Source organism: Bacillus sp. AFS031507, assembly GCF_002584635.1.
Classification (GTDB): domain Bacteria; phylum Bacillota; class Bacilli; order Bacillales; family Cytobacillaceae; genus Neobacillus.
In genome coordinates this window covers 57,672-115,342 of the sequence record NZ_NUOW01000025.1, presented here as the reverse complement: position 1 = coordinate 115,342, position 57,671 = coordinate 57,672, and the positions used below count along the sequence as shown (strand labels likewise).

Genomic DNA, 57,671 nt, shown 5'->3' with positions numbered 1-57,671 from the left:
CGAGTCCTTCCACACCCATTTTAAAAATCGTAATAAGCAAAACATTTAGAATCGTATTCGTTAAATTCATGATTAATGATAAATTTAAGCAAGGTTTTGTCTCTCCGACACCTCTTAAGGCCCCCGTCACCGCTTGAAAGATCGCGATTAACGGATATGAAAGACAGCTGCCGATGAGATAGATTCTTGCGTTTTGAAACACGTCTGCTTCCGCTTTACCAAATAACATGTTTAGGATTGGTGTATGAAAAATAAATACAAGAGCGCTGATTAGGACTGAAAATATGGTACAGGCAGTTATCGCTTGGGTCGCTGTTTTAGACACCATCGCTGAGTTACCGCTGCCTTTATATTGGGCCACAATAACGGTACCACCTGTTGCCACAGCAATAAATACATTGGCCAAGAAAATATTCAATGAATCTACCATACTCACCGCGCTGACTGCAGCTACTCCTGCAGAACTGATCATCGCTGTATTTAATAAACTCATTAAGATTAAAAAGGCCTGGTCTACAAAAAGGGGCAAGATGATTGCCAATATTTTCTTGTAATCTATCGATTTGCCAGTAAAATACTTATCTAATATAGATACCGTTCTATGCCTAATATTCAGTTCTAATTTGTTCATTACACGACACTTCTTTAATGGATTTTTAGAAATTCAACGACAATATTTGTAAAATGAACTTTGATTATTATACCACGAATTGGAAGAGAGTATAGTGTTTTAATGTGACTCTCGCAAAGGGGCTGTCAGAATCGCAAATTTGCCTTTTTTCTATTATCGCTGCGTTCGAAGTTCGATCCGACGAATTTTTCCTGAATCTGTTTTAGGTAGTGCCTCGATATATTCAATCACCCGTGGATATTTATAAGGTGCTGTTAAATTTTTAACAAAGCCCTGCAATTCCTTGGTTAGCTCAATTGTGCCCGAAATCCCATCTTTCAATACCACAAATGCTTTGACAATGTTTCCTCTGATCGGGTCCGGTAAAGCGACTACCGCGCACTCTTTCACCGATTTATGTTTCATTAAAGCATCTTCCACTTCAAAAGGTCCAATCGTATAGCCAGAGCTGATGATTACATCATCTTTTCTTCCTTGGAACCAATAATAGTTATCCTCGTCTTTAAATGCCCGGTCACCCGTTAAAAAGTATTGATTATTATAGGAGGCCGCCGTTGTCTCGGGATTTTTATAATACTGTTTAAATAATGCTGGGAAATCGCTTCTAATTGCAATCGTCCCAACTTCCTTTATAGGAGCAGGTTGGCCATTTTCATCAACCACTTCAATAAATTCTGATAACAGCGGCTGCCCCATTGAGCCTAATTTTTTCTCATCTATATTTAAATTGGCAATCAGTAACGTACTTTCAGTCTGACCGTACCCATCCCGAATCAGAATGTTAAATTGATTTTTAAACACATCGATGACTTCACGATTAAGTGCCTCTCCTGCGGAAACAGCGGTATGTAATGGCGATAGATCGAGGTTTGAAAGGTCATCTAGTTTAGCCATCATCCGATATTCTGTAGGTGTGCAGCATAAAACATTTACTTTGTTATTTTGAAGAAGCCGTAAATATTTATGTGGATTGAACCTGCCATGATAGATATAACCTGTTGCTCCCGAACCCAATATCGATAAAAATGGACTCCAGACCCATTTTTGCCACCCTGGGGAAGCTGTGGCCCAAACCAGATCCTCCTCACTAATATTCAGCCATTTTGAAGCGGCAATTCTTAAATGAGCATATCCCCATCCATGGCTATGGACCACACCTTTTGGCAGTCCGGTGGTCCCGGATGTATAAGCCAAAAAGGCATTATCCTCACTTAGCGTATCTACATCGATAAAGGTTTCTGATTCCTCTTCGATTAACGCTTCTAACGAGAGCCAATTGGGTACTTCTTGACCGAACGCGATTTTAAATTGTAAAAACGGTGTTTCCTCGTTAATATTTTCAAATTCTTCTACCAAATCAGAATATGAAATGACCGCTTTAGCTTCAGAATGATTTAAGCGATAAACTAAATCCTTCGCCCGAAGCAATTCTGAAGTAGGACTAATGACAAACCCTGCCTTTAAACATGCTAAATAGATGACATAAGATTCAATGAGACGAGTGGTCATTACGACAACCCGATCACCTTTTTCTAATCCTAATTTAGTTAACCCATTGGCAAGTTTATTTGCTTTCGTGATTAACTGAGCATAAGAGATTGTTTTTGTTTCCCCAAGGTCATTTTCCCAGCGCAAGGCGATTTTATCTGAGTCATGCTTTGAAATTTCACTTGCTAAATTAAAGTGTTCTGGTGCGATCAATGATTTTAATTCCACGGTAGTTAACTCCAATCTTGATAGTATTAATGGGCTCCCTCTGGAGCTTTGCCTGTAATAAATATACTAAAATTTTAGTATCTGGTATTAAAACAAGCTATTAAAATAATATTCACTCTTTTAATAATATCACTTTAAATAACATTGTAAATTATTTAGATTTCTAATTCCCACCCAACACCAGGGTTTATTATCTGGTCCTAATCCTTTTCTACATTCTCTAACAAATAAAAAAGCCAACAAAAAAATTGTTGGCTTGGCACAATAAACTTATTCAAATAACGGACTTACTGCTTTTTCATTATGAATCCGATCGATTGCTTCTACAAGCAATGGAGCAACAGATATCGTTTTGATTTTGGTAATGACTTTATCTTCAGGTAACTGAATGGTATTCGTCACCACTAATTCTTTAATTGGTGATGCTTCAATTTTCTCAATCGCTTTGTCTGTAAAAACAGGATGAGTACACCCGGCATAAATGGATTTTGCCCCATTTTCTGCAAGCGCCTTTGCTGCTAACGCAATGGTTTCTCCTGTATCAATTAAATCATCAATAATAATCACATTTTTTCCTTCTACATTACCAACTACATTAGTGGTTTCGACACCATTTTCTTCAAATCTTCTTTTATCGATCAGAGCAATTGGAGCATGTAATAGGTTGGCCACTTTCCTCGCTCTGCCGATGCTGCCGTTATGAGGCGCCACAATAACAATATCTTCCAATCCCTTTTCCTGAAAATACTGTCCAAGGATCGGAACACCATATAGATGTTCAACAGGGATATCAAAGAAACCTTGAATTTGTGATGTATGGAGGTCCATTGTAAGAATTCTAGTTGCTCCAGTAGTTTCTAAAAGGTTAGCGACTAGTTTAGCCGTAATTGGCTCGCGCGAACGTGCCTTTCTGTCTTGCCGCCCATACCCATAGTATGGAATGACAACATTGATTACTCCAACTGATGCTCTTTTTAAGGCATCAATCATAATGAGGAGTTCCAAAATATTATCATTAACAGGGTAGGAAGTAGATTGAACGATATAAACTTCACTGCCTCGTACACTTTCTTCTATATGGATTTGAATCTCTCCATCACTAAAATGAGATACTGAACTTTTGCCTAACTCACAGCCCAATAGCTCTGCCATCTCTGCTGCTAGCTTTTGATTTGAATTCAATGAAAAAAGTTTAAATCTTTTGTTTTGTTGGTATGTCACCTTAGATCCTCCACACTATTTCTATTTCTATAGTAAATTTTTTAATCCACACTTATTTTACTATACTCAACGCTACAATGGTAGAAATACGAAATTTCAATAATCTGTTTTCAACGTGCTTTAGAATCATGGTTTGTCCCAAACTATTTGAAAGATAGTAAACGTGTGGCACCTGTAACTATATCATGGATAATTTTACTAGCGGATACTTCGTTTTTTAATAATCTTGTTGCCTGACCTGCCCATAATGACATATATTCGGGATTATTTTGCAAAGCTGCTTCTCTTCGAATATCATTTGTCAGGGTATTTTGGGTTGGGAAATCAGCTGGGGAGATATTGGCGTCATGGTACGTTTGAATAAAAGCATTGTTGATTCCCCTCGCTGGACGGCCGGAAAATACTTTCGTTATTACCGTACTTTCTTCTGTACTGTTGATTAGTGATTGTTTATATACAGGGTGTGCTCCCGACTCAAGGGTCGTTAAAAAAGCGGTTCCCATTTGAACCCCTTGTGCACCTAATGCTAATGAGGCAACTAGGCCGCGACTATCCATTATTCCCCCTGCAGCAACAACCGGCACCGAAACAGCATCCACGATTTGAGGAACAAGTGAAAAGGTTCCGATCGCTGCACCATGGGTGTTTTTTCCAATTACAAAGGTTCCTCGATGACCACCTGCGTCACTCCCCTGGGCAATGATAATATCTACCCCATTTTCCTCGGCAATCAGTGCTTCTTGAACAGTTGTTACCATGGTAGTAATGATAATGTTATGTTGCTTTGCGACTATCATTTTATCTTTGGGAAGGATACCGAATGCAGTTGAAATGACAGGTACGTTTTCATCGATTAATACTTCAAACTGTTCCTCAAAGAAGTTGTTCGTTACGACTTGTTGCTCAGTGAATTCGATCCCTAATTTCCCTCTAATGTCATTAAGTACCTTCTGTGACTCTTCGACTCCTTCATAATGATCTTTCAAATTTGTACAAAACAAGTTCACGGCAAATGGCTTTGTTGTCCGATCCTTAATTTCTCTGATAGCTTTTCTTATTTCCTCCGGTTTCATATAGGCCGCACCCAAAGTCCCTAACCCACCAGCGTTAGATACACTAGCAACAAGATCTACGGTTGTAGGACCTCCAGCCATTCCAGCTTGGATAATTGGATAGGCAATATCCAGTAGGTCACATAGTTTTGTGTTTAAATGCATAGAAATCTTCCTTTCTCCTAACAATCCATTTTATTGTTCGTTTTGTATCAAGGGATAGTATTCTTTCGGCCCAATCCCAATAACGTTTTCCTCTACTACTATATAAACACAATTAGTGCAAAAGTGTCAGAAACTTTTTATTAGCGCCTTTTTTGAGCCCGCTTTTCGTGTTTGCATAAACAAGTTGTCAAGCAACTGCATACATTAATATCGAACAACCATAAATAGACAGGAGGTGAAATCAGATGGGTCATAACCATTGTTCCTGTGGCATTTTTGGGATTTTCCTTGGATTTTTAACAGGTGTTATTTGGTTATTGTTTGTAGTATTGGGCTGGGTGACTATCTTGCTTGGAGTAATCGGCCTAAGCGGTTTATTTGTTACCGTTCTAAACTTCCTTATCGCTTTAATTGGCTTCCTTGCATTCCTTATCTTCGGATTATGCCTATTTAAGAAGGCATGGCATCACTGTAAGTGAAATAGCATTCAGGATTAATCTAGCTTGGAATAATAAATTTTGTGCAAGAAACAAATACTGGATGACAGTCTCTTATTAGAGGCTGTTCTTTTCATTATTTTTATAAAATAAAAAAAGCGGGCAACTAGGGCTTTTATCAGTCCTGTTGTCCCGCTTCTTAAATTAGAATTTTGTATGATAGTTATCGATTTCCCATGAGTGAACTGCTGTACGGTAGCTATCCCATTCTGATTTCTTCAATGAGACATACTCGCTGTATACATGCTCTCCTAGTGTTTTAGCAGCAATCTCACCTGATTCTAATGCTTTGATTGACTCTGCTAAGCTACCAGGCAGGTTATCAATACCCAGGAAGGCTCTTTCCTCTTCCGTCATATGGAAGATATCCTCATTAATTGGAGCTGGCGCTTCTAATCCTTGTTCGATTCCATCTAAACCTGCTGTAGCAATAACAGCAAACGTTAAGTAAGGGTTTGCGGATGGATCTGGACAGCGTAATTCCACACGTGTTGCCAAACCTTTCTTGGCTGGAATACGAATTAGCGCTGAACGGTTAGAAGCAGACCAAGCGATATAACAAGGTGCTTCATAGCCTGGCACTAAACGCTTGTAAGAGTTTACTAGCGGGTTTGTTACAGCCGTAAAGCTCTTCACGTTTTCTAGCACACCAGCAATAAATTGGTAAGCTTTTTCCGACAATTGTAACTCATCTGAAGGATCGAAGAAGGCATTTTCGCTTCCTTCAAAGAAAGACATATTGACATGCATTCCAGAACCGTTGATTCCAAATACTGGTTTCGGCATAAATGTAGCGTGCAAACCGAATTTCTTCGCAACCGTCTTGACGACCCATTTATACGTAGTTGATAGGTCAGCTGCCGTTAATACATCCGCATACTTAAAATTAATTTCATGTTGACCTTCTGCAACTTCGTGGTGAGATGCTTCAATCGTAAAGCCCATTGCTTTTAAGGCACGGTAAATTTCTAAACGAACGCGCTCGCCCAGATCATGTGGAGATGGCTCGAAATAGCCTGCTTTATCACCAAGTTCTTGCGTTGCATACCCATTTTCATCCGTTTTAAAAAGGAAAAACTCTAACTCTGGACCAACTGAAATGGTGTAACCATGATCGGCAGCACGATCCACCGTTTTCTTCAGCACATTTCTTGTATCTCCTTCAAACAGTGTTCCGTCTGGGTTCTTAACAGAACATAAGAATCGTGCTTCCGCATAACCCTCTTCAACTGTCCAAGGAAGAACCGCAAAAGTAGTTAAATCTGGTTGAAGATAAAGGTCAGATTTATTAATAGGTGAAAAACCTTTAATCGAAGAACCATCAAACATCATTTTACCTTCTACGACATCTTCTAGTTGTTCAACTGTTACCGTAACGTGCTTTAAAATCCCTTCTATATCGACAAATTGCAAGTGTAATAGTTCAACACTTTTTTCGTTGATCGTTTCTTTAATTTGTTCTAAAGTTGTTGCTACTGCAGGTGCGTTTGAAATGAATGTTTTTGTCATGTTATATTACCTCGCAATTTCATGTTATATTATGTTACATCAATAAATAGATTATATTTGAAAAAACATAGTTTGACAATCCTTTTTAGTAATTTTTTTGAATATTTATGCTGTTTTTTTAGTAAGCGTTTTCATGTTATAGGCATTAGAAGGAAGTTTTTTCAATCTGCATGGGTTTTTTGATTTATAAATATACAAAAATATGTATAATTAGCATTACCAAAAGGTGTCTGACACGAGCTATTAGAGTATGTAATAGGTTGACCATTTTTCTTGGATAAGAAATAAGCCATATAATAAAGTGAAAACCCTCNNGAGGGTTTTCACTTTATTATGATGCTTTTTGGATATCTATGTTTTTTCCTTCTTTACGCATCTTATTAAATTCAGCAGTCGCTGTGAAAAGGACGTCTGTGGATGAGTTCAGTGCCGTTTCAAATGAGTCTTGTAAAACTCCGATGATAAAGCCTACCCCAACTACCTGCATAGCCACATCTGCTGGAATTCCGAATAAGCTGCATGCTAGAGGAATAAGTAATAAGGAACCACCAGCAACCCCTGAAGCACCGCAAGCACATATAGCTGAGAGTACGCTGAGGATGATTGCTGTAGGTATATCCACTTGAATTCCTAATGTATGAACCGCTGCAAGTGTCAAAACAGAAATCGTAACTGCTGCACCAGCCATATTGACGGTGGCGCCTAGTGGAATTGATACAGAATAGGTATCCTTATCTAATCCTAATTTTTCACATAATCTCATATTGACTGGAATGTTAGCAGCCGAGCTGCGTGTAAAGAATGCTGTAATGGCGCTTTCCCTAATGCACTTAAAAACAAGCGGGTATGGGTTCTGACGAATGGCCGCAAACACAATGATTGGATTAACAACTAGTGCCACAAAAATCATGCAGCCTATCAAAACTAAAAGTAATTTTCCATAACTTAGTAAAGATTCTATTCCATTTGTCGTAATAGATTCTATGACTAGACCCATGATTCCAAATGGTGCAAACTTTATGACCCATGTAACTACTTTGGATACTGCATCTGAAAAATTAGAAATCATTGTTTTTGTCGTATCCGGGGCATTTTTCAAAGCCACACCAAGGACTATAGCCCAAGCTAGAATACCGATATAGTTCCCATTAAAAATGGCCTTCACTGGGTTATCTACAACGTTCATCAGTAATGCTTTGAGAACCTCTACCACTCCACCAGGAGCCGCCAACTCCTTAGCACCCTTTGCAAGTGTTAAGCCAACAGGAAAAATAAAGCTTACAATAACAGCAATTAATCCAGCTAAGAAGGTTCCTAGAAGGTACAAGAAAATGATGGACTTCATATTCGTTTGGTGACCACTCTTGTGTTGAGCGATGGCTGACATAACTAAGAAAAGTACCAGAACTGGTGCTATTGCTTTTAATGCCCCTACAAACAAAGAACCTAATATCACAACGGGTTTTGCTGCTTCTGGGATCGTTACAGCAAGTATAATACCAACAATTAAACCTACAATTATTTGTTTTACCAGACTCATTTGATTCCACATGCTCATTAGTTTTTTCAAGATATATTCCCCCACTTGTTTAAGATAATATTGCAACATTCATTTCCCGCTTAGATATACATGTTCAATCTCCACTTAATCAACTAAACTATTTTCTAATAAATAGTACTATATTGAATTTTTAGATAAATTATAATAGCATCATTTTTGTACCGAATGTTTTTCTATCTTGAGATCAAGATTTTTTCACCTCATTCGTATTGTTTGTTATTTGACTATATTAACTCATTAACTTACGTGAATCAAGTGATATTTTAAGATAAAAAACGAACATTAATAAAAAAATATTAAAAAATGTTCGAGTTTAATTAAATGTAGATTCCGTTGATTATTGAACTAAAGAATATAAATGTACACAGAAAAAGAGAATTCAGTGTAGAATAACTATTATGAAGTGGAGGTCGTAAAATGAAAAAAGTGATTATTTATTCGCAAGAGTCGTGCCCACCTTGTCATGCGGAAAAACTATGGTTAAAAGAAAATGGGATTGAGTTCGAAGAAAAAGATATTCGTAAAAACGATCAATATCTGCAAGAACTTATTGAACTAGGTGCTTCTGCTACACCAGTAACCATTATCAAAGACGAAGATAGCGAAGAGTTCATCCTAGGATTTGATCAAGCGAAATTCGCTGAATTATTTGGGGTTTAATGTCTGTAATAAGATAAAGTTATATAACAAAAAAAGGTGTGCTAAATTAAGACATTTGGCACTCTTTTTTTTGTATCTAGACGAAACTTTAAAGTAACCGTCCAATTCTTCTCAAAATGGTCATAAAACCTTGAAATAACAACAAAAATGGCATGCGTCAATTCGCATGCCATTTCGTGAGTCAATTTGTATTCGTGCTCCTCAAAACGGTAACCTTTAACTAACACGAGCAAGTGCTTTTTGAGAAATATATTTCCCTTCCAAGGAACCTCTCAGTTACAAAGAAATATAGATTTTATTCTCCTACTATCTTCGCGTTCTTCAGCATCTCCTCTGTTAAGGTGATTCCTTCCTCCTTAGCAGCTTTTTTGTTGATAAACAGCTCAAGGTTTTCCGGGAAGCCAACTGGAATTTCGTTAGGTTTCTTTCCTTTGAGAATTTCCACAGCCATTTTACCGGTAGAGTAGCCTAGATCGTGATAGTCAAATCCATAAGATGCGAAGGTTCCACGTTTTACAGAATCGCCTTCACCGACAAAGGTTGGGATATCTTGGGCGTTGGCTACAGTTATAACCGATTCTAGGGCAGAAACAACGGTGTTGTCCTTTGGAATGTATAATACGTCCGCACGCCCTACCATTGACTCGGCTGCTTGTTTTACTTCGGTACTAGCAGTTATGGTTGTTTCAACCGCCTCCAGCCCTGCTGCCTCTAATGCGGTTTTCGCGTGTTTAACATTTACAACAGAGTTGGGTTCACCATTGTTATATATGATGCCTACCTTCTTGGCATCGGGGATAAATGTTTTAATTGCAGCAATCGTATTCTTTATCGCATCTGGGTGCGTATCAGATGTGCCTGTCGCATTCCCGCCTGGCTTTTCCAGGCTTTTGACAAGTTCGGCCCCAACTGGATCAGTAATGGCGGTAAACAATATTGGAATATCCTTCGTCTGCTTGACCACCGCCTGAGCACTAGGGGTGGCGATAGCCAAAATAAGGTTATTCTTGTCTGCAACCAATTTTTGGGCAATAGACATATTATTGTTCATATCTCCCTGGGCATTTTGGTAATCAAGCTTCAAGTTCTTTCCTTCTTCATAGCCGGCATCCTTTAGAGCCGCGATAAAACCCTCTCGTGCAGCATCAAGTGACGGATGCTCGACAATTTGCGTAATACCTATTTTCACCACTTTCTCGTTTTTGTCCTTTGTCTGTCCGCCAGTTTCCTTACTTCCCCCTCCACATGCCGAAAGCAACAATAATACCCCACAAAATAATAACGCTAAACTCTTTTTCATCTGTTATTCCTCCCCAAATCAAACCACTATTTATGTATTCTCCTGGTGAACAATAAAGGAAACAGTTTTCCTTACTATCGTAAATTATTATAAAAAAATTTATAATATTCAGATTTTATCACGTAAAGTAACTGTGGGACAATAGTAATTTTCAAGAATAAGATGTTTTATACTGATTTACATATTAAGAACAAAGAAAAAGAACTATTTTATTTGGGGAAATTTGAGAAGATAGCCCTGCGAAGCATGTAAATTTGTATTGACCCACATTGGTGTACAGTAGTTTCTCGGATCATATAACCTAATTGGGAGACATATAAAGCTTTTACTAAATAGCGATCATTTATATTTAAATTTCCTTTAAAAGTTTTATCATAGCTACTTTGGCTATTGTCCTGAACCATTTCTTTGTATCGTTGTTAGTTTCTCCTTTTAATAGCTCCTAAATATAGATTTTACAAAGAAAAAGTGTGAGGCACTCTAATTGCTCTAATTGGTTCAACCAAAAACAATACCCTTAAATTCATACCGCCTCAAATAATCCATTGTTTCCTCAATTTCAAATTCGTTTGCAATATGCATTTTGACGTGCAGCATTCAAAAAAAAGCACAAGGCACAATCCAATTGCTGGTTGTGCCTCGCACTCTATTGCAAAAACTGTGGTTACAATTACAACTCTATTCTTGTATTCTCCAATCATGCGTGTAGATATTAAAACTTTGGTTACGAATAAACCCAACCGTTGTAATACCAAGTTTGTTTGCCATCTCAAGGGCTAGTTCAGTCGGAGCGGCTTTCGATAGAACAACAGAGCATCCCATTTTAGATGCTTTTATTAAAATTTCACTTGAGATTCTTCCACTAAACACAAGAATTTTATCGTTAGTTGGAATGGAATCCTTAACACAAAAACCATACAATTTATCAAGGGCATTATGCCTGCCGATATCCATTCGCATGACCAACATCCCATTTTGGTCACACAATGCCGCATTATGAACCCCGCCTGTCCGCTTAAATGTCGCCGCTTCTTGCTGTAATGCCTTCATAAGCGAAATGCATTTATTAGGTGTGAGTGTCAATTTGATATGATGGAGTTTCTTAGCCGTTAACGCATCATTGACAAAATAGAATCCTTGCCTTGACATTCCGCAACAAGAGGTTACATAGCGTTTGGACCTTAATTTTTCGTATAAATCTGGCTGCTGTTTTACCGTAACATGCGCAAAGCCCCGGCCTTCTTCGATCCAAATATCTTCTATATCATCAAAGTGTTTAATCACATTTTCCGATGCCAAAAAACCAATAACCATCTCTTCTAGATATTCTGGCGTACACACCAGTGTCGCAAATTCTACTTGATTGAGTTTAATCGTGATGGGAAACTCGGTCACAATCGTATCATCTGTTCTAGATAATTCCCCATCCTTAAAACGAACAATCGAAAAACTAGTTTCATTCTGCAGTAACAAGTTCCTCACCCCTCAATCGGTTTTTCAAATAAAAAGACCGATATCGCAACATCTTCCTCAATATTGATGTCTGAGAATAGATTCAGTAATTTTGATTGAATGATGTCTTCCATCTCAACCGGCTTATGTTGTTTATAATGCTCTTGAATCATTTTTGTTCTTGCCCGGTGTACTTGTTCAAACCCTTCAGGACTGTGCATGATAAACTTCTCAACAGGAGTTAAATTACCTCTGAGAGTCGTAATCGCCATATTTTCACAGAATACTGTTTTAATGGATTCTGGACCTTTTCCAAATAAGTCTTTTCTTACCTTCCGGACAATTTCATTGAATTGATGTTCTTTTTTGCTCAATGCGCTGCCACCTCCTGTTCTTAAAATAACTTCGCAATTCATTCATAGATGGAGTTAACAAAAGATAACCAAAAATAAGCAATAGAATAACAAGCGTTAATAACAGGTTTTGCATCGCATCTGAACGATTAACGATAATGTAACGTACAGTTGCGGTAATTCCAATGTAAATTAAATAACGCAGTGAGAAATTTTCACGTTTTTCAAGGTAAATTACTATCATTGAGAAAAAGGAAAGATATAGAAAAAAGTTTAAAATTTGTTCTAATATCAAATGAACACTTTTTGAATCATAGATGGCATATATTCCAATATAGTAAGTTTGCCTCAGCATTAAATAGATCAAAAGGAACAGCAACGCAATTAAAGTAATGTTCTTAACTAACTGTGCAAACTTTATAATACATTGGGTTAAAATCTTTGATTCCACTATTTTTCCCGCTTTCTCTAAAAATAAATCGTTAGTAAAGGAAGGTTTAAGAGGATTCAATCCTTTAAACCTTCACCAATTCCTTTTAATAAATGAATCCCAAATAAAATGGTCCGATTGATATCAGGATCTTTCATCGCTTTAAAAAGATCCATCACTCCTGCCTTTTCTCCGTTTTTCACACTTTCTTCTGCGTTTTTCATACCAGTTGATACGCCATCGACTAGTTTTTTAGTAAAAGCAGGATCTAATTCCGTTAACGCCCCTGCTGCCTCCATCGCATTGTTAATAAGATTGGTTACAGGTGGCCGTACCATTTGATCAACAGCTATTTTCGCCACTTTCTCTTTTGCCTGGACAAGGGACACAAGCGCTTCTAGTATTCCACTTTCGTGAAGTTCATGCAGAAGGGCAATGGTTTGTTTTAATCCATCAGCATTTTGGATGACATGATCAACTAAATGGTCAATTTTCTCGAAATGAAGTTCTTCTTCTGACTTTTGTCTATTTGCAAAAGCAGTAATTGGTTTTGCCACGTTGATTCTCCCCTTTTATACCCCTGGTTTGATATATTCGTTTACTGACGCAATCGGCTGATAATCGTCCCGTTCCCATTTGCGGAATACCTCTACTCCATTTTGTGGCGTTCTTTTCGCATTCCGAGGATTAAAGGCTGGAATCGGTGATTCGCCTCTTGCTTTGATCACTTCCATCCTCACTTGTGTTTGTTTATAAGCAGGAGTACGTGTATGCACATCACCAGCACTTCCTGTTAAAAGGTTAATGGCATTTTCATGACTGACAGAGTGCATTGGAACATATAATTCCTTTCCCTGTACGCGGCTAGTAATCGTTGCCCTTAACTTAATCGCTCCATAAGGGGAAATTAACCTGACCAATGCCCCTTCAGAAATTTCCCGTTCCGCTGCAAGTTCCGGAGAGACTTCGACAAATACCTCTGGTAGCTTATATAGCAAACCTTTTGATTTGTTGGTTAAATTGCCTTCATGGAAATGTTCCAATAACCGTCCATTATTTAAAGTCAGATCAAATTCCTTTCCAAATCGGACTGGTGGAACATATTCCATTAATGAAAACACCGCTTTTTTATCAGGGAAATTGAAACCGTCTGTGAATAAAAGCGGTGTGCTTTCTCCTGTTTGGCTGCCCCAGAAAAAGCTATTCCACCCTTCCAACATCTCATAACTCGCCCCTGCAAAAATCGGTGCAAGGCTGGCCATTTCTGCAAATATTTCACCTGGATGCTGGAAGCTCCAATCGGCCCCCATATGATTCGCTACTTGCTGAATAATCCACCAATCTGGTTTTGAATCTTCGTGTGGTTTGAGTACTTGATAAAGTCGTTGAACACGACGTTCTGTATTGGTGAAGGTTCCATCTTTTTCTAGTGATGGTGCCGCTGGAAGAATCACATCAGCAAACTGCGCTGTTTTTGTAAAAAAGACATCCTGAACGACAAAAAAGTCTAGTTTTGATAGTGTTTCATGGACATGATTGGCATTAGCGTCAATCCAAGCCATATCTTCGCCGACTAGGTAAATGGCTTTTAAATCGCCCGTCTCGACTGATTCGAGCATTTGAATATTATCCTTACCTGGTTTATGGGAGATTTCCACTCCGTACACTTGTTCGAACTTTTGTCTTGCTTCATCATTTGAAATATGTTGATTTCCAGGAAGCCATCCGGGCAGAGTCCCCATATCACAAGCACCTTGGACGTTATTATGTCCACGAAGCGGATAAGCACCAGCACCTGGGCGCATATAGTTACCTGTCAGTAATAACAGATTTGAGATGGCTGCAGACGTATAACTGCCAGCAATATTTTGAGTAACACCCATTCCCCAAAGAATACAGGTTCCGTCTGCTTCAACTATCATTTTCGCCACTTCCATTAAGGACTCTTTTGCTATTCCTGTTTCCTTTTGGGCGTAATCTAACGTATATATTTCTAAGTGTTTTACAAATGCTTCATATTGATTAACATGTTGACGGATAAACTGCTTGTTTTCCCAGCCTTTGTCAATGATGTATTTTGCGACCGCACTAAGCCAAACAAAATCTGTTCCTTGGTTCGGATGAATGAAAAGATCTGAGCGTTCCGCCATTTCATGTTTACGTAAATCGGAAACAATTAATTTTTGACCATTTAGCTTATGAGCTCGTTTTACTCGGGTAGCTAAAACTGGGTGTCCTTCCGTTGGATTCGCGCCAATGATGATAACCAAACTAGCTTTGGCAATATCTTGGATCGTTCCAGAATCACCGCCGAAACCAACCGTTGACAATAACCCATCTGTTGCAGGAGATTGACAATATCGTGAGCAGTTATCTACATTATTGGTTCCAAACACTTGGCGGGCTAATTTTTGCATCAAATAGTTTTCCTCGTTGGTTATTTTAGAAGAAGAAACAAAACCAATCGAATCCTTGCCATAGGTTTGTTGAATGTTACCTAATTTATTAGAAATAAGTGTGAGTGCTTCATCCCAGCTTGCTGGAACAAATTCATCTCCTTTGCGAATCAGTGGAGTGGTTAATCGTTCTTCTGAATTCACAAAATCCCAGCCGAATTTACCTTTTACACAAGAAGAAATGCTGTTCACCGGTGATTGTTCAACTGGTTCTACTTTTAAGATTTCCCGGCCCTTTGTCCACACTTCAAAGGTGCAACCTACACCACAAAATGTACAAACGGTTTTGGTTTTCTTTGTTCTCGTATCCCGCATTGCTGCTTCCACTTCTGAAACAGCAAATATGCCACTGTAGCCTGGTTCCACAGCTTTGATAAGGTCGATCATCGGTGTAAGCAAATCATCTTTGATCCCCGACATGAATCCAGCTTCACCCAGCATGGATTTTTCCATTAAGGCATTACACGGACAAACAGTCACACACTGGCCGCACGACACACATGACGATTCATTAATCGACTTGCCGCCATCCCAGTTCACACGCGGCATCTTGCTTTCCCAATCAATTAATAGGGTTTCATTTACTTGAACATCCTGGCAGACCTCTACACATCTACCGCAAAGGATACATTGGTCCGGATCATAGCGGTAGAAAGGATGGGACATATCCACTTCATACCCTTTCGAACGAAATGGACGTGTTTGATGTTCAATTTCTAACAGTTCAGCCGTGTTATGTACGCGGCAGTTGCCATTATTGTTATCACAAACGGTGCAATACAACATGTGATTTTCTAAAATTCGGTCCATTGCTTCTGTTTGTGCAGACTTTGCTAATTCTGAGTTTGTTTTTATCTCCATCCCACTAGTAAAAGTGGTAGAACAGGCCCTCATTAATTTTCCATCTATCTCACACATACATGTATCACAGGTCTGAATAGGACCTGTAATTTCCGAATAACAGATGTGTGGATGTTCTATTCCTTGGTTATTTAAATAATCTAATATTCTTCCATTCTCTTCGACTACTTGCTTTACGTCATTAATCGATACAGTAACCATGTTGATTGCCATTCCCTATACCTCCAGAAAATAAAAAAATCCATCACAAAACAACTATGTAATAGTACATAGATCTTTTGTGATGGATGTATATCGAGCATTTTAAAATACTTTTTACCAATCCATTTACTTTTTAAAGGTGGCATTCAAACATTGTGAACAAAATTCGAACACCACTTTGACAAGTTTAAGTGTATTTAATATTTATGTCAATACGGTGAACATTAATAAGATGTCTGCACTACCCGAAATTAGCATTAACTCTTTATCTATTTATTTCTAGCATTGTTTCTTAAAAGGATTTTAATAGAACTTATGTAAAAGGAGGAGTATGATAAGTAGATATTAATAATAAAACCTTATTTTAAAACAACTAAAGGAGTATGCTTTAATAATGGGTTATATTCAGCGTGGGACACACACATTTAAAATGGTAAACATAGCTTTATTTGCAGGTGGTTTTAATACATTTGCTATCCTTTGGGGTACCCAACCATTACTACCTGAGATAGGGAAGGAATTTCATATTTCACCAGCCGTATCAAGTTTAAGCTTGTCCTCTACTACAATCGCTTTAGCCATTAGTATGTTGATAGCTGGTTCTTTATCTGAAGTATTTGGCCGGAAACCAGTCATGACTATTTCTTTGTTTGCCTCATCGATACTATCCATTTTAACAGCGTTTAGTCCGAGTTTTCATCTATTAATCTTATGTAGAATATTACAAGGGATTTCATTAGCTGGATTGCCTGCTGTAGCAATGGCCTACTTAGGAGAGGAGATTGAACCGAAAAGTTTAGGGATGGCAATGGGATTATACATAAGTGGGAACTCCATTGGTGGCATGGGTGGTCGAATAATTAGTGGAATTTTAACAGATCATTTTAATTGGCATGTAGCTTTAGCCGTAATTGGAATGATTAGTTTAATTGCTAGCCTTATTTTTTGGTTTATTTTACCGAAATCTACTCATTTCAAACCCCGAAAATTTGAAATAAAGAAGTTAGTAACCTCATTGTTTGTCCAATTTAAAGAACCAGGTCTCCTTTACCTATTTTTCACTGGATTTCTATTAATGGGATGCTTTGTATCTTTATATAACTATATTGGTTTTCAACTCATAGTGCCACCCTATTCATTAAGTCAAACCTTAGTTGGATTTATATTTATAGTGTATATTGTTGGAACATTTAGCTCTACTTGGATGGGCATGTTAGCTGATCAATACGGTAAAAGAAAATTATTACTGATGTCATTATTCATTGTATTGTTAGGTGCATGTATAACGTTAAATTCGTCTTTATGGTTAAAAATTATCGGAATAGCCATCTTTACTTACGGATTTTTTGCTGGCCATTCGATTGCAAGTGGTTGGGTAGGACAACTTGCTACTCACGACAAAGCACAAGCAGCATCCCTATATTTGTTTTTCTATTATGCGGGTTCAAGTATTGGAGGAACGGCCAGTGGTACATTTTATAGTAGTTTTGGCTGGCTTGGTGTTGTCTCTATGATTGTAGTTCTCGCTATTATTTCTATAATCATATCGATTCGATTAGGAACCATTTCTACAAGAAGAATACAGCATTCTCCACATAGACTATAAGAAAAAGGAGGCTTTACTCGAACCGTCGCACAAATCGACGAATTTTATAATTGAATACAAAAAATAAAAGCTCTAGGACCAACCTAACGATTGTGTCTAGAGTTTTTCATTAACATTTATTATCTTAAATCATTATAAATCTTGCTTAATAACACCTTATTGATACCAGATTCCTTCATCTATCTCCTAAATGTAATAAAATCAACATTAACAGGTTCGATTTCATTTGCTCTGAGAAGTAGATTGATCTGTCCTCGATGATATTGACCATGTAGTGCAACATGGGTAAAGATATCTCTTACCGAATTATTAAACTCATTGCCTTTACTATTTCTGTATGACACGATCTGATCGAGAGCAGGAATAGATAAACCAGAAAGAAATTCTTTAAAGTTTAGATTATTTTGGTTAACCATTTCTGTACAAGCACCTAAACTGACCTCTGCCCAGATAGGTATTTTTGAACTGTCTGACCCTATTAACCTAGTAAACCACACATGTTCTGCCAGAAGGATATGTGAGAATAGATTGTTAACCTGTTTGTTCTCCCCTTCCATATTTTGCAAGGTTTCATGAATTCGTTGATTAGCCCAGTTTAAATGCTCAAACATATTTCGGATCGTTTCCACTTGACCACCTCCATGTACTTTATCAATATGTGTTAGCAAATAAAATTTATAACGATTATATATTTAGACACGATCATTAGTACTCAGTTTAAGTCTTTAAGAAAAATCTCACTACAAATGGCCTTATGCGAAACGATAGTAAATCAATAAAAAGGTTGCTAGCACAAAAATGAAGTTTAAAAATACAAAGATAAATTGATCTGTTTTAGTTTTATGCATTTTAATCGGCGGGTTATAGAATGAAACACCCTCAATAATGAAGATGATTAATACAATGTGAATCATGAAATGGCCGATGACTTCTGTCATTCCAAAGAGCATCGTGGTTGAGATAAAAATGCCTGTTACCACAAAACCTAACACACGATTTAAGATACCGACAACTAACAAATAACCCACGACAAACTCGATAAATGCCGCCATTACAACAAACAACTCTGGTGCGAAGCCAAATGTAGGCACATGATGGTTAGTGACAATATCTAATGCCATACCTGGATATACCCATTTTTCAACGGCTACCCAGCTAAGTGAGAGTCCTGTCCCTAAATAGAGAAATGGAAACCCTGCCTTCTCCAGCTTTGTATTACCTACTAATAATACACCAATAATGGCTACATAAAAACCGTAGTCTAACATATAGAAAATGCCATGATGGATCGTTACATAAATAAATAATCCTAATAAAATAGAAGCGCCGATTTTTGTTGAAATATGATGCGGAATCAATAAAATTCCAATGGTCACCCACGCTAATACAGTAATGAAAGTACTACTTATATGGAACTCGGGAGCAAATAACGTTCCATTTATCATTTGAATTATTAGCGCAATGGCGGTCCCATATTTTAATAAGTATCTAGAATACTTTCTAAAACTGGAGAGACGATCCTCCATTTTTTTCATTGGTCCCCATTCAGCCATTTTCGGAATGATCAAGGTTAATACAGCTAAAACAATGGCCGCAACTAGCGTTAAAAATATAAACATCGGTGATAATATATGTTCAATAGACTCCTTATGTGGCACTACTTTTGTGAACCACTTCACATGTGCTTGTGCAAAAAAAGGTGTCATAACAATCCCTAGTGTTAATAGTATCTGAAATATCTTTTTCATTAGTAATCCCCCTAGTAATATAAACAACATGACTGTAGTGATAATATACATGAAAAATCATTTCCATAGACGTCGTATTATTGAACATTTTGTGAAATGTTTCACAAAATAAATTGATCATCACCTATGGTCCGAACCTGACTCTGGTTCGGACTCGATTGCCTTTGAATTCTTCAAAACCTTTCTAAAGTCGCCATTAAGTGGGCACAAAAGCAACAAAGTTTCTAAAAGAGCTTAGAATTAAAAAGACCGAACATGCAGCAACATGTCCGATCCAGTTTAATTAATATTTCCCTCAAGGGGGATCGATACTATCACACTAGGCGCTAAACTCAAAATACCTCCCTCAATCCTTTTACTCTACAAAAACACCCCAACCGTCTGAATAACCACCATGTGGTTTACTTAAGTTATTTAAATTATTCTGTATTTTAATTAATTCATTATAATTTAATAGCATTCTTTTAGAGCAACAACATGCCCACTCTTCAGTTTCGTCATCTTGCTCTATGAAACAATTGAATCCTTCTCCTTTTAATACTTGCGATAATTTTTCACCTGTTGCTTTGTCAGGCACGGCAACAAAAAATTCCACTGATTGTTGTTTTTTTAAATCTAATCCTTCTTTATATAGACTACGTAAAGCATCTCCATCAGCATCATTTGGAAATTTCATTCGTTTCTCCTCCATATTCTAGTACATTCATTGTTGTCATTATAATTCACATCTTCGTGAAAATAAAATCATTTTCATTTTCATTCTAATTTCAATAACAGGAGTTCAGGGTCTTCCAATAATTTCATAATATGGTTTAATGCATTTTGGGCAATAACGCCGTCAATTACAGAGTGGTCATAACTAAGAGAAAGAGGGAAGCATTTTGCCAATGGTAATTTCCCCAATCCTCACGATCGGCTTTTCAATAATTTCCCCAATCCCCAAGATGGAGGTTTCTGGATGGTTAATATGGAGTAAACCGTTGTCCTCCAGCTGATCCGATGTTCGAAATTGTACATGTTCCTCCTTTCATATGATCCATGGTTAATTTGTTGTCTCTTGCTGTTTTTGTAAGCATGCCGATTTCCTTTGCGAGTCCAGAGATATTTTAATAGTCTGCATCCTTAAGTACCGATACAACAAGTCCATTCTCGGTTTGGACTGCAATTCCAATGTTATAAAATTTTTTATAAAGAAAATTAAGTGTACATGTGATTTGTAAGGGGTGAAAATTGACTATTCCCGCCTACTCTTTATTCAATGATAATAGTCCCTGGTACCATCTAGAAAATATTAATTGACTAAAAAAAGTGCAAGGCACCATCCTATTACCTGGAAGGTGCCTTGAACTCAATTATTAATAAAAAAATTCTGTTTCATTACTTGCCACTGATTCTTTTTTATTGCCGGGAGTGATCGTTTTGAAGCTCGTTATATTTTCATATTCCCCTGGTTTTAGAACACTTTGGTCGCCTCTCATTAAGTAGGTGTAAGCAATAATAGAGATAAACAATCCGAATGTCCAGGCATTATCCCATAAAAAGCGAAGTCCCGGGATGAAAAGACCAAGTACAGGAACAGCTACACCGATGATCAGGGCATAAACGCCGTTTTTATTAAAACCTGATGTATAACTATAGCGGCCGTTTACATCATATAGTTCATTAAGTGCCATTTGTCTCTTGCGCACAAGCCAGTAATCGGCAATTGCAATCCCATCAATAGGACCGAGTAATGCCCCATATGTTCCAAGCCAACCAAAAATATAGTTTCCAAAGTTCTCCATAATGTACCATGGCTGCATTAAGATTGCAAAGATCCCCGTTATTAGAGCACCTAATCCGAAAGTAATTCGTTTGGGATTTAAATTTTCAATAGCACGAGCAGGTGCGACGATGTTTGCACCGACATTAATCGTTAAGGATGCAATTACAATGATTAATGTTCCCAAAAAGATAACAAATGGTGGGAATTTCGCAAGCAGTTGAACAGGATCCCAAAGGGCTGTTCCAAAAATCACCACAGTTGCAGATGTGACGGCGATTCCAATAAAGGAGAAGATACTCATCGTAAGTGGAAGAGAGAAGCTTTGAGCAATCATTTGTGATTTTTGACTTTTTGCATACCGACAGAAGTCAGGAATATTCAATGCAAGTGTTGCCCAGAAAGCAATGACTCCTGTTAATGCAGGAAAAAATACTTTTAAAAACGCACCTGTTGTATTGAATTCAGATGGGGTGTCCAAGATTGGGCCCCAGCCTCCTGCGTTAGTATACGCCCAAATAAGAAGAATGATCGAAGCGATTCCCACAATCGGTGTCGCTATTAAGCCTAGTACTTTCATTGCTTGAGGTCCCTTATAGGCTACAATCACATTTAAACCCCAAAACAAGGCAAAAACGATAGCCGTATGTCCTGAAAAGCTTCTCCAGGCAGGAAATGAAGCCGATAAAAGTGTATCAATTGCACCCGTACCAATCCATGTGTTAATCCCGAACCAGCCAGCAGCAACAATGGCTCTTGCTAAAGCTGGGATGTGAGCCCCTTTTGAACCAAACCATAATCGTGCAAATACTGGATAGGGAATTCCAAATTTCGTACCTGCATGTGAGTTTAATAAAATGGGGATAAGGACAATAACATTCCCAAGAAAAATCGTTCCAATAGCTTGCCACCAGTTCATTCCTAAAGAAATCAAGCCACTAGCCATCGTATAAGCAGGAATACACAAACACATACCAATCCATAAAGTGGCAAAGTTCAGCCCCTTCCAGGAATGTTCCTTAATTGTCGTTGGGCGTAAATCATCATTCCACATTTCACTGTTACTTAAACCATCGGCTACTTCAGGTGTCAGGGTAACAATCCCATTTTGTTCAATTTGCGTTTTCAACAAAATTCCCCCTTATTGGTTATTTAACGAGCTTTTCTTGTGAAACAATTTTGCCGTCAGAGATCAAGGATATGACAGAAATCTTTAAGATTTAAACATGATTGGTATCGAATTTACCTTAACACAAGCTAAATTTGAAAGAATATTTAAAAAATTTAAGATAGATTTTAAAAATTAACTATAGCGTCACCACCCATTGTTCTTCAACTTCTGCTGCTAGGATCTTTGCAATCCTCTTTGTACCAGGCAAAGCAAAAGGAAAAAAACCTACCTCCCTATCCTATATTATATATCTTAGATTCATTCTGTCATTGGACAAAAAGTTGAATTATTTCTATCAATTCTTTTATGTTATGTAAGATGAAACATCGGATCGATTATCTGCATCTCCGAAGTGCCAACCTTTACGTTATAATGGAGTATAATAAAGAGGAGATGATTTGTCCTCTATATCGGAAGGTTCACTAACATGATTTCTTACCAATCAGAATCTAAAAATGTATTTCTAGAATGCCTGTGGTCAAACACCCATTTAATGGACACGAATAAAATACGATTCCAGGATTAAATAAAGGAATCGGAGTGGAAATTAAGAAAAAACCGACTCTCCATTCTAAAATATAGAATGAAAGTCGGTTTTTCTTTGTGTATTATCCGAAAATCTTAAAAACGTAAGCTTTTCAGTTTACACAGTTTTTTGTCCTGTTAAATAAACTGTTCGCTCACTTAGGTACCCTCTTTATACCGTTAGCATGTAATGAATTGATCTATTCTACTCCCGGAAACCATCCTGGCGAATGAATAATGGCCTGCCACAAGGGATCTGGTACTTCCAGCGCGTGCTGATGATTCTTGTTTATTTTGGTGACAATTTCAGATTCTCTACCTTGTTCCACTTTTTGCACCCACTCGGGATCAATAATCAGTTCACGTCCCAATGCGATTAATGGCACTCCTGTTTCCAAAGCGTTTAAGGCCTCATCAGCTGTATAAATCGAACCGACACCGATTACTGGAACACGGTCACCTACACGATCTTGAATGATTTCTATCCGTGAACGTGTGTCCTCAACTCCGCGTTTAGGTGTTGACCTGAAATCCAGCAATGAAACATGAAGATAGTCAAGGTCTTTTTCTGCAAGTGTATCTATTAGTGCGAGTGTGTCAGCCATAGTGATCCCAGGTGTTTCAGGTTCCTCAGGGGAAAAACGATAGCCAACCAAGAAAGGCTCTTTCCCATATTCAGCAACAACTCTTTTTACTTCATCAATAACCGCTAACGGAAAAGTTAGACGTTTTTCAAGAGTCCCACCCCATCGGTCTACACGACGATTAGAATGAGGGGAAAAGAATTGCTGAATCAGGTACCCATTGGCACCATGTAATTCAACACCATCATAACCTGCTTCAATGGCTCGTCGAGTGGTTTCTCCAAAATCGTGAATAATGGATTCGATCTCTGTTTCAGTCAATTCCCGGGGTACAGGTTTTCCTGCACCTTCTGAAGGAACTGCACTAGCACTTACCACATCACCATCTACTAATTCAGGTGGGACCTGGCGTCCGCCATGGAAGATTTGCAAAATCGCTTTCGCACCCTTCTCTTTAATCGCTGATGCCACACGACGCAAACTTGGGATCATCTCATCTCGGTCTCCACCAAATTCACCATGAAATCCTTTACCATTCCTGGTCACATAGGTACATGCTGTAATGACCATTCCGACACCATTGGAACGTCGTTGATAATACTTGACTTCCGCATCTGAGACGGTCCCGTCAGGATTTGATGAGAAATTGGTCATGGGTGCCATGACAATTCGATTTTTTAAATGAATCCCCTTTCCTATCGTAAATGACTCAAATAATGGTGCAAATTTTACATTCATCATGCTTTACTCCTCCACCTTGTTCATTAATGTTAAATTGGAAATTACTTTGCCAATCTACAACTTCATCCTATAGTTTACCGTTTCGTTCAAAGCAAATTCCTACCATATTAAGTGTGCTTCAAAATTGTTTCTGTCAAAGCTTCTTTTGGTTGGAAGCCGATAACCTTTTCTACTTCAACACCATCTTTGAAAAGAATCAACGTTGGAATACTCATGACGCTAAATGCTCGTGTTGTTTCTGGGTTCTCATCTACATTAAGTTTGATAATCCCAACTTTATCACCGATTTCAGCATCGATTTCCTCCAACACAGGTGCAATCATTTTACAAGGGCCGCACCATGGAGCCCAAAAATCTACTAACACCAATCCATCCTTCATTTCTGCAGCAAAAGTTTGATCTGTTACGTGTGAAATTGCCATTATTTTTTTCCTCCAAAATAATTTTTTTATTTTAAAAAAACTTAATTGTTTACTCTTACAAATATATGAAAATTATCTTTTTATATCAAAATTCCTCGTTCTGTTTCCACTGATTAGAAATTCAGATTTCTTGATAGGCACTTCTTGAATTTTTTTTATAAATACTAATTTCGCCGATAATTCCTTAAACCACTGCTCATCCTTAAATAGTAAAGCCAAATCTATTAAAGCTAAAAGCTCACTTTCATTTCTACCAGTTGTCTCGGGCAGCTTTTCAGCCCGTTTATTTACAATCCAAATCGATTTTCCAATCGCTTTTTCATTGTCACTATCGACCACTTTTACTTGTAGCATTCCTTTGTGAGTGTCTACGGTTTCTATATACCCGTGGATCAGTTTTCCATCTCTGGACCTCCCCTGAACCCAATCCCCATTTTCAAATCGATATTTATCGGCCATTGTCATCTACACCCCTTAAATGTTATAAAAAAAGTTACAGTTTGGTTTTTTTAAAAGTTTATCACCGATATTCCATCATACTGTAATAAAATAATATACAGTAAAAATAAAAGAAAAAACTAAATCATGGACAATGTTTAATTTTTTCTAAAACAGTACTAAGCGTAATATTCTCTAAATATTTTTCAAAATACAATTCAGCATCATTGAAAATCTGATCCATAACCACTTGGGTATTTGACGATATAACACATTTTTGCTCCGGATCACCTGTGCACCAGTTTGGTTTTAGGCTTCCGCGTGAAACTATACGATAAATATCTGCCAATGATACCTCTTGAGAGTTACAGTCGAGAATATAGCCACCGCCGATACCTTCTTTTGTCTTAACAAATCCATGATTTCGCAAACAGCTCATGATCTTCCGAATCCGTGCGGCGTTTGTGCAAACATTGGTAGCGATTGACTCACTGCTAGCCATATGATCTGGTAAATAAGCTAAATAGACTAAACTATGGACGGCTATCGTAAAATCACTATTCACTTTGATGCTTCCTCCTCATGAAGATTAATGTAATTTTAATATTTACAGTTTATAAAGTCAACAAAAATAACTCCATATTAATAATTTCCACTATAGCCCATAATTCAATTTAGCATTTCATAAAATTATTTCCTAATGGTTACATTATAATAATAAAACTAGGGGGGTTTAGCATGACGACTTCAAGCCAAGCACCTATTACCTCATCAGAATTAGCAAATCTGTGGATGGCTTATCAAGAACAAACCATGATGCTTAGAGTATTGGAACATTTTATCGAGCACTCCGATCCTGAAGGAAAACAACTGTTACAGTCGTATTATAATGGTGCCGCCAAAAACATTGAGATGATTAAAAGTATTTTTCAACAAGAAGGTGCAGTAATTCCAATTGGTTTTACAGAAAACGATGTATATAAAAGCGTTCCAAAGTTATTTGATTTTATGTACGATATTATGTATTTACATTTGATGACTAAAGTGGAAATGAGCCTTTATGCACTTTTCACAGGCATGACCTATCGAAAGGATATTGAAGATTTATTTATCGGAATGACCGCTGAATCACAATCAATGAACAGCCAAGCAACTCAATTCCTTTTAGAAAAAGGGGTACTAGTACGTCCACCTTTTGTATCAATGCCAAAACAGGTAAATTTTGTACAGGATAAAAATTATATGGATGGGTTTACTTGGTTTAGTGAAACTAGATCCCTGAATACGGTTGAAGTTTCTCTTATCCATCATGCGATTGAAACTAATCTTGTAGGGATGCAATTAATGATTGGATTCGCTCAAGTCGCTGCTGATAAAAAGGTTCAAAAATATCTTACCGAAGGAATGGAATTGTCCAAAAAAATCGAAATAGATTTAGGGGAATTTTTACGCCATAGTTATATTGAGCCCCCAGCTACTCATGCTGGTAAAGCAACAACGTCAAAAACAGCACCATTTTCCGACAAATTAATGATGTACAACACCACTTTATTAGCTTCATTTGGGCTCGGAAGTAATGCATTAGGCGGTGGATTCAGTTTAAGAAGTGACTTGCCGGCAAAAATGGCTTTTCTTGCAAAAGATATTTTCACTTTTGCTCAAGATGGTGGAAAGATTATGATCAAAAATGGCTGGATGGAAGAACCACCACAGATAGAGGATCGAAATCAATTAACAAAATAATTGTTTTTTTAGAACAGCAAAACTAACCTTAAAAAAGGCTAGTTTTTTTCTTTTTAAAGTGCATTCTTTATTTTTTGTTAATTAATTGAAAAATCTTCTACTTCGCCTTTATTTTTAAATAATAAAAATTGTCAATTAATAAACATCTATTCCGCAGGAACTTTTACTTTAATTCATAAAAAAGAGACCTGAATTCAATAATGTGCTGAATCAGGTCTTTGATCAAACTCTACAATTATTTTGGTAATAAGGATTTCCCCATCAAATAACGGTCCACTTCATGCGCGACCTGACGGCCTTCGTTGATAGCCCAGACAATTAGGCTTTGCCCTCTTCTTGCATCTCCCGCAGCAAATACACTTTCTACGTTTGTTCTGTACTCACCGTATGCTGCTTCAATCTTTTGATTGGCAACTTTTACACCAAATTGGCTTAAAAGCGGCTGCTCCGTTCCCTCAAATCCAATCGCAATAAACACAAATTGAGCGGGCCATACTTTTTCTGTACCTGGTAATTCTTTAAAATAGAACCTACCTTCATCGTCTCTTAATTTTTCCATTTGAATGGTGTGAAGTTCTTTTAAGTTGCCGTATTCATCCGCCACCATTTTCTTCGTTTGGATAGAATACTGACGTGGATCTTCCCCAAACTTTGCTTCTGCCTCTTTATAGGCATAGTCCATAGTAAAAACATTAGGGTAGGCTGGCCACATATTTCCAGAATTACGAGTCTCAGGTAACTGAGGATGTTTACCAAACTGTACTACACTTCGGCAGTTTTGGCGCAGAGCTGTTGCCACGCAGTCCGCTCCTGTGTCGCCACCGCCAATGACGATGACGTCTTTGCCTTCCGTATTGATGAACTGACCATCGTCAAAATTCGTATCCAAATAACTCTTTGTCGCTTTAGATAGGTATTCCATTGCGAAATGAATCCCTATCGCCTCGCGACCTTCAATCACTAGTTCACGCTGTTTTTGCGCGCCTGTACAAAGAATCACGGCATCGAATTGTGCTTGCAGGTCTTCAGCCGAAATATCTTTTCCAACCTCTGTATTGGTAACAAACTTGATACCTTCTTGGGTCAATAAGCTGATTCGACGCTCCACCACTTCTTTATCAAGCTTCATATTTGGAATCCCATACATGAGTAATCCACCAGCACGGTCTGAACGTTCAAAAACCGTTACCGAGTGACCTGCTTGGTTTAGTTGATCGGCACTGGCCAATCCTGCAGGGCCGGAACCGATAATCGCTACTTTCTTCCCGGTCCGTGAAACTGGAATACGAGGCGTGATCCAGCCATTTTCAAAACCTTTATCGATAATTGCCTGCTCAATATTTTTAATCGTTACCGCTGGATCAGTAATAGCCAGCGTACATGAACCTTCACACGGTGCTGGACAAACTCGCCCTGTGAACTCAGGGAAATTATTCGTTTTTAGCAAACGATCGAGTGCTTCTTTCCAACGACCGCGATAAACCAAATCATTCCACTCTGGAATAAGATTATGAATCGGACAGCCTGATGTTGCTCCTTGAATTTCCATACCTATATGGCAGAAAGGAGTGGCGCAATCCATGCACCGTGCTCCTTGTCTGCTTAAGGCTTGATCCGAGAAAGGAGCTGAATACTCTTTCCAGTCGCCTAAACGCGTAAGGGGATTTCGTTCTTTTCCTTTTTCTCGATCGTATTCCATAAATCCTGTTGCTTTTCCCATCTTCCTCTCCCCTTTCTTAGCGTATTACAGCTTCTGGCTGTTTAGGTGTATTTTTCTGTTTGGAAGAATTGGCTAAAAACGCACTCATAATCGCTTCTTCTTCAGTTAGACCTTTTTCCTGTTGCTTCTGGATTTGGTCCAACATGCGTTTATAGTCCTTTGGAATGACCTTGTTAAATTTTCTTACATGATTTTCCCAGTTTTCTAGAACACAGCCTGCTTTCACACTGTTCGTATAATAGAAATGATTTTGAATCATTTGCTTAAGTTCATTCGCATCGTTTTTCGTTAAAGTTTCAATCTCAATCATCTCTTGGTTACATAACTTCTTAAAGGCATCATGATCGTCTGCTAATACATACGCAATTCCGCCAGACATCCCAGCCGCAAAGTTTTTGCCAACATCACCTAAAATAACAACGCGTCCGCCCGTCATATATTCGCAGCCATGGTCACCAATTCCTTCGACCACAACGTTCACACCACTATTACGGACCGCAAAACGTTCACCGGCACGTCCATTAATATACGCTTCACCGCTTGTCGCACCATATAAAGCAACATTCCCAGCGATTACATTTTCGCCTGCCGATAGTTTAGAAGATTTGTCTGCTTTCACAATCAACTTCCCGCCCGATAATCCTTTTCCAAGGAAATCGTTTACGTCACCCGAAATCTCTAATGTCACGCCTCTCGGAACAAAGGCACCGAAGCTTTGACCTGCAGATCCAGTAAATCTTAGAGTAATCGTATTTTCAGGAAGCCCCTCTTCACCGTAACGCTTCGATACTTCACTTCCGACGATTGTTCCAACGACACGATTCACATTCGTAATCGGGAAGCTCGCATCCACTGGAATTCGATCTTGTAATGCTTGTTGAACCGCCGGCAAGATTTTTTGAATATCAAGTGAATCATCAATTTTATGATTTTGTGGAGTCCTGAACGTACGAACTCCTTCAGGTTGATGCAGCAATGGAGTTAAATCTAGGTCCTTTGCTTTCCAATGTGCTTTTGCACGGTCACTCATTTTCAGAATATCTGTACGCCCTACCATTTCGTCAACGGTTCTAAAGCCAAGCTCAGCCATTAGTTCACGTACCTCTTGGGCAACAAAACGCATATAGTTAACGATGTAATCAGCTTCTCCTGTGAACTTTTTACGAAGCTCCGGATTTTGTGTAGCAATTCCAACCGGGCAAGTATCTAAGTGACATACGCGCATCATCACACATCCGAGCACAACGAGCGGTGCAGTCGCAAAACCAAACTCTTCTGCACCAAACAAGGCAGCCATTACGACATCTTTTCCCGTCATTAATTTACCGTCTGTCTCAAGGACAACTCGTTCACGCAAGCCATTAAGCATTAATGTTTGGTGTGCTTCGGCAAGTCCAAGCTCCCATGGTAATCCCGTATGTTGGATACTGGTTTTTGGTGATGCTCCTGTTCCGCCGTCATAACCACTGATTACAATAACATCAGCTGCACCTTTCGCAACACCTGCCGCAATCGTTCCTACTCCGCCCTTGGATACGAGCTTAACGCTGATTCGGGCATCCCGATTGGCATTTTTTAAATCGTGAATCAGTTGAGCCAAATCTTCAATCGAGTAGATATCATGGTGAGGCGGCGGTGATATCAGACCGACTCCTGGGGTTGAACCACGAACATCTGCCACCCATGGGTAAACTTTGTTCCCAGGCAGTTGTCCGCCTTCACCCGGCTTTGCCCCTTGTGCCATTTTAATTTGAAGTTCATCAGCATTGACAAGATAGTGACTTTTCACTCCGAAACGGCCTGAAGCAATTTGCTTCACAGCACTTCGGCGGTTATCGCCATTTTCATCCAAGATAAAGCGGCTTGAATCTTCCCCGCCTTCACCCGAGTTGCTTTTTCCGCCTAAGCGATTCATCGCAATCGCCAATGTTTCATGGGCTTCCTTACTAATGGATCCAAATGACATGGCTCCTGTTTTAAAACGACGCACAATGGAATCAACCGTTTCTACTTCCTCGATTGGTAAAGACGTTCTTGATTCATCAAATAAGAACAAATTCCGTAAGAATCCAATTCTTTCTTCATTTGCTAGCTTGGAATACTTCTTAAATAATTCGTAATCGCCTTTACGGCAAGCCCATTGCAGGGTATGAATGGTTCCAGGGTTAAACGCGTGATGTTCCCCTGTTTTCCTCCACTGGAAGTTACTTCCTGAATCTAATGTTTGATCATAAGAATCCGCAAATGCAGCAGTATGGAGCATCTTCGCTTCTTCGGCAATCGTATCTAAACTGATTCCGCCAAGCTGAGAAACTGTTCCAGTAAAGTAACGTTCAATGACATCTCCGCTAATTCCAACTGCTTCAAAAATTTGCGCACCGCGATAGCTTTGGACGGTTGAAATTCCCATTTTGGACATGACTTTTACAACGCCCTCAGTCATTCCCTTTACATACTTGCTTACTGCTTCCTCATATGTGAACGGTAAGCTTCCATCTAAGATAGCCTGCTTATATGTTGCGAAGGCAAGATACGGATTGATGGCATCAACACCATAGCCAATTAAAGCGGCCAAATGATGAACTTCACGTACTTCCCCTGATTCAATAATGATGCTTGCTTTCGTTCTGCTGCCTTCACGAATCAGATGCTGATGAAGGGCGCTTGCAACCAATAAGGAAGGAATCGCTGCTTCCTTTTGATTCATGTTACGATCAGATAAGATTAATAGACTTACACCTTCAGAGATGGCAGCATCCGCCTCTCGGCAAATCCTATCAAGACTGCCTTCGATATCTTCAGTGAACAGGATGTCAATTACCTTATTCTTAAAATCAACTGAATCCAATGATTTTAGCTGTTCCAGTTGACTATTGGTAATAACCGGTGTATCCAACTGAATTCGGCGGCAATTTAATTCTGAAGGATTCAATATATTTCCTTCCGCCCCTAATAATGTCATCGTCGATGTGACAATCTCTTCACGAAGTGAATCAATTGGCGGATTGGTTACTTGGGCGAATAATTGCTTGAAGTAGTTAAACAAGGATTGAGCACGGTCAGATAAAACCGCTAATGGCATATCATTTCCCATTGCTCCAATTGGATCTTTCCCTTCGCTCACAACAGGAACTAGATATTTTGAAATATCTTCGTATGTGTATCCAAATGATTTCTGGCGAACTAGTAAATCCGATAGAATCTCTTCTTCGTTTTGTCCATCTTTATTTAATCCAACAAGTTGCTCATCTAACCATTGTTGATAAGGAAGAGCTTCAGCCATCTCGGATTTTACTTCTTCATCCGAAATAATTCGGCCTTTTTCTAAATCAATCAAAAGCATTTTGCCTGGGCTTAAACGTTCTTTATATATTACTTTCTCGGGTTCGACATCGATGACGCCAACCTCTGATGAAAAAATAATATAATCATCATCAGTAACGTAATAACGAGCCGGACGAAGGCCGTTACGATCTAATATTGCCCCTATTTGTTTGCCGTCCGTAAAGGAAATAGCCGTTGGACCATCCCAAGGTTCCATCAGACAGCTATGATATTCGTAAAAAGCTCTCTTTTCCTTTGTCATATGCGGGTTTTCTGACCATGGTTCAGGTATCAGCATCATCGCAGCATGAGCAGGTTTGCGGCCAGCTAACACCAAGAATTCAAGTGCGTTATCTAAAATTGAAGAGTCACTTCCATCAGTATCTAAGATTGGGAGCACCTTTTGAAGGTCCTCACCAAATGCTTCCGACACAAATTGCTTTTCACGCGCCTTCATCCAATGGACATTACCGCGAAGTGTATTAATTTCCCCATTATGGATCAGGTACCGGTTTGGATGAGCTCTTTCCCAGCTAGGGAACGTATTTGTACTAAAGCGGGAATGCACTAAAGCAAAAGCCGATACAAAACTCTCATCCTGTAAATCTAGGTAAAACCTGTCTACCTGTTCCGGTGTTAATAACCCTTTGTATACAATGGTTCTGCTTGAGAGGCTGGCAAAATAAAAACGTAAATCCGATGCCATTGCCCATTGTTCTGATTGTTTTCTAATGATGTATAATTTACGCTCAAAAGATAATTCATCCAACAGTCCCTCGTTTGCTCCGATAAATACTTGGCGGATGAACGGGCGGCTTTGCTTGGCTGTTTCACCAATAGTTTCAGCATTGACAGGCACTGTCCTCCAGCCGAGAACCGTCTGTCCTTCTTGTTCAATCATTTTATTAATATAAGATTCTATATTTTCTCTTTCTGAATCATTATTTGAGAAAAAAAGCATCCCTACCCCGTAGCGACCCTTTTCAGGTAATTGGACGTTTTGGAGGGCTTTGCGGAAAAAGCTATCTGGAATCTGAACCATGAGCCCGGCGCCATCTCCTGTAAATGGATCACTTCCCTGTCCCCCGCGGTGGTCTAGCTTACAAAGCATGCTTAGTCCTTTTTTTACAATCTCATGAGTTGCATACCCTTTAATGTGGGCATATAATCCAATTCCGCATGCATCATGTTCATATTCTGGGCGGTAGAGACCTTGTGCTTTTGGTAGTTGGTGATATGTCATTATTATCTCCCCCGTTCTTAATTTTCCGATAAATCAGTATGAAGTAATTTTATGTTTAAACATACATATAAACAATATATAATTAAGATTAAATCAATCTGATATTAATATGAATGGAGGGAATTAGCGTGGAATTGCGTCAATTAAGGTATTTTATGGAGGTTGCTGAACGCGAACATGTAACAGAAGCGGCTGAAAATCTAAATGTAGCTCAATCCGCGGTAAGTTTTCAGATTGCCAAGCTTGAAGATGAACTCGGTGTTCGTCTATTTGAACGAACCGGAAGGAACATTAAGTTAACCCAGATTGGAATGATCTTTTTAACTCATATAAAAAAGGCGGTAAAATTTATTGATGAGGCAAAAGAAAAGATTGATGAGTATTTAGATCCTCAATCCGGCACCATTAAAATTGGTTATCCAACAAGTTTAGCAAGCTATTGGCTTCCAACGGTTATCTCTGCTTTTAGAACTAAACAACCAAACGTTGTTTTCCATTTGCGTCAGGGCTCTTATCAATACTTAATTGATGCCGTTAAAAATGGAGAAATTGATCTCGCGTTTATTGGCCCTGTCCCAACCAAAGACCCTGATATTGAAGCAAAGATTTTATTTACAGAAAACATTTCTGCTTTGCTTCCTGCAAACCATTCACTTGCCGACCGAAAGAGATTAGATCTAGGTGAGTTACGAAACGATTCCTTCGTTTCATTCCCAAAAGGGTATATTCTCCAAAAAATTGCAGTCGAGGCATGCAAAGAAGCAGGATTTGTACCAAATATCACCTCAGAGGGAGAGGATTTAGATGCATTAAAGGGACTAGTTTCAGCAGGCATCGGGGTATGCCTCTTACCAGAAAGTACCGTTCACGACTCCATTCCAAGGTTTACAGTAAAAATACCGATTGATTCCCCTCAAGTGAAAAGAACAGTCGGCTTAATCACTCCAAAATATAGAGACCTAGCACCCTCCGAAAATCTCTTTTACCAATTTGCGATTGATTTTTTCCGTATATTAGAGCAGTTCCAATAGATTGGATTTTCGGTGTGGTGTCACGGTGTGGTGTCAGGCACCATTAAAAGACACTTTAACTCTTTTGTACATATGGGGTGGACATTATAGCCATTTCCTTTTTTCTGTGGTCACAGGAACTAAAGATTTATCGTTCATAAACGGTATGAAGGACAAATGTAGCTGCAGGAATAAGAGATTTGTCCTTCATAAGCGGTATGAAGGACAAAAGTCGCTTCAGGAACAAGAGATTTGTCCTTCATAAGCGGTATGAAGGACAAAAACCGCTTCAGGAACAAGAGATTTGTCCTTCATAAGCGGTATGAAAGACAAAAGCCGCTTCAGGAACAAGAGATTTGTCCTTCAGAAGCGGTATGAAAGACAAAAGCCGCTTCAGGAACAAGAGATTTGTCCTTCATAAGGGTCGCTTATGACACGTTATTAATAGTCAACGAACTCCTTTAGATCCTATATCGGTTCGGTAATGTGCACCTATAAAAGAAACCTTTTCTACGGATAGGTAAGCCACCTCTCTTGCTTCCTTCAAATGGTCGCCAATGGCAGTGATTCCCAGTACACGGCCTCCATTTGTAAGCATTTCGCCATCCTTTAAAGTGGTACCGGCATGGAATACAATAGCCGGATCAGTTACATGATCCAATCCTTTTATTACCTGGCCCTTTTCGTATGGTCCCGGATAACCAGCAGAAGACATAACCACGCAAACAGCAGACTTGTCTTTCCATTTCACCTCTACCTTTTCTAATTCTCCGGTGAGACTTGCCAGCAAGATATCAAGTAAATCTGTTTCTAGCAGTGGAAGAACTACTTGTGTTTCCGGATCGCCAAAGCGTGCATTGTATTCAATAACCTTTGGACCTGATTTTGTCAGCATTAAACCGGTATATAGAATCCCCTCAAAAGGACAGCCTTCCGCTGCCATCGCTTTTGCCGTTGGTTCGACTATTTCATGAATAATCCGCTCAACCATTGATGAATCAATATGTGGTAACGGCGCATAAGTTCCCATTCCTCCAGTGTTTGGTCCCTGGTCACCATCATTAACCGGCTTATGGTCCTGTGCCGGAACCATTGCCTTTACAATAGTCCTATTCACAAAAGCGAGCAGGGTCAATTCTTCTCCTTCTAAAAATTCCTCAACAACCACCTTCGCCCCCGCCAAGCCAAAGGAAACTTCTTTCATCATACTTTGAAGTGCATCTTCCGCTTCTTCCAGTGTTTTTGCCACAACCACACCTTTTCCTGCAGCTAAGCCATCCGCTTTGATCACAATTGGTGCCCCTTCGCTGCGAACATAAGCTAGTGCGTCCTCATAGTTTGTAAACGCAGCATATTTAGCTGTCGGAATCCCATAATTGATCATTAATTCTTTAGCGAATGCCTTACTTCCCTCTATCATTGCCGCTTCCTTTGAAGGGCCATAAACCGCTAATCCCTGCTCTTTAAAATAATTAACAATACCCAATGAGAGAGGCTCTTCTGGTCCTACAAAGGTAAGATCGATTTGTTCCATTTTAGCAAAAGTGGCTAATTTCTCTATATCTGAAACCGTTATTGAAACACATGTTGCTAACTCTGCAATCCCAGGATTGCCCGGAGCACAATAAATTTGAGTAACTTTAGGACTTTGAGACAGTTTCCAAACAATCGCATGCTCACGGCCTCCTCCCCCTATGACTAACACCTTCATTTCGTTTTACCTCCAGGTCTTTCTTTTCCTTCAATAAATCCAATGCATCTAGCCTTTCTCATCTCGCTGCCTCCCAATTCGCCAGTCTTTGGATCACTTCTGGTAATAATCTATGCTCCTGCTCTTGAATTTTTTCAATTAAGGTTTCTCTTGTCTCGTCCGATTCGATTGTGACTGCCTGTTGGGCAATTATGGGTCCTGTATCCATTCCTTCGTCGACATAATGGACCGTGACCCCAGTCACCTTTACCCCATAATCGAGCGCTTGACCAATGGCATCTTTTCCTGCGAATGCTGGTAATAAAGACGGGTGGACATTGATGATTTTCCGATCATAAACCCGGAGTAATACATTCCCCAGCAGTCTCATATAGCCAGCCAATACGATAAAATCAACCTTCCTTTGTGTTAACTCGTCAAGGATCTCTAATTCATAAGCTTTTTTGTTTGGATAGTCCTTAGCAAAAAAAGTAAACACCGGGATCCGTTCATCCCTTGCTTTCTGTACTGCAAGGGCTTCAGGACGGTCACTGACCAGTAAAACCACTTCAACGTTAATGATTTTTTTCGAATGAATGGATTCTAGAATCGCTGAAAAATTAGAACCCGTACCAGAAGCAAAAACTGCAATCTTCATACTTACTCCTTCTTGAATACGACGTCTTCAGTACCTTTTTGCACTGTACCAATTACGAAGGCATCCTCACCCAACGTTTGCAGGTGCTCGATAATAGCTGTGGTGTCTGCAGAATCTACGACTAATATCATTCCAATTCCCATATTAAAGGTTCGGAACATATCATAATCTGAAATTTCGCCTGATTTTTGAATAAAGGAAAAAATTCCTGGGACCTTCCAAGATCCCTCCTTAATTTCAGCTTGATAACCCTTTGGAAGAATTCGTGGAATATTATCATAAAAACCTCCTCCGGTTACATGAACAAGACCATAGACAGTATATTTTCTTACAGTTGAAAGGATGGATTTTACATAAATTTTGGTTGGTTCAAGCAATACGCTTCCCAGTTCAGCCCCCAATTCATCCACATAGTCACCTAATGAGAGCTTAGCATCCTCCAAAAGAACTTTCCGGACAAGTGAAAAGCCATTGCTATGTACACCACTTGAAGCTAAACCAATTAGAACTTGACCTTCTTTTACTTTCGAACCATCAATGACATGTTTTTGATCTACCATACCAACAGTAAAGCCTGCAATATCATATTCCTCGTCCTGATACATTCCCGGCATCTCGGCAGTTTCACCGCCAATTAGGGAACACCCCGCCTGCACACATCCATCAGCAATCCCTTTAACTATGGCTTCAATTTTTTCCGGGATGATCTTACCGCAGGCTAAATAATCTAGAAAAAAAAGTGGCTCGGCTCCTTGGACGATGACGTCATTCACACACATGGCAACCGCATCGATTCCAATGGTATCATGCTTGTTCATGGCAAAAGCAATTTTCAATTTGGTCCCTACTCCATCCGTACCAGAAACAAAAACAGGTTCTTCCATCTTCGTTAAATCTGGTTTAAATAGAGCCCCAAACCCTCCTAATCCCGTTAGAACCTCTGGACGGAAGGTTTTTTTTACATGTTTTTTCATTCGTTCAACGGCTTCATTTCCCGCATCGATATTGACTCCAGCTTGGCGGTAAGCATCACTCATTCGTTTCTCTCCTTTACGGTAAACTTGCAGAGATTTCCTGCATGTTGAGCTTTTTTAATAATCCTGAACGCATTATGTTAGGAATTGCATTCTTCCAGGCTTCTTCCAATGTAGTAATCGGTTGAGAAATAACGGTCTTTCCATTATGTGTAATTGATAGTTCCTGACCTTTTACCCTACCGATTTCTTTTATGGGCACCTCCATCTGTTGTGCCATTTCTTTTATCTTCTCCGCAAGTTCCGGAGAAACGGAAAGAATAATTCGAGATTGCGTTTCACTAAAGAGGCTTAAATCCGTTCGCAGTTCATCAGTTAACTTGATTTCTGCTCCCAACTTCCCACCAATACAGCTTTCAGCTATCGCTATTGCTAAACCGCCTTCTGCCGCATCATGAGCCGATTGGACTAATCCTTCTTGAATGATCTTAAGGGTAAAAGCTTGTATCTTCTTTTCCAAATCTAGGTTTAACTGCGGCGGGCGCCCTTCGATCTTTCCATTCATTATTTTTTGGTATTCCGACCCGCCTATTTCGGCTTTGGTTTCCCCAATTAAATAAATTACATCTCCGTCTTTTTTAAAATCCTGAGTTGTAATGTGAGCGATATCTTTAATTAACCCAACCATGCCAATGGTTGGTGTTGGAAAAATAGCTTCTCCTTTTGTTTCGTTATATAGGCTGACGTTTCCGCCAATAACAGGAGTATTGAGTTGACGGCACGCTTCACTAATCCCATCCGCTGCCTTTTCAAACTGCCAGAAGATTTCCGGCTTTTCTGGACTTCCAAAGTTCAAGTTATCTGTAATAGCTAAAGGCTCTGCACCGGAACAAACGACATTACGCGCCGCTTCTGCTACCGCGATAGCTCCTCCAACAAACGGATCAAGATAAACATACCTTCCATTGCAATCCGTTGTCATCGCCAAGGCTTTTCGTGTTCCACGGATAGCAACTACAGCCGCATCCGATCCAGGTATGACTGCCGTATTTGTTCTAACCATATAGTCATACTGTTGATATACCCACTCTTTGCTGGCAATCGTAGGCGATGCTAGCAGCTGCTGCAGAACTGAATGATAATCCTTTGGCTCTTCAATAGCTGCAGCTGTGTCTAAGGAAGAATATTTTTCATAATATGGCGCCTCTTTAGATGGCTTACAATACACCGGGGCATCTTCTGCCAGCTTGTCTGCGGGGATTTCCGCTACGATTTCTCCCTTGTGAAGTAAACGGAGTTGGTTATCATCAGTCACCCGGCCGATCACAGCGGAGTGGAGCCCCCATTTATCAAATATCTTTTTTACTTCTCCTTCTTTTCCTTTTTTCGCAACAACCAGCATTCTTTCTTGTGATTCGGAAAGCATCATTTCGTAAGCATTCATTCCTTTTTCTCGCTGTGGAACGAGATCAAGATCCAATTCAACGCCATTTCCCGCTTTACTGGCCATTTCAGAGCTTGAGCTGGTTAACCCAGCCGCCCCCATATCTTGTATCCCGACCACATGACCAGAGGCGATCAATTCAAGAGTGGCTTCCAGCAGCAATTTTTCCATAAAAGGATCGCCTACTTGGACGGCTGGACGTTTCGCTTCGGAATTTTCACTCAACTCTTCTGAAGCGAATGTAGCTCCATGTATGCCGTCTCTTCCGGTAGCAGCTCCAACATAAATGACAGGGTTACCAATCCCTTTTGCCACGCCTTTTTGAATTTCATCATGGCTGATTAAACCCACACACATGGCATTAACAAGGGGATTCCCTTCATAGGAGGAATCAAAATATATCTCTCCGCCAACCGTTGGAATGCCCATACAGTTACCATATCCGGCAATACCTGCAACCACATTTTCAAAGATATATTTGGTTTTTGGGTTATCAAGTTCGCCAAAACGAAGAGAGTTCATTAAAGCGATCGGGCGTGCACCCATGGAAAAAACATCCCGAATGATACCGCCAACTCCCGTTGCAGCACCTTGATAGGGCTCAATGGCCGAAGGATGATTGTGGCTTTCAATTTTAAACACGACTGCTTGATTATCACCGATATCAACAATACCTGCTCCTTCTCCAGGGCCTTGCAAGACATGCGGGCCGGAAGTCGGAAAACGTTTGAGCACTACCTTCGAATTTTTATAGCTGCAATGCTCGGACCACATGACACTAAATATGCCCGTTTCGGTATAATTTGGTTTCCGTCCAAGAATTTCGATTACTTTATCAAATTCTCCATCGGTTAATCCCATTTCCCGATAGACCTTCTGCTGGGCGATTTGCTCAGGATTTGGTTCTTTATGCTGTACCATGTTGTTTCCTCCAGTAACTTAAAATAGATGAAAACATACGTTTTCCGTCATCAGTTCCCAGCCATTTATGAACCGCGCGTTCCGGGTGGGGCATTAAACCTAATACATTTCCTCTCTCATTGATTACCCCCGCAATCTCAGAAATCGACCCATTTGGATTCGTCCCTTTATACCTGAATACGATTTGATTGTTCTTTTCTAATTGATCCAATGTCTCTTGATCACAATAATAATTTCCGTCGCCATGGGCAATTGGAATACGTATCGTTTCACCTTCCTGATAGTCTAATGTGAACGGAGTTTGGTTGTTTTCTACTTTTAAATCAATGGTGTCACAATGAAATTTTAACCGCTGATTTCTTCTTAAAGCACCTGGCAAAAGATTAGCTTCAGTTAGTATTTGAAATCCATTACAGACACCAAGAATCAATTTCCCTTCTTCAGCCGCAATTTTCACCTGCTCCATGACAGGAGACAAGCTCGCAACAGCCCCAGGCCGCAAATAATCTCCATAGGAAAAACCACCTGGAACAAGAATCGCATCATATTTTGATAGGTCCGTTTCTAGATGCCAAACATATTCGACCGTCTGTTCAATCGTATCTAAAACAGCTTTATACATATCCACATCGCAATTTGAGCCAGGAAAAACCAGCACAGCAAAGTTCAACTAATTCCCCTCCTATCCTTCCTGCTTAGTAAGATCAAACCGATAGTCTTCAATCACCGTATTGGCTAACAGCTTCTCACACATATCCTTTACTCGTTCTGCTGCCGCCTTTTGATCATCGCTATTAATTTCAAGCTCCATATATTTTCCTATTCGTACATCTCCAACCTCATCATATCCTAGTGAATGCAGCGACTCATGAACGGCATTTCCTTGTGGATCTAAAACACTTTCTCTTAAGGTTACATATACCGTTGCTTTAAACATTGACACTACCCCCAATTCTCCTTAATATTTCTTGATAGGCTTCCTCAACGTTCCCTAAATCCCGTCTAAACCGATCTTTATCTAACTTTTCCTTTGTATTGGCATCCCAAAATCGACACGTATCCGGAGAGATTTCGTCCGCTAAGATAATAGTGCCAGCAGGGGTTTTTCCAAACTCTAATTTAAAATCCACTAAGATAATATCTTTGTCTAACAGATATTCGTTCATAATATCATTGATTTTTAATGCTTCCTTTCGAATGACTGCTATATCAGACTCTCTAGCCAGCCCAAGAATGGCAATATGATCATTGTTAATCAAAGGGTCCCCCAGCTCATCATTCTTATAGTAGAATTCCACAATGGTTTTTGGGAGTTCCTTCCCTTCCTCCCATCCCAGCCTTTTTGCAAGTGAGCCCGCCGCTATATTGCGAACGACAACCTCAATCGGGATAATCACTACCTGCTGAACAATCTGCTCAATTGATGAAATCTTTTTAATAAAATGATTATCCACGCCTTTTTCTTTTAGCAAACTTAGGAAAATGGCACTAATTTCATTATTTAGAGTTCCTTTTCCTGCTATTTGACCCTTTTTCTCACCATTGAAGGCAGTGGCATCATCTTTATATTCAATCCAATACTTTCCTGGTTCTGATGTTTTAAACACTTTTTTCGCTTTACCTTCATAAAGCTGTTCTAATTTTTCCATTATTTTTCACTCTTTTCACTCGTGGGTTATGTTTTAGCCGGACGACTATAATAGCCGCGTATCCTTATGACCAAATTCCAAGATCCTTAATTTGCTTGTCTATTTGCTCGAGAGTTGAACCTAAAAAATTAATGTGACCCATTTTCCGATTTTCTACGCTTTCCTTTTTGCCGTATAAATGAAGTTTGGCTGTTGGAGGAAGCTGTTCTATTTTATCTAGCACTTTACTTAAATGCTGACCCAAAATATTAACCATTATAATCGGACTTAAAAGAGTAGTATCTCCTAATGGCATTCCACATATTGCCCGAATATGTTGCTCAAATTGAGAAGAAATACATGCGTCCATTGAATAATGCCCGGAATTATGAGGTCTTGGTGCTAACTCGTTCACGATAATTTCACCATCATTCGTAAGGAACATCTCTATCGCAATTAATCCTACTACTTGTAAGGAGTCTGCTATTTTCAATGCTGTAGATTCCGCTTGAATCCTTTGCTCATCCGTGATTCTTGCAGGAACGAAGGACTGATGCAGGATATTCTTAATATGGACATTTTCAGCTACTGGGAATGTCTTTGTTTGACCTTGAATATTTCGGGCAACAATCACTGATAATTCTTTACTAAACGGGATAAATTGTTCGATGATCATGTCCATCCCTGCCTTATTCCAAGCCTCAATGGCAATTGGAATTTCATCCCTGCTTTTTATTACCCATTGCCCTTTCCCATCGTATCCCCCTGTAGCGGTTTTCATTATGAAAGGGAATCCCAAACGATCGATAGCCGTCTCAATGTCATTTTCCGATTGTATGACCAAGAAAGGAGCTACTGGCACATTGAAGGTCTTTAAAGTGGATTTTTCCCGAATCCGATTTTGGGTTATTTTGAGCAGCTCGCTTCCTTGAGGTACAAAGGATGTAGTTTCTAACATGGAGGTTATAGTAGAATCTACATTTTCAAATTCATAAGTAATAACATCTGAGGAATCTGCTAGTTCTTTAACTGCTTTAAGCTCAGAATAGGGAGCTGTGATTTGATGATCTGCAACTTGTCCACAGGGTGAGTTAGGTGTCGGATCCAAAGTAATGAAGCGATATCCCATATTTCTACCAGCCATTGAAATCATTCTTCCTAGCTGGCCTCCCCCTAAGATACCAATCGTTGAGCCGGGTTTTATGACTGTCAAAGTATTTTTCCTCCCTCATCCTTTTTTAAACTTTTCATAATTTTAGGTTTTCCTGAAACACACTCCTTTACTTTTTTAATTTAAAAAAAATTTGATAGTTTACCAAAACCGATTTAATCAACTAGACCATGAAATAAAAGGATAAAAATTCTGCTTTCGCCAAAAATAATGAAATGAAATCAGGGGAGGAATATAATAATGGATTCAGAAATGAAGGAGAAATGCGGTGTATTTGGAGTTTTTAATCACCCCCAAGCGGCCCATTTAACATATTATGGACTTCATGCCCTTCAACACCGTGGCCAGGAGAGTGCAGGAATTGTGGCTAGTGATGGAAAATTATTCAGACATCACAGGGGCATGGGATTAGTTACCCAAGTATTTTCACGTGAAATTCTGGATGGACTAAGCGGAAATATGGCCATCGGTCATGTACGATATTCTACTTCTGGAGCAAGTTTACTACAAAACGCACAACCTCTTGTTTTTAAGTACAGTGAGGGCGATTTGGCCGTTGCCCATAACGGGAACCTAGTGAACGCCAATATTGAACGGAAGGTTCTCCAGCAACAGGGTGCCATCTTTCAGACAACAACTGATACGGAAATTATTGCTCACCTAATAGCCCGATCCAGTAAAAAATATTTTGATGAAGCTGGACCAGATGTCCTGAAGCGGATTGACGGTTCCTTTGCTTTGGTGATCATGACTGATAAACAAATGCTGATTGCCCTGGATCGTCATGGGTTACGTCCCCTTAGCCTTGGAAAAATTGGTGAATCCATTATCGCGTCTTCAGAAACATGTGGGCTTAATGCGGTTGATGCTAAGTTCTGGAGGGATGTTGAACCGGGCGAATGGCTTCTTGTGAACGAGAAGGGAATAAAAACAGGCAGATTTGCTGCAAAAGGTGACGTTTCCCTTTGCTCCTTTGAATTTGTTTATTTTGCTCGTCCAGATAGTGTGATTCATGGAAGAAGTGTATTAGCCATACGGAAAGAATTAGGCCAAATTTTAGCAAAAGAACATCCGACACCAGCTGATGTTGTCGTTGCTGTACCAGAATCGAGTGTCCCTGCAGCAATGGGTTATGCCCAACAATCAGGAATTCCTTATGAAATGGGAATCATCAAAAACCCCTATGCCGGTCGTTCATTTATTGAACCAACCCAAGTATTGAGAGACTTGGCCGTTCGTCTAAAATTAAGTGCAGTGCGAGAAATTCTCGAGGATAAGCGGGTCGTGCTTGTTGATGATTCGATTGTTCGTGGAACGACAAGCAAGCGAATTGTTGAATTGATCCGTCAGGCAGGAGCCAAGGAGGTCCATGTACGAATAAGTTCCCCTATGGTAAGAAATCCTTGTTTTTATGGAGTGGATATGCCGACAAAAGAAGAACTTTTTGCTAACAAACATGAACATGAACGAGCAATGGGAAATGTGATTGGAGCAGATTCATTAGCCTTCTTAAGTACGGAAGGGTTATTAGAGGCGGTAGATGTAGATCTTGCAGAAACAAGCAGTCGCTGTATCGCCTGTTTTAGCGGAGCATATCCAACTAAATTGTATTTGAAGTGATCATCTTAATTAAACTAGGACCTCCAAAAATGGAAGTCCTAGTTTATCATTATATTTATTCCCGAATAAACCCAAACTTTTGAAATTAAATTATCTTTTCATTCTTAATTGAGATTAAAATTTTTAATGTTAGTTTAGATGTTACGATAAAGAAAAACCTTCAAATTTATGAAGGTTTTAGCTTATTATTACGATATTTGATTCCAGCCTAGCAAAGAAAGAAATAGGCGTCCTATTTCCCCTGAAGATCTCTACTTAATTAATTTTTATCATTTTCGTACGCGATAACCACTACTTTTTTATGTGCTTGCTCGCTTATTTTTTCTTCTAGTGATTGAATTTCATTAATCAAATTAGGTGAAAGCGTAGCTGCAACATACTGAGTTTCATTAACCATTTTCATTACTCCTTTACGATAATTGTCTTAGGTATTATTAAAAACCTAAATTAAAGATTTTCCTGCATCAGGAGAAAGAATTGGATCCCAGCCGGTAATAATAGCACTTTTTCTGCCTGAATATCATTATTATTCAGTTCACTTCAATGTCTTATTCATTTTCTTAATTGTCTACCCCTCAATTTGAAATTCCTGTGGAGAAATTTGATTGCCTTGTGCATTATTATTATTACACCACCTTTTGAAAGGATAAATTTTTCTTTTACTCCCAAAAATAACGGATCTATACGCAACTGTAGCCTGGTCAGGAAATCTTCAGCCTGAATTTCAAACAGATATCAGTTTAAAGACTTTTCTTGGAAGAGGCAGCGGTGAGTCCTTTCAAATGAGGTTCGAAGGTGAAGGCTTTGTTGTAATCCAACCCTACGAAGAGGTTTACATGAAAGCAAAGCAAAGTTAGTTGGGTTGGTGAAAAAGGTAAACACCAAAAAAAAGTTCCTGGTACCATCCAAATTTGATGATACCAGGAACTTTTTTTTGCTTTCTGGCTTTCACCATTTATTACCCTCTTCATCTCCTAAATGTAACAAAGTCTACATTAACAGGTTCGCTTTCATTAGCTCTCAGAAGTAGATTGATCTGTCCTCGGTGATATTGACCATGTAATGCAACATGGGTCAGGATATCCCTTACCAAATTTTGAAACTCTTTGCCTTTACTTTTTCTGTATGAAACGATCTGTTCGAGATCAGAATTGGATAAACCAGAAAGAAATTCTTTAAAGTTTTGCAGATTTTGATTAACAAGTTCTGCACAGGCTTCTAAACTGACCTCTGCCCAAATAGGTAAATGGGAACTGTCCGATCCTTTTAACCTAGTAAACCACACATGTTCTGCCAAAAGTATATGTGAGAATAGATTCTTAACTTGTTTGTTCTCTCCTTCCATATTTTTTAAGGTTTCTAGAATTCGATGATTAGACCAATGTAAATGCTCAAACATATTTCGAATCGTTTCCACATTACCACCTCCATTTATTTAAACAATATGTATAATCAAATAGAATTTAGAACCATTTACATTTTAGACAATACCAACATATTTTTGTTATAAATCATTACTAATTTTAGGTATTATCATCGATAGGTTTCCAACCATAACTGTAAATGTTAGAATCATATAGTTGTTATATTCTATCTACTACAGGTGGTGTGTTGTGAAAGAATCTGTACTAATACAAGAAAACAAAAGAATCAAACTGAAATTTAGTTTTCTAAAAAAAGACATTGTCTTTACCATTTCACTTATTTTAGCAGTGACAAGCTCTTTAATTTATCCTCCAAAATTGGAGTATATAAATTTTCAAGTGCTATTTATTTTATTTAGCCTGATGCTAACGATAAAGGCGTTGGAAGAACTTAGATTTCTTGATAAATTCGCAATAGCTATCATTAATAAATGTAATAATAGCCGGTCCGTTTCAGCCATATTAATTTTGTTATGTTTTTTTACTTCAATGTTTGTGACGAACGATGTGGCACTGCTTACTTTTGTACCTTTGACTCTTGTTAGTAGCAGAAAAACCAAAATTCCCATGATGGAGACAATTATCCTGCAAACTATTGCAGCCAATATTGGAAGCAGTTTAACACCAATGGGAAATCCGCAAAATTTGTTCATTTATTCTCATTATGGAATCAAGCCATTACCCTTTTTTTCGACCGTCCTATTCATGGCTGTCCTTGGGATATGTTCTATATATATCCTTATAAAAAGAATGCAAAATAGAGACTTGAAAGTAGTTCTTACTCCCATGCTATTAGACGATTGGAAAAAACCAGCTGTCTGGGGATTAATCCTAGCAATAATCATCGCTTCTATTTTTGGAATGGTCAGTTACCAGGTTGCCTTCGTGGTTACATTCATATCCGTGATCATTTTGAATGTAAAATTATTGATAAAGATTGATTATCTGCTGCTGTTTACCTTTATCTGTTTTTTTATCTTTATCGGAAATATTTCCAATTCAAACACATTACAAGCATTTGCCAGTGCAAATTTGAAAGACACTACTTCCGTCTATTTTATCTCGATATTTTTAAGCCAATTTATTAGTAACGTCCCTGCTTCTATCCTCCTGGCAGAATTCACAACAGATTGGAAACCTTTATTATTGGGAGTGAATATTGGCGGACTAGGGACCATTATTGCATCATTAGCCAGTGTGATTTCTTACAAACTATTCATTCAGGCAAATCCAACCGAGAGTAAAAAATATATTATTAAATTTAGTCTCTATAATTTTTCCCTTTTAGCGTTTTTAAGTTTGATTCAGTACTTTATCATTAAACTATTTTAAAATGAGCTTTTTCATATGCAGTGTATTTAAAAAATCAGGCACCATCCAGAGAATTGGATATGCCTGATTTTTTATTAAAAGGGAATTCCTATGATTAAGTCTCTCCAACCTGAACTAATTTTCTTTTGACCGGTCAAAGAAAAATATCTTACCTTCTTTAGTTGGAAAAAGATTTAACTCCTTAACCTTATCTGCGTGATTCGTCATGATTTCCTTAAAAACTTCATTCGCGGATTTATTTTTTGTTTCTATCCCCAATTTTTCTGCGGCTTGGAAAATTCGTTTTTCTCGGACCTCATGGGCTACTTTACGAAGATTTTTATTTTCAATAGAAATGCCTAGTTCTTTAGCGTCTTTTTTAATCTGTGACTCATGAATTTCATGGACTAAATCCTTTAATTCTTTGCCATTAGTCGAGATTCCTAAATCCTTGGCCACTTTTTTTATGTGGGTTTCACGAACTTCATTGGCTAAATCATATATTTCTTTGCCTTCAATCGAAATACCCAACTCTTTCGCTTCATTTTTGATTACTGTATCTCGGACTTCTTTCTCCAATGATTCTATGTCCTTCCCTTTGGTGTCAATCCCTAGCGATTCGGCCTGCTTTTTTATAAACTCAGGATCGTGTTTAAAATAACCTCGACCATGGTCTTCTGTTGCCTTTACTTGTGCGTTATCCTCTGTAGTTGCAAAAACCTGCACTGAACCTAGAAATCCAAACAATAAAACCATTACACAAATACAGGTCCTCTTCATCTTTCTCATCATGTGATATCCTCCTAAAATGGTTTGGGTATTACAGATGATAGGATGTCCATAAGATATTACCAATTTATGAACAAGTTGTTAAATTTTGTATAACCTTTCTTATATTTTTCTTTGCTAAAATTTAAGGATTCATTATCTGAGATGAGATGAGATGAGTAAGGGATTTTTCGAATTGAAGAATTTATTTTGAAGAGGATTTTTCATAAAATTGTAATATTTTCGAGCTGTTCAAAGCATATCTCCTTCGTCTTTAAAAAGAAAAAGCCCCTGTTACATATGGAATTAAAAGGAGCCTTTTCACCCTATTATCCGTTGCATTAAGAAATACACTTTCCTTCAATTCGATAACCCCAACAAATTCTCCAATCTCTTCCTTAAAGACTGTTTGCCGTCCGCTGACACATCTTGCTGTTTTCTTTCAGAATTATTAACATACTCCCATGCAGACTCGGCATTTTTTTCCACTTCCTGTTGTTTAAGTCCAATCATTGTTTGGTAATCATACATTCGCATCTATATTTTCTCCTCTCATAAATTAAAGAATAAATTCTTAGCATCATAATAAAGCCCGAGTGTATAAAAGACGACTGTTCGGTTTATTTGCTGGTTCAACGATTCTTAATTTGTCCCTGATATTATCAGCAGCAATTTTATAAGTGCAAAAAAACAAGCCGATTAGATTGGGCTTGCCTTAATGTACCGATAGTTCTTTAACTCTTAGGATGAACATTTTTTTTATTTCATTTAATACCTCTTGGTATGGATAATCTTCGTATACAATTGTCTGCGAGACCACTCCATCGATCATGGACCAAAATAGATCTGCAAACACTCCGGGATTCACATCTTGTTTTATTTCACCAGACTTTTGCCCTTCTTTAAGAATATCTGTTATTTGAGAAATAAAATATTTTTGCCTCCGATCCCGTAAACGTTCCGTTAATTCTTTGTTCCTTGAAGAATGAAGTTTGAACTCTAAGTGAACCGAAAAACGAGCTTTATTTTCCTCTACAAAAGGATTTATATCTAGGTAAATATCGAACAAGTAGTTTAGTTTTTCAATGGCTGATACCTTTTTAGAAATTTCCTGATTCAGTTCGTCATGTGTTTGATTCGTTTCCGTACTCATTAATTCTAGGTAAATTTCATCCTTACTTTGAAAGTAATTATAAATAGCACCTTTACTGATACCAGAATGCTCTACAATGTCATTTATCGTAGCGACTTCGAAACCTTTTTTAGCAAAGCAAACAAAAGCACTCGACAAGATTTCTTTTTTCTTTTTCTCTTTATAATCATCAGAAACAATTGGTGGCATATTGATCCCCGCCCTTATTATTAATCATTCACGATACATTATATGAAGGTAAATAAAAAAACGACCGCCCGGTTTATTTAAATTTTAGCTTATCGCCCTCGATAAAAGCAACCAAAATTTATTGTAAATAGAAATCACAACAAAAGCCATCGAGTTTTCGATGGCTTTTTGTTTATCGAACTTTTTCTAAATGACGTACCATTTGCCCGTAATGACCTGTTACATGCTGAACGATTAAATGGTCGACTAAGAATGATAACGGTTTTCCGTCAAAGTTTGGATTATAACTTGGAGCTGTTTTTACTAGATCCTCTTCTTTAACTCTAGCAAGTGCTGCCTCAACCTTCGGTACTAAGTTTAGTAGTTTAGTTATGGCATACTCTTTCTTAATTCGAGATACAACCTTTTCATCTACTGCAGCTAAACGACGTACATGTTCATGATTCCGTCCCCATTTTGCACCTGGAACAACTAACAATGCTTCCAAATCGGCTACCCAAAAATCTACCGCTTCTAAAATATGAGAAACAATTTGCATGGCGGACCATTCTTTTTCAGAAGGTTTAACATAAAGTGTCGCCTCTTCCGTATTTTTCACTACCGCTACAATATCATCTACACTCTTTTTAAAAGTTTCTAATCTTTCATTCAGTACTGCTGTCGTCATCGTAATAAGCCCTCCTACAATTCACTTATTGTGAACTTTCAACACTTTCGTGTAAATAGTATTATAAGTATAGATTAAAAATGCGCTAGAGTTGGCTCTAACGCATTTTTGATTTGCGTAAAGTTGTAAATTAGCAATCGACACGTTGGTAATTTTTATTGAAATAGCCATATAGGAAATCAACAATCTTGTAATCTGTTGGTTTGTGTTGTTCGAAAATAAAGTTGCGAAGTGAAATGGTTGTTGGGTCCTCCGCGTGAATGATTTCTCCCCATTTACGGGCTGTTGTTTGTACCATTGCAGAACGTGGAATTCGCATTTCTTGGTATGCTTTAAATGCTTCTTCGTAAGTATTATGTTCTTTTAATTTCGCACCTAGGACAAACGCATCTTCAAATGCTTGAACGCCGCCTTGAGCTAAATATTGAAGCATAGCATGACCAGAATCCCCTAATAGCGTAATGTTGCCTTTTGTCCAATTGTCGATTGGTTGTCGATCATACATTTGCCAATGGAATTGACGGTTAATATAAGATAAAGCATTTTGAACTTTTGGATGACTATTTTCAAAACGGCGAGTAAGTTCTTCTGGATTTCCCCAGTCTTCTACAGTAGCATCATAGGATTTAAATACCACTACTTGGTTGTAAAGCTCTCCACGACGAACTGGATATTGTACTAAGTGCAGGTTTGGCCCAATCCACATGATGACATCATCTAAGTCTAAGTTTGAGTTATTTGCCACTTCTTCAATTGGAATCGTTCCACGGTAAGCTACATACGCAGAGTTTACTGGTTCATCTTCAATCAATAGCTTGCGCATGTTTGATTTTACCCCATCCGCACCTATTACTGCTTCCGCACTAAACGTTTCACCATTTTGGTTGACAACTGTTACAGTATCACCATTTTGTCCTGCGGTTTGAATGGTTTGGTTTGTAAAGAATTTGATATTGCTGCTTTTTTGACATGCTTCATAAAGAACTCTGTGTAAGTCAGAGCGATGCAATACGATATATGGCTGCCCGAATTCTTTTTGGAAACCTTCCCCTAAATCAAGTGTTACTAACTCTTCTGCAGTATAAACATCTTTTAGGACCAGACGTTTTGGTACTACCGCATGCTTTAAAATTTCTTCCTTTACTCCTAGACGGTCTAACACTTCTAACGCGTTTGGTGCTAACTGAATACCTGCACCTACTTCTCCAAATTCAGGTGCTTGCTCAAAAATTGCTACTGATTTACCAGATTCCTGGATTGATAGGGCTACGGCTAAACCACCGATTCCTCCACCTACTACAATAATATCGCTTACATTAGTCGTCATTGAAAATTCCTCCCAAATAGGTTATTATCTTCTACAAATAGTGAACAATGTTCCCAATAAGTAAACTTTAAATCATCTTTCACTATTTCGTCAATACAAAAATTTTTAAATTCTGAAATTTCTTTTAATCAATTTTTCTACTACACTATCCAAAACCAACTGAAAAGAGGGGGATCATTATGACAATTGAAACGAAAGCTACCGGTATACAGTCATTACAAATTGGGTTAAACATATTAGAAATCTTAGCAATGGATAAAGAGCCTCTAAAGTTTTCTGATATTCAAAACCGAACTTCTATGACAAAAGGTAATTTATATAAATATTTGGCAACACTATACCAATTTGGATTAATCAATCGTAATCCTCATACAAACACGTATACGCTTGGACATAAATTAGTACAGTTAGGAAATATTGCTTTAGGTCAAACTTCTTTAATTGAAGTGGTTATACCCTATTTCAAAAAGATCACCGAGCACACGAGCCTAACAGTACTACTGGCTGTTCCTTCGATAAAAGGCCCACTCATTTCATATATTTTAAGTGCAGATTATGGAATAAATATCGGAGCACAAATGGGGACACACTTGCCGCTCTCCTCCTCAACCGGCGTCGTTTTTTCTGCTTTTGAAAAAGATGTCCTCATGAAAGAATGGGAAGAAGAGGAATTATCCCAGCTCAATGAAAGTGATTTACAGCAATATCAAGATGAAAAGGAAAAAACAAGAGAGTTGTTTTTTGCATCAAAAACTGAACCGCTAATCAATCATGTCTCTTCTTTTAGTGTCCCTTTATTAAATTTCAACAATGAACTGATCGGAGCCATTACCATCGTTGGTATAACTGAGACAGTACCAAAATCAGTGGATCATCCGATTGGACAATACGTTCTCAAAACCGCAAAGGAAATTTCACAATATTATGGTTTTATAAATTAATCTCCTACTCTTCCATCTGCGTTTTAGCATGAAGTTCTTCTATAGAAGTTTATGCTTTTTATATTGCAATACTGGATATTTGGGGAGAGATGAAAGGATAATAGGATTTTATTTTTTCTGAAAACAAATAATATTGACAATCTTATCAAAACATATTAATATTTTTTATAAATAGTGAACTAGTTTCACAATTAGTGAAAACAAGGAGGACAACAATGAAACTTATTAATTTTACTGTCGCTGGGCATACTCGTGCAGGGGCAATCGTGGACAACCAAGTAATCGACTTAAACTATGCGTACCAAGCACAGTTAAAAGCAGAAGGAAAATACCGTTTCGAAGCCATCGCAAAAGCATATGTGCCAGAAAATACAGACGAGTTATACCAAGGTGGTAAAGAATCACTGCAACTAGCGCAAAATGCAATCGATTTCATATTAGCTAATCCTGAAAGCTTTGATAAAAAAGTGATTTACAATCTTGAGGATGTCAAGGTAGAAGCACCTGTTCAACGGCCAGGCAAAATTATTTGTGTTGGTCACAACTACCGCGAGCACATTTTAGAAATGGGTCGTGAACTCCCAACCCATCCAGTTATTTTTGCAAAATTCGCTAATACCATTTTAGGACCCGAGGACGATATTCCACACTATCCAATTTCAGACCAACTTGACTATGAAGCCGAGTTTACTTTTGTTGTTGGCAAACAAGCACGCAATGTTTCCGAAGAAGATGCATTAGACTATGTAGCAGGTTATACCATTACAAATGACGTCACCTATCGTGATATTCAACGACGCACTCTTCAATGGTTACAAGGAAAAACAGTTGAAGGTAGTGCACCGATGGGACCCTATTTAGTAACTTCCGATGAGTTACTAAATCCATCTGGCTTAGATGTTGTTCTAAAAGTAAATGGGGAAATACGTCAAAAAACAAATACTGCGAATCTAGTATTCTCCGTTCAAAAATTAGTAGCATTCTTATCCAATTTAATGACATTAGAGCCAGGGGATGTTGTTTTAACAGGAACTCCTGGGGGTGTTGGAGTTGCGATGAATCCTCCGCAATTCTTAAAAGATGGAGACGTCGTTCGGATTGAGATCGACCAACTTGGTGCGCTTGAAAATAAGGTAAAGGCAACAGATGTCTTAGCCACTGTATAATTAGGATTTGCATGGGGTCTAGCAGCATACGCTGCTCCCCTTTTCGATATAAATTTGAATAATAAAGGAGAATGTGAAATGGCTGAAGTAAATCCAGAAGTTCAGGAGTTTATGAAAAGCTCAATTGTAACCGATTACACAAGAGATATTCAACAATACAACTTAGGACCTCTTTGGGAAGCAATTCCAGCAATTATGCACAAAACGCCAAAGCCTCAGGCACAAGCTTATCTTTGGAGCGATGAATTACTCAAAAAGAAAATGGCTGAAGCCGCTCAAATCTTCACACCAGAACGCGGTGGGGAACGTCGTGCGATTTATTTCCAAAATCCAGGCTTAACTTATCGTGAACCTTGGGGATGGGGATCTACTACTCAAACGATTTATGCAGCTATTCAAATGTTATTGCCTGGTGAGCAAGCTCCCTCTCACCGTCACTCACAAAGTGCCTTGCGCTTCATTTCTGAAGGATCAGGTGCATACACGATCGTACAAGGTCAGCGTATTTTCATGGAAGAAGGCGACTTTTTAATTACTCCAAAGGGCTTATGGCATGGACATGCCCATTTAGGTACAGAGCCGATGTATTGGATGGATGCTTTAGATATCCCTACTCTTTACGCAATTGGTGGTACCTTCTTTGAACCTTATGAAGATGGTTTACAACAACCAGATATTCCAGATAACTTTTCAGAGATCCGTTATCGTGGCGGCATGGTTCGTCCTGTTGGTGATGAAAAATTCACAGTTGCTCCACTTGCTAATTATAAATGGGATCGAACGGTAGAAGGAATTAAAGGCTTGATGGAATTCGATCCAAATCCACACCATGGATATGCAGTAGATTACATTAACCCATCTACAGGTAAATCGGCGAACCCGACGCTTGGCACTCGAATGCAGCATTTACCACATGGGTTCCAAACCAAGGCATTACGCCATACACACTCAACTGTTTACCAAGTACACAAAGGTTTAGGTCACACAGTCATTAATGGCATTCGCTTCGATTGGAAAAAAGGCGATTACTTCGTTGTTCCAAACTGGGCTTGGTATGAACACTTTGCTTCAGAAGACTCTTACCTCTTCTCAGTAAACGATTTACCAATTATGAACCGTTTCGACTTAGAACAAGAGCAATTGTTTGAAGAAAACAACGGCCACCAAAAAATGACTGGCGAATTTAAAGCGGACTTCCGTTAAAAGAATGATTTAAAAAAACGCTCACATTGAGCGTTTTTTTCATTTGCAAATTTGAAGGTTAGCCTTTATGACCACTTCACTAGTGAATTAAGTAATATACCCACGGCAAAAAGCAGCAGCATGATATGTGTGTATTTTAACGTACGCTTTCGTTTATTTTGAAGAAAAATCAATATCCAAAGAATAGCTAAAACGATATGAATAAAGTCTAGTACATGTTCATCTCCTGCCATTAGCACCATCTCCTAGGATCTTCGTTTACATGTGTTTCCGAAAGTCCCCCGATATCCCATCTTCCTTTTCTTTTCAGCCATTTTTAGGCTCCTATCATCCGATACCAAATGATCATTTAAACAGGGCCTTATGAAATCAACTCAAGCAAATACAATCGTTTTATTACCATGAACAAGTACTTTATCTTCAACATGCCAGGAAACGGCTTCGGCGAGAACTCTTTTTTCCACATGACGCCCCGCAGTCTTTAAATCCGCTACTGTATAGCGATGATTAATACGCTGTACATCTTGTTCAATAATTGGTCCTTCATCAAGATCATTTGTTACATAATGGGCAGTTGCTCCTATTAACTTCACCCCTCGGTTAAACGCTCTTACATAAGGATTTGCCCCAACAAAAGCCGGTAGGAATGAGTGATGGATGTTAATAATTTGTTTAGGATAATGCGAAATGAAATTAGGAGAAAGAATTTGCATATACCTGGCCAGAACAATAAAATCTACTTTCCCTTTCAATAGTTCAAGTGCTTTCTGTTCGGCATCTCCTTTCGTTTCTTGAGACAGCGGGATATGATAAAAAGGGATGCCATAACCCTCAACCAATTCTTTTAAATCAGTATGATTACTGATCACCATAGGGATATCCACAGGAATTTCATTAGATTTCCACCGCCATAAAAGCTCACTGAGACAGTGGTCCGCTTTGGAAACAAAGATGGCCATTCGCTTTCTTCTTTCATTACTGCTCAATTGCCAATCCAAAGCATAATCCCGCGCCATCACATGTAGATCTTTTTCAAGTTTTTCAAATGTAGAATCAAATTCTTCCAAATCAAACTCGATCCGCATAAAGAATATTCCTGCTTGTGGGTCCGTTGTATGTTGGTCAAAATGTACAATATTCGCTTTGTGTTCTAATAAAAAATTCGTTACCGTCGAGATAATCCCCGGCTTTTCTGGACAAGAAATTAATAATTTTGCACGGTTCAGCTTTACTTTTGTGTGCATTGCACTTTCACCATCCTTAGGGTTATGATTGATGTTGTATTATGCATGAATTGCCTTTCCATCTACCGCAAGTGCGGCTTCACCAATTGCTTCAGCCAATGTCGGGTGGGGATGGATCGTATGAGCAATATCCATGGCGGTTGCGTTTAATACACGAGCTAGGCCTATTTCTGTAATCATATCCGTTACATGTGGACCTACCATATGGGCTCCTAACAGCTTATTCGTTCCTTCTTCAACAACGAGTTTGACAAAACCATCTGATTCACCAAAAACCAATGCCTTTCCGATGGCACGGAATGAAAATTTACCAGTTTTTACTTGATACCCTTTTCCCTTTGCTTCTACTTCTGTGAGCCCAACACTTGCTACTTCTGGGCTGCTGTATACACATTTTGAAACAAGAGTCGAATCAAGTGGTGCAGGGTTTTCTCCTGCCATATGTTCAATCGCGATGATCCCTTCATGTGAGGCAACATGGGCCAGCTGCAAGCCGCCAATCACATCACCTATAGCGTAAATGTTTGGTTCATTCGTTTGATAAAACTCATTTGTTTTTATTAAATCACGATCCAGATCAATGGTTGTATTTTCAAGCCCAAGGCCTTCCGTATTTGGTAATCGTCCTACCGAAACTAAAAGCTTATCCGCAGAAAATGGCGTTTCTTTTCCTTTATGCTCCGCTTTAATCGAAACACCATCACCTTTTTCAAGTGTCTCAGGCAGCACTTTTGCACTAGTGACGATTTTCACACCTTTTTTCTTCATTAAACGCTGGATTTCCTTTGATACATCTTGATCTTCTGTTGGTAATATACGATCGGCATATTCAAGTACGGTTACTTGTAATCCGAAGTCCACGAGCATCGATGCCCATTCGATTCCAATTACTCCGCCCCCAACAATAATAATCGAATTTGGAAGCGTCTCCATTTTTAAGGCTTCATCCGATGTCATCACATAGCTTTCATCTACTTCTAGGCCATGGAGTGTTCTTGGACGAGAGCCTGTTGCAATCAAAATATTCCGGGGGCTTAAAATGATTTCCTCTTCTTGATTATTCAATTCCACTAGAACATCGTTTGACTGCAAGATACTACCTTTCCCATCATAAACATCGATCTTTCCTTTTTTCATTAAATGTTGGACACCTTTAAATAGCTGAGCCGTAATTTCTTCTTTCCGAGCCTGTACTTTTGAGAAATCAAGTCCAACTTCTGAGGCAATGACACCATACTTATCTACATTTTTTGTTTGAGCGTACACTTCTGCGCTTCTTAATAAAGCCTTACTAGGGATACAACCAGCATGAAGGCATGTTCCACCGATTTTTCCTTTTTCAATAACCGCCGCTTTTAAACCTAATTGGGAAGCGCGAATGGCAGCAACGTACCCACCTGTTCCGCCGCCGATAATAACAACATCATATTCTTTTGTCATCTTCGTGTCTCCTTTAATAAAAATATGTAATTATATCTATAGGAAAACTTGGTTTAATATCATCATAAAACAGTTCAAAACTCCATTCCATATTACACCTCAACAATGTACCTATTAAATAATTTCAATTGCACATGCACTAGAGGCAAAGCTTTCTCCAACTAGAAAACCGTGTTCAGCGCTATAATCGATTTGTGTTTCTTCATTTATATAGCGTTTTGTAAAACGATCCAGCAAAATCTGAATCCCATCCATCTCAATGATAAAATCGTTTCGTCGTGGTTCATCAAATACAATGGAAAACTTAACAGTCATACCACATCCGCCAGCGACTTCGGCGTCAATACGGGGAGTCTGGTCTCCATTGACTACCATTTCCTTTAGCTTGTTCATGGCTTCTTTTGTCATTTTTATCATAGTTGGACCTCTCTCCCCTTATTTTAAGTGATTACGCATTCGCTTTTGCTGCATTGACCTGTTCGTCAGCATGATAAGAGGAGCGAACGAGCGGACCTGCTTCGCAGTGACTAAAGCCTTTTGACATGGCAATGTTCTTTAGTTCTTCAAACTCTTGTGGACTCCAATATTTTTGGACTTTAAGATGATGTTTGGTTGGTTGCAAATATTGAC

At 38.7% G+C, this 57,671-nt stretch carries 52 protein-coding genes and 2 pseudogenes (2 of these 54 cut by a window edge); 11 read left to right on the top strand and 43 right to left on the bottom strand.

Translation table 11 applies throughout. The annotated features are described in order from the left end of the window. The 4 genes from COE25_RS21905 to COE25_RS21890 all read right to left on the bottom strand — a co-directional run. A protein-coding gene (locus COE25_RS21905) for an MATE family efflux transporter (RefSeq protein WP_098934130.1) crosses the window boundary here: on the bottom strand, window positions 1–631 show its 5' end (the start). 764 nt of this gene lie to the left of the window's left edge; 631 of the gene's 1,395 nt are visible here — the first part of the coding sequence; it begins with the start codon at window positions 629–631; its stop codon lies beyond the left edge, outside the window. A gap of 153 nt (window positions 632–784) precedes the next feature. Next, window positions 785–2,347: an acetate--CoA ligase gene (locus tag COE25_RS21900; protein WP_098934129.1), complete on the bottom strand. Its 1,563-nt coding sequence runs from the start codon at window positions 2,345–2,347 to the stop codon at window positions 785–787. Window positions 2,348–2,617: 270 nt separating this feature from the next. Then, window positions 2,618–3,568, bottom strand: a complete 951-nt coding sequence (locus COE25_RS21895; RefSeq protein WP_088088169.1) for a ribose-phosphate diphosphokinase — start codon at window positions 3,566–3,568, stop codon at window positions 2,618–2,620. Between the two features lie 143 nt (window positions 3,569–3,711). Further along, the gene (locus COE25_RS21890; protein WP_098934128.1) at window positions 3,712–4,785 is read right to left on the bottom strand and encodes an NAD(P)H-dependent flavin oxidoreductase; all 1,074 of its coding nucleotides are present in this window, start codon (window positions 4,783–4,785) and stop codon (window positions 3,712–3,714) included. A gap of 245 nt (window positions 4,786–5,030) precedes the next feature. Between COE25_RS21890 and COE25_RS21885 the strand changes: the two genes are divergently transcribed. After that, complete coding sequence (locus COE25_RS21885; protein WP_088088171.1) at window positions 5,031–5,264, top strand: ABC transporter; 234 nt, start codon at window positions 5,031–5,033, stop codon at window positions 5,262–5,264. 162 nt (window positions 5,265–5,426) lie between these two features. On the opposite strand, the gene glnA is transcribed toward COE25_RS21885, so the two are convergent. Then, window positions 5,427–6,791: a type I glutamate--ammonia ligase gene (gene glnA / locus COE25_RS21880; protein WP_098934127.1), complete on the bottom strand. Its 1,365-nt coding sequence runs from the start codon at window positions 6,789–6,791 to the stop codon at window positions 5,427–5,429. Window positions 6,792–7,122: 331 nt separating this feature from the next. Next, window positions 7,123–8,349: a serine/threonine transporter SstT gene (gene sstT, locus COE25_RS21875; RefSeq protein ID WP_373605368.1), complete on the bottom strand. Its 1,227-nt coding sequence runs from the start codon at window positions 8,347–8,349 to the stop codon at window positions 7,123–7,125. Window positions 8,350–8,769: 420 nt separating this feature from the next. Between sstT and COE25_RS21870 the strand changes: the two genes are divergently transcribed. Beyond that, window positions 8,770–9,012 (top strand): glutaredoxin family protein, encoded by a 243-nt coding sequence (locus COE25_RS21870; RefSeq protein WP_098934125.1) that lies wholly within the window; start codon window positions 8,770–8,772, stop codon window positions 9,010–9,012. Between the two features lie 295 nt (window positions 9,013–9,307). On the opposite strand, the gene COE25_RS21865 is transcribed toward COE25_RS21870, so the two are convergent. The 6 genes from COE25_RS21865 to fdhF all read right to left on the bottom strand — a co-directional run bounded on the left by COE25_RS21865 (window position 9,308) and on the right by fdhF (window position 16,077). After that, on the bottom strand, window positions 9,308–10,312 hold the full coding sequence (locus COE25_RS21865; RefSeq protein ID WP_088088175.1) for an ABC transporter substrate-binding protein: 1,005 nt from the start codon (window positions 10,310–10,312) through the stop codon (window positions 9,308–9,310). Between the two features lie 678 nt (window positions 10,313–10,990). After that, window positions 10,991–11,779, bottom strand: coding sequence for a formate dehydrogenase accessory sulfurtransferase FdhD (gene fdhD / locus COE25_RS21860; protein ID WP_256942577.1), 789 nt, complete (start codon window positions 11,777–11,779; stop codon window positions 10,991–10,993). Window positions 11,780–11,790: 11 nt separating this feature from the next. Then, the gene (locus COE25_RS21855; RefSeq protein WP_088088177.1) at window positions 11,791–12,138 is read right to left on the bottom strand and encodes a Na-translocating system protein MpsC family protein; all 348 of its coding nucleotides are present in this window, start codon (window positions 12,136–12,138) and stop codon (window positions 11,791–11,793) included. After that, window positions 12,110–12,568, bottom strand: coding sequence for a phosphate-starvation-inducible PsiE family protein (locus COE25_RS21850; protein WP_256942416.1), 459 nt, complete (start codon window positions 12,566–12,568; stop codon window positions 12,110–12,112). Before COE25_RS21850 ends, COE25_RS21855 begins: the two co-directional genes overlap by 29 nt. Before the next feature lie 56 nt (window positions 12,569–12,624). Further along, window positions 12,625–13,104 carry a helical membrane plugin domain-containing protein gene (locus tag COE25_RS21845; protein WP_098934124.1) on the bottom strand — a complete coding sequence of 160 codons (480 nt, stop codon included), beginning with the start codon at window positions 13,102–13,104 and terminating at the stop codon, window positions 12,625–12,627. Between the two features lie 15 nt (window positions 13,105–13,119). After that, entirely contained in the window at window positions 13,120–16,077 is a 2,958-nt protein-coding gene (gene fdhF, locus COE25_RS21840; protein WP_373605366.1) for a formate dehydrogenase subunit alpha, read from the bottom strand. Window positions 16,078–16,459: 382 nt separating this feature from the next. Between fdhF and COE25_RS21835 the strand changes: the two genes are divergently transcribed. Next, a complete protein-coding gene (locus COE25_RS21835) occupies window positions 16,460–17,671 on the top strand; it encodes an MFS transporter (protein WP_088088179.1) in 1,212 nt (403 codons plus the stop codon). 179 nt (window positions 17,672–17,850) lie between these two features. Here the strand turns inward: COE25_RS21835 and COE25_RS21830 are convergent, their stop codons facing one another. From COE25_RS21830 to COE25_RS21790, 9 genes and pseudogenes are all read right to left on the bottom strand, one after another. Further along, entirely contained in the window at window positions 17,851–18,300 is a 450-nt protein-coding gene (locus COE25_RS21830; RefSeq protein WP_098934123.1) for a DinB family protein, read from the bottom strand. Window positions 18,301–18,423: 123 nt separating this feature from the next. Next, the gene (locus COE25_RS21825; protein WP_098934122.1) at window positions 18,424–19,419 is read right to left on the bottom strand and encodes a DoxX family membrane protein; all 996 of its coding nucleotides are present in this window, start codon (window positions 19,417–19,419) and stop codon (window positions 18,424–18,426) included. 355 nt (window positions 19,420–19,774) lie between these two features. Continuing rightward, window positions 19,775–20,095 (bottom strand): ribonuclease E inhibitor RraB, encoded by a 321-nt coding sequence (locus COE25_RS21820; protein ID WP_256942419.1) that lies wholly within the window; start codon window positions 20,093–20,095, stop codon window positions 19,775–19,777. An 80-nt stretch (window positions 20,096–20,175) separates the two neighbouring features. Next, window positions 20,176–20,612, bottom strand: a pseudogene (locus tag COE25_RS21815) (2-oxo acid dehydrogenase subunit E2); the annotation flags it as partial. A 162-nt stretch (window positions 20,613–20,774) separates the two neighbouring features. After that, entirely contained in the window at window positions 20,775–22,310 is a 1,536-nt protein-coding gene (locus COE25_RS21810; RefSeq protein WP_098934121.1) for an NCS1 family nucleobase:cation symporter-1, read from the bottom strand. 767 nt (window positions 22,311–23,077) lie between these two features. Continuing rightward, complete coding sequence (locus tag COE25_RS21805; protein ID WP_179195870.1) at window positions 23,078–24,202, bottom strand: NADH-dependent flavin oxidoreductase; 1,125 nt, start codon at window positions 24,200–24,202, stop codon at window positions 23,078–23,080. Between the two features lie 107 nt (window positions 24,203–24,309). Continuing rightward, window positions 24,310–24,624, bottom strand: coding sequence for a thioredoxin (trxA, locus tag COE25_RS21800; protein WP_088088183.1), 315 nt, complete (start codon window positions 24,622–24,624; stop codon window positions 24,310–24,312). A gap of 72 nt (window positions 24,625–24,696) precedes the next feature. Beyond that, on the bottom strand, window positions 24,697–25,089 hold the full coding sequence (locus COE25_RS21795) for an IDEAL domain-containing protein (RefSeq protein WP_098934120.1): 393 nt from the start codon (window positions 25,087–25,089) through the stop codon (window positions 24,697–24,699). 118 nt (window positions 25,090–25,207) lie between these two features. After that, on the bottom strand, window positions 25,208–25,627 hold the full coding sequence (locus COE25_RS21790) for an RrF2 family transcriptional regulator (RefSeq protein ID WP_088088185.1): 420 nt from the start codon (window positions 25,625–25,627) through the stop codon (window positions 25,208–25,210). A 173-nt stretch (window positions 25,628–25,800) separates the two neighbouring features. On the opposite strand from COE25_RS21790, the gene COE25_RS21785 reads away from it, so the two are divergent. Further along, entirely contained in the window at window positions 25,801–26,805 is a 1,005-nt protein-coding gene (locus COE25_RS21785) for a DUF3231 family protein (protein ID WP_098934119.1), read from the top strand. A 235-nt stretch (window positions 26,806–27,040) separates the two neighbouring features. Here the strand turns inward: COE25_RS21785 and gltD are convergent, their stop codons facing one another. Continuing rightward, a complete protein-coding gene (gene gltD, locus COE25_RS21780) occupies window positions 27,041–28,525 on the bottom strand; it encodes a glutamate synthase small subunit (protein ID WP_098934118.1) in 1,485 nt (494 codons plus the stop codon). 16 nt (window positions 28,526–28,541) lie between these two features. Further along, entirely contained in the window at window positions 28,542–33,092 is a 4,551-nt protein-coding gene (gene gltB, locus COE25_RS21775; RefSeq protein WP_098934117.1) for a glutamate synthase large subunit, read from the bottom strand. 128 nt (window positions 33,093–33,220) lie between these two features. Here gltB and gltC point away from each other — a divergent pair, with 128 nt between their 5' ends. Then, window positions 33,221–34,123 carry a glutamate biosynthesis transcriptional regulator GltC gene (gene gltC / locus COE25_RS21770; RefSeq protein WP_098934116.1) on the top strand — a complete coding sequence of 301 codons (903 nt, stop codon included), beginning with the start codon at window positions 33,221–33,223 and terminating at the stop codon, window positions 34,121–34,123. Window positions 34,124–34,550: 427 nt separating this feature from the next. On the opposite strand, the gene purD is transcribed toward gltC, so the two are convergent. The 8 genes from purD to purK all read right to left on the bottom strand — a co-directional run bounded on the left by purD (window position 34,551) and on the right by purK (window position 42,630). After that, complete coding sequence (purD, locus tag COE25_RS21765; RefSeq protein WP_098934115.1) at window positions 34,551–35,813, bottom strand: phosphoribosylamine--glycine ligase; 1,263 nt, start codon at window positions 35,811–35,813, stop codon at window positions 34,551–34,553. Between the two features lie 58 nt (window positions 35,814–35,871). Next, window positions 35,872–36,450 carry a phosphoribosylglycinamide formyltransferase gene (gene purN / locus COE25_RS21760; RefSeq protein WP_098934114.1) on the bottom strand — a complete coding sequence of 193 codons (579 nt, stop codon included), beginning with the start codon at window positions 36,448–36,450 and terminating at the stop codon, window positions 35,872–35,874. Between the two features lie 2 nt (window positions 36,451–36,452). Next, the gene (gene purM / locus COE25_RS21755) at window positions 36,453–37,487 is read right to left on the bottom strand and encodes a phosphoribosylformylglycinamidine cyclo-ligase (RefSeq protein ID WP_098934113.1); all 1,035 of its coding nucleotides are present in this window, start codon (window positions 37,485–37,487) and stop codon (window positions 36,453–36,455) included. 13 nt (window positions 37,488–37,500) lie between these two features. After that, complete coding sequence (purL, locus tag COE25_RS21750; protein WP_098934112.1) at window positions 37,501–39,789, bottom strand: phosphoribosylformylglycinamidine synthase subunit PurL; 2,289 nt, start codon at window positions 39,787–39,789, stop codon at window positions 37,501–37,503. Continuing rightward, window positions 39,776–40,459, bottom strand: a complete 684-nt coding sequence (gene purQ / locus COE25_RS21745) for a phosphoribosylformylglycinamidine synthase subunit PurQ (RefSeq protein ID WP_098934111.1) — start codon at window positions 40,457–40,459, stop codon at window positions 39,776–39,778. Before purQ ends, purL begins: the two co-directional genes overlap by 14 nt. 12 nt (window positions 40,460–40,471) lie before the next feature. After that, window positions 40,472–40,726 (bottom strand): phosphoribosylformylglycinamidine synthase subunit PurS, encoded by a 255-nt coding sequence (gene purS / locus COE25_RS21740; protein WP_088088195.1) that lies wholly within the window; start codon window positions 40,724–40,726, stop codon window positions 40,472–40,474. Then, window positions 40,719–41,438, bottom strand: coding sequence for a phosphoribosylaminoimidazolesuccinocarboxamide synthase (gene purC / locus COE25_RS21735; RefSeq protein WP_098934110.1), 720 nt, complete (start codon window positions 41,436–41,438; stop codon window positions 40,719–40,721). The genes purS and purC overlap by 8 nt, the downstream gene beginning before the upstream one ends. 64 nt (window positions 41,439–41,502) lie before the next feature. Then, window positions 41,503–42,630 (bottom strand): 5-(carboxyamino)imidazole ribonucleotide synthase, encoded by a 1,128-nt coding sequence (gene purK / locus COE25_RS21730; RefSeq protein WP_098934109.1) that lies wholly within the window; start codon window positions 42,628–42,630, stop codon window positions 41,503–41,505. 198 nt (window positions 42,631–42,828) lie between these two features. On the opposite strand from purK, the gene purF reads away from it, so the two are divergent. Continuing rightward, window positions 42,829–44,208 (top strand): amidophosphoribosyltransferase, encoded by a 1,380-nt coding sequence (gene purF, locus COE25_RS21725; RefSeq protein WP_098934108.1) that lies wholly within the window; start codon window positions 42,829–42,831, stop codon window positions 44,206–44,208. Window positions 44,209–44,467: 259 nt separating this feature from the next. Here purF and COE25_RS30960 read toward each other — a convergent pair whose 3' ends face one another. Next, window positions 44,468–44,605, bottom strand: coding sequence for a hypothetical protein (locus COE25_RS30960; RefSeq protein ID WP_180247566.1), 138 nt, complete (start codon window positions 44,603–44,605; stop codon window positions 44,468–44,470). Between the two features lie 268 nt (window positions 44,606–44,873). On the opposite strand from COE25_RS30960, the pseudogene COE25_RS21720 reads away from it, so the two are divergent. After that, window positions 44,874–45,065: pseudogene (locus COE25_RS21720) on the top strand (AIM24 family protein); the annotation flags it as partial. A 110-nt stretch (window positions 45,066–45,175) separates the two neighbouring features. On the opposite strand, the gene COE25_RS21715 reads toward COE25_RS21720, so the two are convergent. Continuing rightward, window positions 45,176–45,625, bottom strand: coding sequence for a DinB family protein (locus COE25_RS21715; RefSeq protein ID WP_098934107.1), 450 nt, complete (start codon window positions 45,623–45,625; stop codon window positions 45,176–45,178). A gap of 196 nt (window positions 45,626–45,821) precedes the next feature. On the opposite strand from COE25_RS21715, the gene COE25_RS21710 reads away from it, so the two are divergent. Beyond that, entirely contained in the window at window positions 45,822–46,964 is a 1,143-nt protein-coding gene (locus tag COE25_RS21710) for an SLC13 family permease (RefSeq protein WP_098934106.1), read from the top strand. A 114-nt stretch (window positions 46,965–47,078) separates the two neighbouring features. Here COE25_RS21710 and COE25_RS21705 read toward each other — a convergent pair whose 3' ends face one another. The 5 genes from COE25_RS21705 to COE25_RS21690 all read right to left on the bottom strand — a co-directional run bounded on the left by COE25_RS21705 (window position 47,079) and on the right by COE25_RS21690 (window position 51,047). Further along, the gene (locus COE25_RS21705; RefSeq protein ID WP_098934105.1) at window positions 47,079–47,735 is read right to left on the bottom strand and encodes a hypothetical protein; all 657 of its coding nucleotides are present in this window, start codon (window positions 47,733–47,735) and stop codon (window positions 47,079–47,081) included. Between the two features lie 336 nt (window positions 47,736–48,071). After that, complete coding sequence (locus tag COE25_RS30955; RefSeq protein ID WP_180247565.1) at window positions 48,072–48,248, bottom strand: hypothetical protein; 177 nt, start codon at window positions 48,246–48,248, stop codon at window positions 48,072–48,074. Window positions 48,249–48,426: 178 nt separating this feature from the next. Beyond that, the gene (locus COE25_RS21700) at window positions 48,427–49,053 is read right to left on the bottom strand and encodes a TetR/AcrR family transcriptional regulator (RefSeq protein ID WP_098934104.1); all 627 of its coding nucleotides are present in this window, start codon (window positions 49,051–49,053) and stop codon (window positions 48,427–48,429) included. 172 nt (window positions 49,054–49,225) lie between these two features. Next, window positions 49,226–49,720 (bottom strand): DinB family protein, encoded by a 495-nt coding sequence (locus COE25_RS21695; protein ID WP_098934103.1) that lies wholly within the window; start codon window positions 49,718–49,720, stop codon window positions 49,226–49,228. 130 nt (window positions 49,721–49,850) lie between these two features. After that, window positions 49,851–51,047, bottom strand: coding sequence for an FAD-dependent monooxygenase (locus COE25_RS21690; RefSeq protein ID WP_098934102.1), 1,197 nt, complete (start codon window positions 51,045–51,047; stop codon window positions 49,851–49,853). Between the two features lie 179 nt (window positions 51,048–51,226). Between COE25_RS21690 and COE25_RS21685 the strand changes: the two genes are divergently transcribed. The 3 genes from COE25_RS21685 (at window position 51,227) to COE25_RS21675 (ending at window position 54,357) form a co-directional block, all read left to right on the top strand. Further along, window positions 51,227–51,988, top strand: coding sequence for an IclR family transcriptional regulator (locus tag COE25_RS21685; RefSeq protein WP_098934101.1), 762 nt, complete (start codon window positions 51,227–51,229; stop codon window positions 51,986–51,988). Window positions 51,989–52,203: 215 nt separating this feature from the next. Then, the gene (locus COE25_RS21680; protein WP_098934100.1) at window positions 52,204–53,154 is read left to right on the top strand and encodes a fumarylacetoacetate hydrolase family protein; all 951 of its coding nucleotides are present in this window, start codon (window positions 52,204–52,206) and stop codon (window positions 53,152–53,154) included. Window positions 53,155–53,232: 78 nt separating this feature from the next. Continuing rightward, on the top strand, window positions 53,233–54,357 hold the full coding sequence (locus COE25_RS21675; protein ID WP_098934099.1) for a cupin domain-containing protein: 1,125 nt from the start codon (window positions 53,233–53,235) through the stop codon (window positions 54,355–54,357). A 65-nt stretch (window positions 54,358–54,422) separates the two neighbouring features. Here the strand turns inward: COE25_RS21675 and COE25_RS30950 are convergent, their stop codons facing one another. From COE25_RS30950 to lipA, 5 genes are all read right to left on the bottom strand, one after another. Continuing rightward, window positions 54,423–54,590, bottom strand: coding sequence for a hypothetical protein (locus COE25_RS30950; protein ID WP_179195873.1), 168 nt, complete (start codon window positions 54,588–54,590; stop codon window positions 54,423–54,425). A 141-nt stretch (window positions 54,591–54,731) separates the two neighbouring features. Continuing rightward, window positions 54,732–55,601: a formyltetrahydrofolate deformylase gene (gene purU / locus COE25_RS21670; protein ID WP_088088207.1), complete on the bottom strand. Its 870-nt coding sequence runs from the start codon at window positions 55,599–55,601 to the stop codon at window positions 54,732–54,734. Between the two features lie 39 nt (window positions 55,602–55,640). After that, window positions 55,641–57,041 (bottom strand): dihydrolipoyl dehydrogenase, encoded by a 1,401-nt coding sequence (gene lpdA / locus COE25_RS21665; protein ID WP_098934098.1) that lies wholly within the window; start codon window positions 57,039–57,041, stop codon window positions 55,641–55,643. A gap of 114 nt (window positions 57,042–57,155) precedes the next feature. Then, window positions 57,156–57,458, bottom strand: a complete 303-nt coding sequence (locus COE25_RS21660; protein WP_088088209.1) for an iron-sulfur cluster biosynthesis family protein — start codon at window positions 57,456–57,458, stop codon at window positions 57,156–57,158. A gap of 31 nt (window positions 57,459–57,489) precedes the next feature. Further along, on the bottom strand, window positions 57,490–57,671 hold the 3' end of the coding sequence (gene lipA, locus COE25_RS21655) for a lipoyl synthase (RefSeq protein ID WP_098934097.1). The gene runs 697 nt beyond the window's last position; only the last 182 of its 879 coding nucleotides appear in the window; its start codon lies off the right edge, out of view; it ends in the stop codon at window positions 57,490–57,492.

Excerpts from the sequence above, each read along its gene's own strand:
- fdhF (WP_373605366.1), bottom strand. The coding sequence starts at position 16,077 with ATGGCAATCAACATGGTTACTGTATCGATTAATGACGTAAAGCAAGTA.
- purS (WP_088088195.1), bottom strand. The coding sequence starts at position 40,726 with ATGTTTAAAGCAACGGTATATGTAACCTTAAGAGAAAGTGTTTTAGAT.
- COE25_RS30960 (WP_180247566.1), bottom strand. The coding sequence starts at position 44,605 with ATGGTTAATGAAACTCAGTATGTTGCAGCTACGCTTTCACCTAATTTG.
- COE25_RS21805 (WP_179195870.1), bottom strand. The coding sequence starts at position 24,202 with ATGATGAATGTAAAATTTGCACCATTATTTGAGTCATTTACGATAGGA.
- COE25_RS21700 (WP_098934104.1), bottom strand. The coding sequence starts at position 49,053 with ATGCCACCAATTGTTTCTGATGATTATAAAGAGAAAAAGAAAAAAGAA.
- glnA (WP_098934127.1), bottom strand. The coding sequence starts at position 6,791 with ATGACAAAAACATTCATTTCAAACGCACCTGCAGTAGCAACAACTTTA.
- purD (WP_098934115.1), bottom strand. The coding sequence starts at position 35,813 with ATGAAGGTGTTAGTCATAGGGGGAGGAGGCCGTGAGCATGCGATTGTT.
- COE25_RS30955 (WP_180247565.1), bottom strand. The coding sequence starts at position 48,248 with ATGCGAATGTATGATTACCAAACAATGATTGGACTTAAACAACAGGAA.
- COE25_RS21685 (WP_098934101.1), top strand. The coding sequence starts at position 51,227 with ATGACAATTGAAACGAAAGCTACCGGTATACAGTCATTACAAATTGGG.
- COE25_RS21660 (WP_088088209.1), bottom strand. The coding sequence starts at position 57,458 with ATGATAAAAATGACAAAAGAAGCCATGAACAAGCTAAAGGAAATGGTA.
- purL (WP_098934112.1), bottom strand. The coding sequence starts at position 39,789 with ATGGTACAGCATAAAGAACCAAATCCTGAGCAAATCGCCCAGCAGAAG.
- COE25_RS21695 (WP_098934103.1), bottom strand. The coding sequence starts at position 49,720 with ATGACGACAGCAGTACTGAATGAAAGATTAGAAACTTTTAAAAAGAGT.
- COE25_RS21675 (WP_098934099.1), top strand. The coding sequence starts at position 53,233 with ATGGCTGAAGTAAATCCAGAAGTTCAGGAGTTTATGAAAAGCTCAATT.
- COE25_RS21785 (WP_098934119.1), top strand. The coding sequence starts at position 25,801 with ATGACGACTTCAAGCCAAGCACCTATTACCTCATCAGAATTAGCAAAT.
- trxA (WP_088088183.1), bottom strand. The coding sequence starts at position 24,624 with ATGGCAATTTCACACGTAACAGATCAAACTTTTGCTGCAGAAATGAAG.
- COE25_RS21870 (WP_098934125.1), top strand. The coding sequence starts at position 8,770 with ATGAAAAAAGTGATTATTTATTCGCAAGAGTCGTGCCCACCTTGTCAT.
- purU (WP_088088207.1), bottom strand. The coding sequence starts at position 55,601 with ATGCACACAAAAGTAAAGCTGAACCGTGCAAAATTATTAATTTCTTGT.
- COE25_RS21705 (WP_098934105.1), bottom strand. The coding sequence starts at position 47,735 with ATGATGAGAAAGATGAAGAGGACCTGTATTTGTGTAATGGTTTTATTG.
- COE25_RS21865 (WP_088088175.1), bottom strand. The coding sequence starts at position 10,312 with ATGAAAAAGAGTTTAGCGTTATTATTTTGTGGGGTATTATTGTTGCTT.
- sstT (WP_373605368.1), bottom strand. The coding sequence starts at position 8,349 with ATGAGCATGTGGAATCAAATGAGTCTGGTAAAACAAATAATTGTAGGT.
- COE25_RS21890 (WP_098934128.1), bottom strand. The coding sequence starts at position 4,785 with ATGCATTTAAACACAAAACTATGTGACCTACTGGATATTGCCTATCCA.
- COE25_RS30950 (WP_179195873.1), bottom strand. The coding sequence starts at position 54,590 with ATGGCAGGAGATGAACATGTACTAGACTTTATTCATATCGTTTTAGCT.
- lpdA (WP_098934098.1), bottom strand. The coding sequence starts at position 57,041 with ATGACAAAAGAATATGATGTTGTTATTATCGGCGGCGGAACAGGTGGG.
- COE25_RS21820 (WP_256942419.1), bottom strand. The coding sequence starts at position 20,095 with ATGAAATTTCCAAATGATGCTGATGGAGATGCTTTACGTAGTCTATAT.
- COE25_RS21825 (WP_098934122.1), bottom strand. The coding sequence starts at position 19,419 with ATGAAAAAGATATTTCAGATACTATTAACACTAGGGATTGTTATGACA.
- gltB (WP_098934117.1), bottom strand. The coding sequence starts at position 33,092 with ATGACATATCACCAACTACCAAAAGCACAAGGTCTCTACCGCCCAGAA.
- COE25_RS21835 (WP_088088179.1), top strand. The coding sequence starts at position 16,460 with ATGGGTTATATTCAGCGTGGGACACACACATTTAAAATGGTAAACATA.
- COE25_RS21690 (WP_098934102.1), bottom strand. The coding sequence starts at position 51,047 with ATGACGACTAATGTAAGCGATATTATTGTAGTAGGTGGAGGAATCGGT.
- purM (WP_098934113.1), bottom strand. The coding sequence starts at position 37,487 with ATGAGTGATGCTTACCGCCAAGCTGGAGTCAATATCGATGCGGGAAAT.
- purN (WP_098934114.1), bottom strand. The coding sequence starts at position 36,450 with ATGAAGATTGCAGTTTTTGCTTCTGGTACGGGTTCTAATTTTTCAGCG.
- COE25_RS21680 (WP_098934100.1), top strand. The coding sequence starts at position 52,204 with ATGAAACTTATTAATTTTACTGTCGCTGGGCATACTCGTGCAGGGGCA.
- gltD (WP_098934118.1), bottom strand. The coding sequence starts at position 28,525 with ATGGGAAAAGCAACAGGATTTATGGAATACGATCGAGAAAAAGGAAAA.
- COE25_RS21795 (WP_098934120.1), bottom strand. The coding sequence starts at position 25,089 with ATGACAATGGCCGATAAATATCGATTTGAAAATGGGGATTGGGTTCAG.
- purF (WP_098934108.1), top strand. The coding sequence starts at position 42,829 with ATGGATTCAGAAATGAAGGAGAAATGCGGTGTATTTGGAGTTTTTAAT.
- COE25_RS21885 (WP_088088171.1), top strand. The coding sequence starts at position 5,031 with ATGGGTCATAACCATTGTTCCTGTGGCATTTTTGGGATTTTCCTTGGA.
- purC (WP_098934110.1), bottom strand. The coding sequence starts at position 41,438 with ATGGAAAAATTAGAACAGCTTTATGAAGGTAAAGCGAAAAAAGTGTTT.